General features: G+C 61.9%; 40 protein-coding genes and 3 pseudogenes (1 of these 43 running past the window's edge). 23 read left to right on the top strand and 20 right to left on the bottom strand.

The window, feature by feature from the left end:
* Window positions 1-28: 28 nt before the first annotated feature.
* The gene (locus tag ACF8FB_RS04265) at window positions 29-1,576 is read right to left on the bottom strand and encodes an AmpG family muropeptide MFS transporter (RefSeq protein ID WP_350298613.1); all 1,548 of its coding nucleotides are present in this window, start codon (window positions 1,574-1,576) and stop codon (window positions 29-31) included.
* Window positions 1,577-1,619: 43 nt separating this feature from the next.
* Entirely contained in the window at window positions 1,620-1,973 is a 354-nt protein-coding gene (locus ACF8FB_RS04260; RefSeq protein ID WP_010952470.1) for an MGMT family protein, read from the bottom strand.
* Between the two features lie 164 nt (window positions 1,974-2,137).
* Between ACF8FB_RS04260 and ACF8FB_RS04255 the strand changes: the two genes are divergently transcribed.
* The 5 genes from ACF8FB_RS04255 to groL all read left to right on the top strand — a co-directional run bounded on the left by ACF8FB_RS04255 (window position 2,138) and on the right by groL (window position 6,717).
* A complete protein-coding gene (locus ACF8FB_RS04255) occupies window positions 2,138-3,148 on the top strand; it encodes a DUF481 domain-containing protein (protein ID WP_049587343.1) in 1,011 nt (336 codons plus the stop codon).
* An 82-nt stretch (window positions 3,149-3,230) separates the two neighbouring features.
* The gene (locus ACF8FB_RS04250) at window positions 3,231-3,962 is read left to right on the top strand and encodes a HugZ family protein (RefSeq protein WP_049587345.1); all 732 of its coding nucleotides are present in this window, start codon (window positions 3,231-3,233) and stop codon (window positions 3,960-3,962) included.
* A gap of 65 nt (window positions 3,963-4,027) precedes the next feature.
* Window positions 4,028-4,489, top strand: a complete 462-nt coding sequence (locus ACF8FB_RS04245) for an FxsA family protein (protein WP_003251903.1) — start codon at window positions 4,028-4,030, stop codon at window positions 4,487-4,489.
* A gap of 244 nt (window positions 4,490-4,733) precedes the next feature.
* Window positions 4,734-5,027 (top strand): co-chaperone GroES, encoded by a 294-nt coding sequence (locus tag ACF8FB_RS04240; protein ID WP_003251905.1) that lies wholly within the window; start codon window positions 4,734-4,736, stop codon window positions 5,025-5,027.
* Between the two features lie 49 nt (window positions 5,028-5,076).
* The gene (gene groL / locus ACF8FB_RS04235) at window positions 5,077-6,717 is read left to right on the top strand and encodes a chaperonin GroEL (RefSeq protein ID WP_010952474.1); all 1,641 of its coding nucleotides are present in this window, start codon (window positions 5,077-5,079) and stop codon (window positions 6,715-6,717) included.
* 127 nt (window positions 6,718-6,844) lie between these two features.
* Here the strand turns inward: groL and pyk are convergent, their stop codons facing one another.
* Window positions 6,845-8,299, bottom strand: coding sequence for a pyruvate kinase (gene pyk / locus ACF8FB_RS04230; RefSeq protein WP_003251912.1), 1,455 nt, complete (start codon window positions 8,297-8,299; stop codon window positions 6,845-6,847).
* A 180-nt stretch (window positions 8,300-8,479) separates the two neighbouring features.
* On the opposite strand from pyk, the gene ACF8FB_RS04225 reads away from it, so the two are divergent.
* From ACF8FB_RS04225 to sbcB, 3 genes are all read left to right on the top strand, one after another.
* A complete protein-coding gene (locus ACF8FB_RS04225; protein ID WP_003251914.1) occupies window positions 8,480-8,866 on the top strand; it encodes a hypothetical protein in 387 nt (128 codons plus the stop codon).
* A 123-nt stretch (window positions 8,867-8,989) separates the two neighbouring features.
* Window positions 8,990-9,349 (top strand): PilZ domain-containing protein, encoded by a 360-nt coding sequence (locus tag ACF8FB_RS04220; RefSeq protein ID WP_012053641.1) that lies wholly within the window; start codon window positions 8,990-8,992, stop codon window positions 9,347-9,349.
* 57 nt (window positions 9,350-9,406) lie between these two features.
* Window positions 9,407-10,840, top strand: coding sequence for an exodeoxyribonuclease I (gene sbcB, locus ACF8FB_RS04215; protein ID WP_392511057.1), 1,434 nt, complete (start codon window positions 9,407-9,409; stop codon window positions 10,838-10,840).
* A gap of 72 nt (window positions 10,841-10,912) precedes the next feature.
* Here the strand turns inward: sbcB and mvaT are convergent, their stop codons facing one another.
* A complete protein-coding gene (gene mvaT, locus ACF8FB_RS04210) occupies window positions 10,913-11,290 on the bottom strand; it encodes a histone-like nucleoid-structuring protein MvaT (protein ID WP_003251920.1) in 378 nt (125 codons plus the stop codon).
* 284 nt (window positions 11,291-11,574) lie between these two features.
* On the opposite strand from mvaT, the gene purU reads away from it, so the two are divergent.
* Window positions 11,575-12,426 carry a formyltetrahydrofolate deformylase gene (gene purU / locus ACF8FB_RS04205; RefSeq protein WP_003251921.1) on the top strand — a complete coding sequence of 284 codons (852 nt, stop codon included), beginning with the start codon at window positions 11,575-11,577 and terminating at the stop codon, window positions 12,424-12,426.
* A 231-nt stretch (window positions 12,427-12,657) separates the two neighbouring features.
* Here the strand turns inward: purU and ACF8FB_RS04200 are convergent, their stop codons facing one another.
* The 5 genes and pseudogenes from ACF8FB_RS04200 to ACF8FB_RS04180 all read right to left on the bottom strand — a co-directional run.
* Window positions 12,658-13,650 (bottom strand): lysylphosphatidylglycerol synthase transmembrane domain-containing protein, encoded by a 993-nt coding sequence (locus tag ACF8FB_RS04200; RefSeq protein ID WP_010952479.1) that lies wholly within the window; start codon window positions 13,648-13,650, stop codon window positions 12,658-12,660.
* The gene (locus ACF8FB_RS04195) at window positions 13,647-14,411 is read right to left on the bottom strand and encodes a DUF2334 domain-containing protein (protein ID WP_392511056.1); all 765 of its coding nucleotides are present in this window, start codon (window positions 14,409-14,411) and stop codon (window positions 13,647-13,649) included. The genes ACF8FB_RS04200 and ACF8FB_RS04195 overlap by 4 nt, the downstream gene beginning before the upstream one ends.
* Window positions 14,404-15,525 carry a glycosyltransferase family 1 protein gene (locus ACF8FB_RS04190; RefSeq protein WP_010952481.1) on the bottom strand — a complete coding sequence of 374 codons (1,122 nt, stop codon included), beginning with the start codon at window positions 15,523-15,525 and terminating at the stop codon, window positions 14,404-14,406. The genes ACF8FB_RS04195 and ACF8FB_RS04190 overlap by 8 nt, the downstream gene beginning before the upstream one ends.
* A 168-nt stretch (window positions 15,526-15,693) precedes the next feature.
* Window positions 15,694-16,290 (bottom strand): annotated as a pseudogene (locus tag ACF8FB_RS04185) (methyl-accepting chemotaxis protein); the annotation flags it as partial.
* Between the two features lie 261 nt (window positions 16,291-16,551).
* Window positions 16,552-17,568: pseudogene (locus tag ACF8FB_RS04180) on the bottom strand (cache domain-containing protein); the annotation flags it as partial.
* Window positions 17,569-17,736: 168 nt separating this feature from the next.
* On the opposite strand from ACF8FB_RS04180, the gene ACF8FB_RS04175 reads away from it, so the two are divergent.
* Window positions 17,737-19,212, top strand: coding sequence for a helicase HerA-like domain-containing protein (locus ACF8FB_RS04175; RefSeq protein WP_350298618.1), 1,476 nt, complete (start codon window positions 17,737-17,739; stop codon window positions 19,210-19,212).
* A gap of 121 nt (window positions 19,213-19,333) precedes the next feature.
* Here the strand turns inward: ACF8FB_RS04175 and ACF8FB_RS04170 are convergent, their stop codons facing one another.
* Window positions 19,334-20,806: an inorganic phosphate transporter gene (locus ACF8FB_RS04170; protein WP_003251935.1), complete on the bottom strand. Its 1,473-nt coding sequence runs from the start codon at window positions 20,804-20,806 to the stop codon at window positions 19,334-19,336.
* A 312-nt stretch (window positions 20,807-21,118) separates the two neighbouring features.
* Window positions 21,119-21,319 carry a hypothetical protein gene (locus tag ACF8FB_RS04165; RefSeq protein ID WP_003251937.1) on the bottom strand — a complete coding sequence of 67 codons (201 nt, stop codon included), beginning with the start codon at window positions 21,317-21,319 and terminating at the stop codon, window positions 21,119-21,121.
* A gap of 479 nt (window positions 21,320-21,798) precedes the next feature.
* Between ACF8FB_RS04165 and pcaR the strand changes: the two genes are divergently transcribed.
* From pcaR to pcaC, 8 genes and pseudogenes are all read left to right on the top strand, one after another.
* Window positions 21,799-22,674: a pca regulon transcriptional regulator PcaR gene (gene pcaR, locus ACF8FB_RS04160; RefSeq protein WP_003251938.1), complete on the top strand. Its 876-nt coding sequence runs from the start codon at window positions 21,799-21,801 to the stop codon at window positions 22,672-22,674.
* 320 nt (window positions 22,675-22,994) lie between these two features.
* Window positions 22,995-24,341 carry an MFS transporter gene (locus ACF8FB_RS04155; protein WP_020192010.1) on the top strand — a complete coding sequence of 449 codons (1,347 nt, stop codon included), beginning with the start codon at window positions 22,995-22,997 and terminating at the stop codon, window positions 24,339-24,341.
* A 231-nt stretch (window positions 24,342-24,572) separates the two neighbouring features.
* Window positions 24,573-24,668: pseudogene (locus ACF8FB_RS04150) on the top strand (CoA-transferase subunit beta); the annotation flags it as partial.
* Window positions 24,665-25,870 (top strand): 3-oxoadipyl-CoA thiolase, encoded by a 1,206-nt coding sequence (gene pcaF / locus ACF8FB_RS04145; RefSeq protein ID WP_350298806.1) that lies wholly within the window; start codon window positions 24,665-24,667, stop codon window positions 25,868-25,870. The pseudogene ACF8FB_RS04150 and the gene pcaF, both read left to right, overlap by 4 nt.
* Window positions 25,871-26,057: 187 nt before the next feature.
* The gene (locus tag ACF8FB_RS04140; RefSeq protein ID WP_010952486.1) at window positions 26,058-27,347 is read left to right on the top strand and encodes an MFS family transporter; all 1,290 of its coding nucleotides are present in this window, start codon (window positions 26,058-26,060) and stop codon (window positions 27,345-27,347) included.
* A 9-nt stretch (window positions 27,348-27,356) separates the two neighbouring features.
* A complete protein-coding gene (locus tag ACF8FB_RS04135; RefSeq protein WP_010952487.1) occupies window positions 27,357-28,709 on the top strand; it encodes a 3-carboxy-cis,cis-muconate cycloisomerase in 1,353 nt (450 codons plus the stop codon).
* Between the two features lie 11 nt (window positions 28,710-28,720).
* Window positions 28,721-29,512, top strand: a complete 792-nt coding sequence (pcaD, locus tag ACF8FB_RS04130; protein ID WP_350298620.1) for a 3-oxoadipate enol-lactonase — start codon at window positions 28,721-28,723, stop codon at window positions 29,510-29,512.
* A 10-nt stretch (window positions 29,513-29,522) separates the two neighbouring features.
* On the top strand, window positions 29,523-29,915 hold the full coding sequence (pcaC, locus tag ACF8FB_RS04125; RefSeq protein ID WP_010952489.1) for a 4-carboxymuconolactone decarboxylase: 393 nt from the start codon (window positions 29,523-29,525) through the stop codon (window positions 29,913-29,915).
* 53 nt (window positions 29,916-29,968) lie between these two features.
* Here pcaC and ACF8FB_RS04120 read toward each other — a convergent pair whose 3' ends face one another.
* The 5 genes from ACF8FB_RS04120 to ttgA form a co-directional block, all read right to left on the bottom strand.
* Window positions 29,969-30,493 carry a DUF962 domain-containing protein gene (locus tag ACF8FB_RS04120; protein WP_010952490.1) on the bottom strand — a complete coding sequence of 175 codons (525 nt, stop codon included), beginning with the start codon at window positions 30,491-30,493 and terminating at the stop codon, window positions 29,969-29,971.
* Between the two features lie 209 nt (window positions 30,494-30,702).
* Entirely contained in the window at window positions 30,703-31,959 is a 1,257-nt protein-coding gene (locus tag ACF8FB_RS04115; RefSeq protein WP_010952491.1) for an OprD family porin, read from the bottom strand.
* A gap of 312 nt (window positions 31,960-32,271) precedes the next feature.
* Window positions 32,272-33,726, bottom strand: coding sequence for an AdeC/AdeK/OprM family multidrug efflux complex outer membrane factor (locus ACF8FB_RS04110; protein WP_010952492.1), 1,455 nt, complete (start codon window positions 33,724-33,726; stop codon window positions 32,272-32,274).
* Window positions 33,723-36,875 carry a multidrug efflux RND transporter permease subunit TtgB gene (gene ttgB / locus ACF8FB_RS04105; RefSeq protein WP_010952493.1) on the bottom strand — a complete coding sequence of 1,051 codons (3,153 nt, stop codon included), beginning with the start codon at window positions 36,873-36,875 and terminating at the stop codon, window positions 33,723-33,725. The genes ACF8FB_RS04110 and ttgB overlap by 4 nt, the downstream gene beginning before the upstream one ends.
* A 3-nt stretch (window positions 36,876-36,878) precedes the next feature.
* Window positions 36,879-38,033: a toluene efflux RND transporter periplasmic adaptor subunit TtgA gene (ttgA, locus tag ACF8FB_RS04100; protein ID WP_010952494.1), complete on the bottom strand. Its 1,155-nt coding sequence runs from the start codon at window positions 38,031-38,033 to the stop codon at window positions 36,879-36,881.
* 257 nt (window positions 38,034-38,290) lie between these two features.
* Between ttgA and ttgR the strand changes: the two genes are divergently transcribed.
* Window positions 38,291-38,923, top strand: coding sequence for an efflux transport transcriptional regulator TtgR (ttgR, locus tag ACF8FB_RS04095; RefSeq protein ID WP_010952495.1), 633 nt, complete (start codon window positions 38,291-38,293; stop codon window positions 38,921-38,923).
* A gap of 117 nt (window positions 38,924-39,040) precedes the next feature.
* Here the strand turns inward: ttgR and ACF8FB_RS04090 are convergent, their stop codons facing one another.
* Entirely contained in the window at window positions 39,041-40,492 is a 1,452-nt protein-coding gene (locus ACF8FB_RS04090; RefSeq protein ID WP_392511055.1) for an MDR family MFS transporter, read from the bottom strand.
* 382 nt (window positions 40,493-40,874) lie between these two features.
* Here ACF8FB_RS04090 and ACF8FB_RS04085 point away from each other — a divergent pair, with 382 nt between their 5' ends.
* Complete coding sequence (locus tag ACF8FB_RS04085) at window positions 40,875-41,744, top strand: oxaloacetate decarboxylase (protein ID WP_003251963.1); 870 nt, start codon at window positions 40,875-40,877, stop codon at window positions 41,742-41,744.
* Between the two features lie 232 nt (window positions 41,745-41,976).
* On the opposite strand, the gene ACF8FB_RS04080 is transcribed toward ACF8FB_RS04085, so the two are convergent.
* Entirely contained in the window at window positions 41,977-42,885 is a 909-nt protein-coding gene (locus ACF8FB_RS04080) for a LysR family transcriptional regulator (protein WP_392511054.1), read from the bottom strand.
* Between the two features lie 183 nt (window positions 42,886-43,068).
* Between ACF8FB_RS04080 and ACF8FB_RS04075 the strand changes: the two genes are divergently transcribed.
* Window positions 43,069-43,683 (top strand): NAD(P)-dependent oxidoreductase, encoded by a 615-nt coding sequence (locus ACF8FB_RS04075; protein ID WP_064491132.1) that lies wholly within the window; start codon window positions 43,069-43,071, stop codon window positions 43,681-43,683.
* Window positions 43,684-43,702: 19 nt separating this feature from the next.
* Here the strand turns inward: ACF8FB_RS04075 and ACF8FB_RS04070 are convergent, their stop codons facing one another.
* A complete protein-coding gene (locus ACF8FB_RS04070; RefSeq protein ID WP_014592244.1) occupies window positions 43,703-44,578 on the bottom strand; it encodes a LysR substrate-binding domain-containing protein in 876 nt (291 codons plus the stop codon).
* A gap of 114 nt (window positions 44,579-44,692) precedes the next feature.
* Between ACF8FB_RS04070 and ACF8FB_RS04065 the strand changes: the two genes are divergently transcribed.
* Window positions 44,693-46,330 carry a 5-guanidino-2-oxopentanoate decarboxylase gene (locus ACF8FB_RS04065; protein WP_392509401.1) on the top strand — a complete coding sequence of 546 codons (1,638 nt, stop codon included), beginning with the start codon at window positions 44,693-44,695 and terminating at the stop codon, window positions 46,328-46,330.
* Window positions 46,331-46,453: 123 nt separating this feature from the next.
* On the opposite strand, the gene ACF8FB_RS04060 is transcribed toward ACF8FB_RS04065, so the two are convergent.
* A complete protein-coding gene (locus ACF8FB_RS04060) occupies window positions 46,454-47,374 on the bottom strand; it encodes an AraC family transcriptional regulator (protein ID WP_010952503.1) in 921 nt (306 codons plus the stop codon).
* A gap of 202 nt (window positions 47,375-47,576) precedes the next feature.
* Between ACF8FB_RS04060 and ACF8FB_RS04055 the strand changes: the two genes are divergently transcribed.
* Window positions 47,577-47,676 carry the 5' portion of a putative quinol monooxygenase gene (locus tag ACF8FB_RS04055; protein ID WP_010952504.1) on the top strand. 194 nt of this gene lie beyond the right edge of the window, so the window shows 100 of its 294 coding nt (coding positions 1-100); the start codon lies at window positions 47,577-47,579; its stop codon lies beyond the right edge, outside the window.

Here is a 47,676-nt window from a genome sequence, read left to right as displayed (position 1 = left end):
AAGAGGCCAGCACAGGCAATACAAAGCTTCAGGGCCGCTCAGCCACCGAGTGGTCGTCCGCCACCGGCGTCCCCCGCCCGGCTTCCTGATGCCACTGCAGGGCGATCAGGATCAGCGTAGGCACCCCCAGCAGCGCCGTGATCAGGAAGAAGTCGTGGTAGCCGAACTTCTCCACAATAACGCCCGAATACCCGCCAATCAGCCGCGGCAACAGCAGCATGATCGAACTGAGCAGCGCGTACTGGGTCGCCGAGAACTTCAGGTTGGTCAGGCTTGACAGGTAGGCGACAAAGGCCGAGGTAGCCATGCCGGAGCTGAAGTTGTCCAGTGAGATGGTCACCACCAGCATTTCCAGGTTCGGCCCCATGTCAGCCAGCATCAGGAACAGGATGTTGGTGCCGGCAGAGGCTACGCCGCCGATGAACAGGATGGGCATGATGCCGAAGCGTACGATCAGCAGGCCGCCAACCCCGGCGCCGACCAGGGTCATGATCAGGCCGAAGATCTTGCTGACGCTGGCAATCTGGTCCTTGGTGAAGCCCATGTCGATATAGAACACGTTGGCCATCACCCCCATCACCGTGTCCGACATGCGATAGGTGGCGATCAGGCCTAGCAGCAGCAGAGCCTGCCAGCGGTAGCGGGTGATGAAGTCGTTGATCGGGGTCAGCACGGGGGCCAGGCCGCGACGGCCGAGGCTCGACAGGCAGGCCCAGGACAGCAGCACGTAGAGGATCAGGCGCAGGAAGGCGCGGTCTTCCAGCAGCAGGTCGAGCGGCGTGGCATCACCGGAGATCACGCTGGACCAACCGGTATTGAACATCTGGGTGAAGCTGGCCGGTACCGAGACCAGCAGGATGATCAGCACGAACACCGAGGCCATCTGGTGCACCAGCCCGTAGCGCGCTGCCGATAGCTGGGTGCGCATGGGCACTGATGGTTCGCGCATGACCAACGTGGTGAACAGGGCGGGCAGCATCATCACCCCGAACATCACGTACGTGCCGGCCCAGGCCTTGTGCAGGTAGCTGAAGCCGGTAGAGCCGAACCACTCGGCGAAGAACAGGGCACCGGCCGTGGCGAGCAAGGCAGCCACCCGGTAGCCGGCCATGTAACTGGCTGCGAGCGCGGCCTGGCGCTGGTCATCAGCGATTTCCAGGCGGTAGGCGTCGACAGCGATGTCCTGGGTAGCCGAGGCGAAGGCCACCAGTACGGCCATGGCGATCAGCCAGGAGAGATGCTGTTGCGGGTCGCACAGGCTCATGCCGACCAGCCCGATCACCACCAGTGCTTGCGACAACAGCAGCCACGAACGCCGGCGCCCGAGGCCGCCAAGCAGCGGCAAGCGCCATTGGTCGAGCAGCGGTGACCAGACCCACTTGAAGGCGTAGGCCAAGCCAATCAGGCTGGCATAACCGATGGTTTCACGGGCAACGCCGGCTTCGCGCAACCATACCGACAGGGTCGAGAACACCAGCATGTAGGGTAGGCCGGCGGCGAAACCGAGTAGCAAAAGTACCAATGTTGACGGGCTGGCATAGGCAGCAAGCGCAGCGCGCCAGGTTTTACGGGGCATGGGCCAACATCTGCCTCAAGTTTTCGAAAACAAAGCGCGCACTCTAACCGCTGTGCTCCATTGGGCGCCAGCCATGGCGCGTCATATCCACACGATTGTTGCTTACATTCACACCTTCTGCGCGTAACCGCGCCCGTTGTTCATCGCCCGACGGGGTGCCCAGCGCCAGGCTCAGCCGGCCACCTGCACCAAGCACCCGGTGCCAAGGCAGGCGTGTGTCTGCAGGCAACTGCCCCAGGGTGCGCCCAACCCAGCGCGCCGCACGGCCAAGCCCGGCCAGTTCGGCCAGTTGGCCATAGCTCACGACCTTGCCGGGTGGCACCTGGCCCAGTACTGAATACAGCGCCGTTCGTCGGCCCTCGGCCGAATCGAGGGCGTGCTCATATCCATCAGACATCTCGCCCGCCTTGGGCTGCAGATGAAACCGGACCGGTGGTCTGGTAAATGAGAGTTGAACTCAACGGCATACTCCCGGTCTGTCCTTGCTCTGGTCGTGGGTATCTGGATAATGCCCGGCTTTTTCGTCAAATCGAACCCATAGTCCGCAAACAAAGCCCGTTTATGAATTCTAGATCCTTGTTGTGCCTTCTTGCTGTTTCCCTGTGTGCCTCTCCGGTGTGGGCCGACACTGTGTGGATGAAGAACGGTGATCGGCTAAGTGGCAAGATCAAGGTATTCGACGGCGGCAAGCTGCTGCTGGAAACCCCTTATGGCGGGTCCATCGCCCTGGACTGGAAACAGGTCCAGACGCTGGAAAGCGACCAGGAGATGCTGGTCAAGCAGGACGCCTACAGCGGAGAGAAAGCCAAGTCGCTCAAGGCGGCAGAGGCAGGCAAGGTTACCTTGGCCAATGGCGATTCACCGAAGACGGTGGCGCTGGCCAGCATCGAGCAGATCATGAAGCCCAAGCCGCTGGTCGAGGATTTCGTGTGGAAAGGTAATGTCGACGTGGCGCTGGACTACAAGCGCGCCGAGAACGACACCGACGATTATGACGTGGGCTTCAAGACCACTGCCCGCCATGGCCGCTGGCGGCACAACGCCGAGGGTGAGTACAACCGCGAGACCAAGGACGACGTCACCACCACCAACAACTGGAGCGCCGAGTACGCGCTGGACCGCTTCATTACCGATAAGTGGTTCTGGCAGGGGCGTGCGGAGTACAAGCGCGATCACATCGAAGACCTGGCCCGCCAGCGCACCGTGGGTACCGGCCCGGGTTACCAGTTCTGGGACGATGAGCTGGGTGCGTTCTCGCTGGGCTCACTGATCAACCGCACTGATTTCGAGTACCGGGACGGCGGCAAGGATAATTTCTATTCTGCGGCCGTGAAGTGGGATTACACCCGCTACCTGATCGGCAAGAACGTGCAGCTGTTCACCAACGGCGAGTTCGCCAAGCCGCTGGGTGGCGTGGCCGACTACTCGCTGGATGCCGAGGTTGGCCTGCGCTACAAGGTCACCGAGTGGGCCTCGCTCAACCTCAAGGCGGAGAAGGATATCATCACGGGCACGCGTGAGAGTGACCTGGACAAGACACGCTATACCGCGGGCTTTGGCGTTACCTGGTAAGGCGTCTGGATGCAGGTCAGTGGCACAGGCAGCTGATAATGCTTATCTTGTCCCCGACCCGTCCGCCAGGAGCCGCCCTCAAGTGAGTACCAACGCCATTCGCCCCGCCCGGGAACTGCTGCTCAAGGAATACCGCGGCGTGCTTTCGACACATTCCAGGTCGATGCCTGGCTACCCCTTCGGTTCGGTCGTGCCGTACTGCCTGGACGCCCAGGGCAACCCGCTGATCCTGATCAGCCGCATTGCCCAGCACACCCACAACCTGCAGAAGGACCCCAAGTGTTCGCTGCTGGTGGGGGAGCGCGAGGCTGAGGATGTGCAGGCGGTAGGGCGCCTGACGGTAATGGCCGAAGCGCACAAGCTGGTCGAAGAGGCCGTCATCGAGGCCGCCGCCGAACGCTATTACCGCTATTTCCCGGACGCGGCCAACTATCACAAGGCCCACGACTTCGATTTCTGGGTGCTGCAACCGGTGCGCCACCGCTACATCGGCGGCTTTGGTGCGATCCACTGGCTTGACCATGTCACCTTGGCCAACCCGTTCGCGGGCAAGGCCGAGGGGAGCATGATCGAACACATGAACAGCGATCACGCCAGTGCCATTGCCCACTACGTCGAATTGACCGGGTTGCCACAGCACGTACCAGCGCAGATGGTTGGGGTAGACAGCGAAGGCATGCACCTGCGCATCGGCCAGGCAGTGCACTGGCTGCCTTTCCCCACTACTTGCAACACGCCGACACAAGTCCGCGAGGCCTTGGTTTTGCTGGCTCGCGCCGACCATTGGCCGCTTGTGATGCAAGCCGAGGGTTGAAATCCGGAGCGCAGGCATCCATTTGAGGTCTTATTGGAAGGTTATCTTCCGTCGAGGAACCCTTGATGCGTGCTTTTCTACTGCTGTTTCTGATTTTTCCTGTGCTGGAGCTGTTCGTCTTCGTGAAGGTCAGCGCGGCTATCGGTTTCTTCCCGGCGTTGCTGCTGATCATCGCCGGCTCCGCCCTGGGCGTATTGGTCATGCGGGTGGCCGGCCTGGCGACTGCATTGCGCGCCCGTGAAAGCCTGCAGCGCGGTGAATTGCCCGCCGAGGACATGTTCCAGGGCATGATGCTGGCCGTGGGCGGTGGCCTGTTGTTGCTGCCCGGTTTCATCAGCGACGTGCTGGGTGTGCTGTGCCTGCTGCCATTCACCCGCCGCCTGGCGGCGCGCAAGATGCGCGAGCGTGCCGAGGCCCAGGCCATGCGCCAGCGTGCATTCCAGGATGACCCCTTCCAGGCGCAGCCGCGTGATGGCGGCCACCGCCCGAACGTGATCGAAGGCGAGTACGAGCGCCGCGACAAGTAAGAAGGACCGGGGCCGCGCAAGCGGCCCCGGTTTTTTTTTGGCCTGATGAAAAATTTTCTATCTCGAGCCTTGTAATCGGATGTGGCGGCCTCATGTATGTGGTCACCGCAAGGTTTCTGGTGGCAACACCAGACATTACACAGGTGGTTCGCTCACAGCGGGCCACCCCCGGCAACGCCGGACAGCATCAAAACCGCCGGTGTCGAACCGGCCGATGAAAACCACAATTTGGGAGAGATCGACAATGAAACTTCGTCCTCTGCATGACCGCGTAGTCATCCGTCGCAGCGAAGAAGAATCGAAAACCGCTGGCGGTATCGTCCTGCCGGGTTCGGCCGCTGAAAAACCAAACCGCGGCGAAGTTGTAGCCGTCGGCACCGGTCGCGTCCTGGACAACGGCGAAGTTCGCGCGCTGGCCGTGAAAGTGGGTGACAAAGTGGTTTTCGGCCCGTACTCGGGCAGCAACACCGTGAAAGTCGATGGCGAAGACCTGCTGGTCATGGCCGAGAACGAAATCCTCGCCGTTGTCGAAGGCTGATTTCCCCCGACTTCCCGTTACTCCAAAGTTTTTCAAGGATTAAACGATCATGGCTGCTAAAGACGTAAAATTTGGTGATTCCGCTCGTAAGAAAATGCTGGTTGGTGTCAACGTTCTGGCTGACGCGGTAAAAGCGACCCTGGGCCCGAAAGGCCGTAACGTGGTACTGGCCAAGAGCTTCGGCGCGCCGACCATCACCAAGGACGGCGTTTCCGTCGCCAAAGAAATCGAGCTGAAAGACGCTTTCGAAAACATGGGCGCCCAGCTGGTCAAGGAAGTTGCTTCCAAGGCCAACGACGCTGCCGGTGACGGCACCACCACCGCTACCGTTCTGGCTCAGGCCATCGTCAACGAAGGCCTGAAAGCCGTCGCTGCCGGCATGAACCCGATGGACCTGAAGCGCGGTATCGACAAGGCCACTGCTGCCGTCGTTGCCGAACTGAAGAACCTGTCCAAGCCATGCGCCGACTCCAAGGCCATCGCCCAGGTAGGTACCATCTCTGCCAACTCCGACAACTCCATCGGTGAAATCATCGCCGAAGCCATGGAAAAAGTCGGTAAAGAAGGCGTGATCACCGTTGAAGAAGGCTCGGGCCTGGAAAACGAACTGTCCGTCGTAGAAGGCATGCAGTTCGACCGCGGCTACCTGTCGCCGTACTTCGTCAACAAGCCGGACACCATGGTTGCCGAGCTGGAAGGCCCGCTGCTGCTGCTGGTCGACAAGAAAATCTCCAACATCCGTGAGCTGCTGCCAGTTCTGGAAGCCGTTGCCAAGGCCGGCCGCCCACTGCTGATCGTTGCCGAAGACGTTGAAGGTGAAGCGCTGGCTACCCTGGTAGTCAACAACATGCGCGGCATCGTCAAGGTTGCTGCAGTCAAGGCTCCGGGCTTCGGCGATCGCCGCAAGGCCATGCTGCAGGACATCGCTGTCCTGACTGGCGGCCAGGTCATCTCCGAAGAAATCGGCCTGTCCCTGGAAACCGCTACCCTGGAGCACCTGGGTAACGCCAAGCGCGTCATCCTGTCCAAGGAAAACACCACCATCATCGACGGTGCTGGCGCTGACACCGAGATCGAAGCACGCGTCAAGCAGATCCGTGCCCAGATCGAAGAAACTTCCTCGGACTACGACCGTGAGAAGCTGCAAGAGCGTCTGGCCAAGCTGGCTGGCGGTGTTGCCGTGATCAAGGTCGGTGCCGGCACCGAAGTTGAAATGAAAGAGAAGAAAGCCCGCGTTGAAGACGCCCTGCACGCTACCCGTGCAGCCGTTGAAGAAGGCGTGGTGCCTGGCGGTGGTGTTGCCCTGGTTCGCGCCCTGGCAGCCATCATCGACCTGAAAGGCGACAACGAAGACCAGAACGTCGGTATCGCGCTGCTGCGTCGCGCTGTTGAATCCCCGCTGCGCCAGATCACTGCCAACGCCGGTGATGAGCCAAGCGTGGTTGCTGACAAGGTCAAGCAGGGTTCGGGCAACTTTGGCTACAACGCCGCTACCGGTGAATACGGCGACATGATCGAGATGGGTATCCTGGACCCAGCCAAGGTCACTCGCTCGGCGCTGCAAGCTGCTGCTTCGATCGGCGGTCTGATGATCACCACCGAAGCCATGGTTGCCGACCTGCCGGAAGACAAGCCAGCTGCTGGCATGCCTGACATGGGCGGCATGGGTGGCATGGGCGGCATGATGTAAGCCAGCCTTACTCCCCGCACCATAAAAAAGCCCCGGTTCGCGAGAACCGGGGCTTTTTTTATTGCTGTGTCGGGGCCTCTTCGCAGCACAAGGCTGCGCTTGAGCCTTGTGCTGTGAAACGAGTGGATCAACCGACCAGCGGATCACCGACGTGCAGGATCTTCATGCCATTGGTGCCACCGATGGTGTGGTAGCTGTCACCCTTGGTCAGGATCACCCAGTCACCTTGCTCCACCAGGCCACGTTTGAGCAGTTCGTCGACCGCCGCCTGGCTCACCTTATCGGCCGGCAGCGCGGCCGGGTCGAAGGCAATCGGGTACACGCCACGGAACATCGAGGCGCGCGCCTGGGTGGCGCGGTGCGGCGACAGGGCGAAGATCGGTACATGCGAACGCAGGCGCGACATGATCAGCGGGGTGTAGCCGCTTTCGGTCAGGGCGATGATCGCCTTTACGCCCGGGAAGTGGTTGGCAGTGTACATGGCCGCCAAGGCGATGCTTTCGTCGCAGCGCTGGAAGGTGGTGTGCAGGCGATGGCTGGACTTCTGGCTGGTCGGGTGCTTTTCGGCACCCAGGCAGATGCGTGCCATGGCCTGGACAGCTTCGATCGGGTAGGAACCGGCGGCGCTTTCGGCCGACAGCATCACCGCATCGGTGTTGTCCAGCACGGCGTTGGCCACGTCGGACACTTCCGCGCGGGTCGGCATCGGGTTCTGGATCATCGACTCCATCATCTGGGTCGCCACGATCACGGCCTTGTTGTTGCGGCGGGCGTGCTGGATGATCTTCTTCTGGATAGCGATCAGCTCGGCGTCGCCGATTTCCACGCCCAGGTCACCACGGGCAACCATCACAGCGTCGGAGGCGGCGATCAGCTTGTCGAGGGTCTCGTCATCGGCCACCGCTTCGGCGCGTTCGATCTTGGCTACCAGCCAGGCGCTGCCGCCGGCTTCGTCACGCAGCTTGCGCGCGTATTCCATATCGCTGGCGTCACGCGGGAAGGATACGGCCAGGTAGTCCAGGTCCATTTCCGCAGCCAGTTTGATGTCGGCCTTGTCTTTTTCGGTCAGGGCCGGTGCGGTCAGGCCGCCACCTTTACGGTTGATGCCTTTGTGGTCCGACAGTGGGCCACCGATGATCACCACGCAGTGCAGGGCATCTGCAGTGGCGGTTTCGACGCGCATGACCACGCGGCCATCGTCGAGCAGCAGTTCGTCACCAACGCCGCAGTCCTTGACCAGGTCGGGGTAGTCGATACCGACGATGTCCTGGTTGCCTTCGGTCAGCGGGTGGGCGGTGGAGAAGGTGAACTTGTCACCGATCTTCAGTTCGATGCGCTTGTTGGCGAACTTGGCGATGCGGATCTTCGGACCCTGCAGGTCGCCCAGCAGTGCAACATGGCGGCCATTCTTGGCGGCGATGTCACGGATCAGGCGCGCGCGGGCCTTGTGCTCGTCCGGCGTGCCGTGGGAGAAGTTCAGACGTGCCACGTCCAGGCCGGCGAGGATCAGTTGTTCGATCACTTCCGGCGAGTTGCTGGCGGGGCCAAGGGTGGCGACGATTTTGGTGCGGCGGATGCTCATGCACAGACTCCTATAGTGAAGCGCAGCGAAAGGCTACTCCTGAATCTCGCTGTAGTCATTGTTCCGTTGCACTACCTGCAACCAAGGCAGGGTGGCATTTGAACGGGGCAGGGTATCCTTGCAAAAGGGTGTGAAGATTTGCAGGCAAACGCCGATACACTGGCATCAAAGGAGATCCCCATGCGAGCCCTGATCGTTTTAGCCTTGGCCGCCAGCGCCGTCGGCTGTACCCGCTGGTCCATGGACCACCATCTGAACAATGCCTACCGCGCCTACGACCGCGGCGATTGCGCACGGGTCATGCTCGAACTGTCGCAGGTTGATCGCACCAGCCGTGCCCGGCCGTTCATCCACCCCGAAGTGTCACTGCTGCGCGGCCAGTGCCTGGAGCGCCAGGCGTTGTACGTGGACGCGGCGCAAACCTATCAGTACCTTATCCAGCAGTACCCGGGCAACGAATATGCCTATCGCGCCCGGGCGCGCCTGCAGACCCTGGAAAAACTCGGTCATTTGCGCGGTGCAGAAACGGCCGTGGCCAACCCGGTGACGACCGTACCTTGGCGCTAACACAAAGGTGTGGTTTATTTCACGAGATTTGCTGCGCGTGCTGCGCTAATCTGTAACTCAGCTGTTACAACAACCGCCAGTACCTTGTATTCCTGGCATCAGGTACGGAATACACTCGCGATCATGTTCAACAAGCGCCACATCGAACGTCATCAACTACCTTGTGTCCTCAAGGTGTTCAACCGCTTTACCGGTCAGGAGATCGGCCAGCTAGGCAATGCCTCTGAAAATGGGTTGATGGTCATCAGCCAGCTGCCCGTGTTGGTCGGGCCTGATTACGAGCTGCAACTGCGTATGCCCCTGCCTGGCGGCGGGCACCAGTTCGTCAACCTCACGGCCAGTTGCCTGTGGTGCCGCGAGGACCAGACGCCTGGGCACTACGATTCGGGCTTTATGCTGCTGCAGTCTCCGCGCGAGTACGATGATTTCGTACGTTCGTTGCGCGACTATTTCAGTTTCCGCCCCGCCAACGCTCCCGTCTGAACGTTCATTTTTCAGAATCGCGCTAGAATCGGGTCGACCTTGACACAGGACGACCCCGTGACCTCCAGCATTTTCTGGCACGACTATGAAACCACCGGCATCAACCCGCGCTGTGATCGGCCGCTGCAGGTGGCCGGCCTGCGCACTGACTTCGACCTCAACGAAATCGACGAGCCAATCAGCCTTTATTGCCGACCGTCGGACGACATCCTGCCGCACCCGGCGGCCTGCCTGGTGACAGGCATTACGCCGCAACTGCTGGCGGAGCAGGGCCTGTGCGAAGCCGAGTTCATGACTCGCGTGCACGCCCAGCTGGCGCAACCGGGTACCTGTGGTGCCGGCTACAACACCCTGCGCTTCGACGATGAAGTGACCCGCTACAGCCTTTACCGCAACTTTTTCGACCCCTATGCCCGTGAATGGCAGGGAGGCAATAGCCGCTGGGACCTGATCGACATTGTGCGCACCGCCTATGCCCTGCGCCCGGAAGGCATTGAATGGCCGCAGCAGGACGGGCGCACCAGCCTGCGTCTGGAGCTGCTGAGCAAGGCCAATGGCATTGACCACGGTCATGCCCACGAAGCGCTTTCCGACGTGCGGGCAACCATTGCCTTGGCTCGCCTGATTCGGCAGAAACAACCCAAGTTGTATGACTGGCTGTTTCAACTGCGCAGCAAGCATAAAGTGATGGAGCAGGTCCGTCTGTTGCAGCCACTGGTGCATATATCCGGGCGTTTTTCGGCGGCGCGCAGTTACCTGGGGGTGGTATTGCCACTGGCCTGGCACCCGCGTAATCGCAATGCACTGATTGTCTGCGACCTGCATCAGGAAACCCTACCGTTACTGCGGGAAAGTGCTGAAGTTTTGCGTCAGCGCTTGTACACCCGGCATGATGAATTGGCCGAAGGTGAATTACCGGTACCGCTCAAATTGGTGCAGATCAATCGTTGCCCGGTAGTGGCGCCGCTGTCGGTATTGCGCCCGGTCGATCAACAACGATTGGGCCTGGACTTGACGTTGTTACAATCGCGCGGCGAACAATTGGCCAATCAACAGGCGCAATGGCAAGAAAAGCTGGAGCACATCTATGGCAAGGACGAGTTCGCCCCGAGCGAGGACCCGGAACAGCAGTTGTATGAGGGTTTTATAGGTGACCGCGACCGGCGCTTATGCGAGCAAGTTCGTGCGCTGGAACCGGCGCAGTTGAGCCATGGCCACTGGATGTTCGATGATCCGCGTTTGCCGGAGCTGTTGTTCCGCTACCGGGCACGTAACTTCCCTGAAACCTTGACCCCCGAAGAGCGGCAACGTTGGTATGGCTTCTGCCAACAGCGCCTGAGCGAACCGCAGTGGGGGGCGCCGAATACCTTGGGCGACTTCGAAAAGGCGCGCCAGCAAGCCTGGGAGGGCGCCGACGAGGCAGGCAGGCGAGTGTTGGAGGCTTGGCAAATGCATGCCCGACAATTGCAGGAACACTATTCCATCGGCTGATGGCAGGAAAACAAAAACGCCGGCAGTGTGCCGGCGTTTTTGTTGTGCGAAGCAAGAGGCGTATGCGGATAATCAGTCCAGCAGGGTTGCCCAGCTTTCAACCACATCGCCGCCCCAAGTGGCTTTCCACTCTTTCAGGGTCTTGTGGTTGCCGCCTTTGGTTTCGATCACTTCACCGTTGTGCGGGTTCTTGTATTGCTTGACCTTGCGTGCGCGCTTGGTGGCGGTAGTCTTGACCGAACCACGAGGTGCCTTGCTCAGTTTCGATTCTGGATCGAGCAGGGCAATCACGTCGCGCAGCGACTTGGAGTACTCGCCCATCAGTGTGCGCAGTTTGCCTTCGAACTCCAGTTCTTTCTTCAGCTTGTCATCCTGCGACAGATTGGCCAGGCGGGCCTGAAGTTCCTTGATGGCTTCTTCGGTGGCGCGGTACTCGTTGATCAGGGACATGGAGTGTTCCTTAATGCGTGTTCAGAAATGTGTGGGGCAATAATAGACAGCCCATACTCGCAAGTAAACATAAGATTGGGCAATTAACTGTTAATTAAGCTGTGACAGCATTTCTCTACGTGAACAAATTTTTACATATGCCCCGTGCGTTTCCTCTTGTCTGTCAGGCAGCGCCCGTGTGGCGTTTTCGGGCTTGCATATGCCATCGCGGTAACGATCAATACTGTGTTTTTTCTGGCGGACCGCTAGAATAGGCGCCTTTGCGAAGTTCTGGAGTCTCATTCATGCGCACCTATCGTCTGGTGATCGCCTGCCCCGACCGTGTAGGCATCGTGGCGAAAGTCAGTAATTTCCTGGCCTTGTACAATGGCTGGATCAACGAAGCCAGCCACCACTCCGATGAGCAGAGCGGTTGGTTCTTCATGCGTCATGAAATCCGCGCTGAATCGCTGCCGTTCGGTATCGAAGCCTTCCGTGAGGCGTTTGCGCCGATCGCCGAAGAGTTCTCCATGACCTGGCGCATTACCGACTCGGCTCAGAAAAAACGCGTGGTATTGATGGCCAGCCGTGAGTCGCACTGCCTGGCAGACTTGCTGCACCGCTGGCACACCGATGAGCTGGACTGCGAGATCCCTTGCGTGATTTCCAACCACAACGACCTGCGCAGCATGGTCGAGTGGCACGGTATTCCGTTCTTCCATGTACCGGTCGACCCCAAAGACAAGGCCCCGGCCTTTGCCGAAGTGTCGCGCCTGGTGCAGGAGCATGCCGCCGACGTCGTGGTGCTGGCCCGCTACATGCAGATCCTGCCGCCACAACTGTGCCGGGACTATGCCGAGAAGGTGATCAACATCCATCACAGCTTCCTGCCGTCGTTCGTCGGCGCCAAGCCTTACCACCAGGCCGCCCTGCGTGGGGTGAAGCTGATCGGCGCGACGTGCCACTACGTCACCGAAGAGCTGGATGCCGGCCCGATCATCGAGCAGGATGTGGTGCGTGTCAGCCATGCCGACAGCATCGAGGACATGGTCCGCTTCGGCCGTGATGTGGAGAAGATGGTGCTGGCCCGTGGCCTGCGTTATCACCTGGAGGACCGCGTGCTGGTGCATGGTAACAAGACTGTGGTGTTCGACTGACATCGTGCGGCTTGCTGTGAGATTCCGGGCTGCTGCGCAGCCCTGTCACGACAGGGGCGCAGAGCGCCCCGGCAATCCTGGGTGAAACGGCAATGACCAAGCAACGCAACAACCCCGTCGCCTCACCTCCACCGATCCTTGGCGAAGGCTGCCTGGCCCGCTACGACCCTGAAGCCCTGGATGACACGGATGGCACCGACTTCCCCGGCGCCGCCGAACTCTGGCAACAGCTCAACCCGCCTGACGCCGCCAGCGCTCCAGCAACGGACGTCCCAGCAGGCACACAAACACCGGCCCCCCAGCCAGCAGATAAAAGTAATACGTAACCGCCCGCCATATCAGGATTGCCGCAGCTGCGGTCGAGCTGCCCACCAAGGGTGTCAACAGGCTGGCCGACGTCAGTTCGGCGGCCCCGGCGCCGCCAGGCAGCAGACTGAATTGGCCGGCGCTGAGCGACAGCATCTGCACCAGGAAGCTGGGAATCCAGTGCAGGTCTACCCCCAAGCCCCGCAGCACCAGGTACAAGACGCTGTAGCGCAGTCCCCAGTGGATGCAGGTCAGGGTGAACACCAGGCTCAGCCTGCGCTTGGGCAGGCGCCAGGTCTGCGCCAGTGCTGCAACGAAGTGCAGCAGTTTGCGCGCCCAGCGACGTTTGCGCGGCTGGCCCATCCCCATGCGCTGCAACAGCCTGCCGTTCATGCGCATTATCGGGCGCCGGTAGCGCAACAGCCCGATCACCCCGGCCAACGCTGAGCACAGCAGTAACGCACTGCCAAGCAACATGCTTTCCTGGCTGCGGCCCAGGCTGTGGAACAGCGCGTAGCCGGCAATCGCCAGCATTGCGCAGAAGAAGAACACCAGGTCGTTCAACTGGTCCATGGCAAAAACGGCGCCGCTGCGCGCCGGGCGGATGCGGTCTCGCGCCAGCAGGGCCATCAGGGTCAGCGGCCCACCACTGCCGCCAGGGGTGGTGCAGATGGCAAACTCGGTGGCCATGACCACGCCCAGGCTGCGAGCATGGCTCAACTGTTTTGCCTGCTCACCCAGCAACAGGCGCAGGCGCAGCGCATTGATGACCCAGCACAACAGAATCATGCCTAGTAGCATGAGCAGCAGGTGCGGGTCGAACCGGCTCAGCCTCGGCAGCAGCTCGCTACCACCCAGCAACGCTGGCACCAGCGCTGCACCCAGCAATGCCAGCGCCAGCCAGGCCCAGCGCTTCATGCTGCCCCCTGGCGCTCCAGCCAGGCAGACTTGGTCAGCGGTTCGCGGCCATCCTTCAACAGTCTCTCCAGCGTGCGCAACCAATAGTCACGGGATGAGCGATGGCGCATGTCTACAGGGTGCAGTCCCAAGCGCAACGTGCTCGCGCCCCGCCAGCGCTGGCATTGCCAGTCGCACAGCGTGCGGGACAGTTTGCGACGCCATGCGCTCCGGGCGCTCCAGACCAGGCCTGGCGCATCAATTGCCGTAAAGTCTGGCAAGCGGTACAGATGCTGAGGTGTACTGGTGTATTTCAGTGGCAGGCGGCACAGCGCTTGCCGCGTGCCCTGGCTCATGAGCCAGGCCGGTGCGACAAAGCCTGCCACAGGCCAACCTTGGCTCTCGAACTGCGCCAGGCCCTCCTGTAGCCGGGTAAGCGCTTCGTTCTCATCAAGGCCGTAGAACTCGCCTTCATGGGTATAAATGCGCCGCATGAAGTAGTCGATGGGGCTGCGCGGTGCGGGGCCTTCGTCAGCATGGGCATAGCCGTGAAGCGCCAGTTCGTCGCCTTTGGCAAGGCGTTCGTCCAGCAGACGGCAGAACGAAGGTGCCTGGTGCAGCGGATTGCGTCGATGGAAGTCCGGGACCACCAGCCATGTCATTGGCACGTGGCCCAGCGCGTCCACGGCCCCTACGAACGGTTCATAGTCCGGCCAGGTTTCCGGGGCAACATCATGCAACACTAGCATGAGGCTGCGTTGGCTGGCGGAAGGCTCAAGCATGGGCGCGCACCTGCGGCTGGTGGCCGAGCACGGCCTGGTAGTGCTGGAGCAGGCCAGCTACCACGTTATCCCATGAATAATGTTGCTCTACATGGTGGCGGGCCTGCACGCCGAGCTCGCGGATACCTGCTTCGAATGCCTCGCGCACGGCGGATGCCATGGCCCGGCCATCGTTGGGCGTGCACAGGCGGCCACACTGTTCGTTGATGATTTCAGGGAACGCACCGGCGCGCACGGCCACCACGGGTGTGGCGCTGGCCATGGCTTCGAGAATGACCAGGCCGAATGTTTCCTGGTCGCCAGCATGCACCAGCAAATCGGCGCTGGCGATCAGCCGGGCCACCTCTGCAGCCGGGCAGAAGTGATCGATGACGCTGACATTGTGCGGCACGCTGGCCGGCATGTTCGAGCCCACCAGTAACAGATGGTAGGGGTCGCCAAGTTGCTGCATGCAGTCAAGCAGCACCGGCAGGTTCTTTTCCCGCGAGCCGCGGCCGGCAAAGATCAACAGGCGGCTGGTGTCGGCAATGCCCAGTTCGGCACGTACATGTGGGTCGCGCCGGGAGGGGTGGAAAGTGGCAAGGTCAACGCCCAGCGGCTGCACATGGACATCGCGCACGCCCAAGCGGCGTAGTTTGTCGGCCATCACCTGGCTGGGGGCCAGTACCCGATCAAAATTGCCGTAGAGCTTGCTGACGTAGGCCTCGACATTGGGTGCGAACCAGTTGCCCATGCGGTTGCTGACCAGTAGCGGCAGGTCGGAATGGTAGAAACCGATCACGGGCACGTCGAGCTGGCGCCGCGCCTCCAGCGCCGCCCAGGCGGTCAGGTAGGGGTCGCCAACTTCGATCAGGTCCGGTTTGAGCGTGCGCAGTGTATTGCACCAGGGGGCCAGGCGTACCGGAAAGCGGTAACCCTTGCCAAACGGCAAGGGCGGCGCAGGTACCTGATAGATGCCATCGCCGTGTTGGGCGCTGGCACCGGGAATCAACAGGCTGTGGCGTACGCCTTGAATGGCGTCGAGACGGTGATGTTTGGCATCAAGATAGGTACGTACGCCACCGCTGGCCGGGGCGTAGAACATGGTGATGTCGGCGATGTGCACGATCAGCATCCCTCCGGGATCGTCTTCGGGTCTGTCATCCGGCGTTGAATTGCCGGCGATGAAATGCCTAAAGGTGGACCTATCAGAAGGATAGTTTGTTCGATCGGTTTGAGAGGAGGGGAGTGCGTAATGCCTGGCGCAGCGCAGAGGCTGCGCCAGGCGAATGTGTAGCCTCTATCAGATGCGGAAGCTGCCCACCAGGTGCTTCAGGCGGCCAGCCTGCTGCTCGAGGTCGGAGCAGGCGCGCAGGGTCGCTTGCAGGTTCTCCACGCCTTCCTGGTTGAGCATGTTGATCTCGTTGATGTCCATGTTGATCGCCTCGACCACGGCGGTCTGCTCTTCGGTGGCAGTGGCCACCGACTGGTTCATGCCGTCGATCTCGCCAATGCGCACGGTAACGCTGTCCAGTCGCTCACCCGCCTGGTTGGCAATCTGCATGCTGTCCTGGCTGTGGCGCTGGCTCTGCTCCATGGTGTCGACCGACTCGCGGGCACCGACTTGCAGCTCTTCGATCATGGTCTGCACTTGCTGCGCCGACTCCTGGGTGCGGTGCGCCAGATTGCGCACCTCATCGGCGACCACGGCAAAGCCACGCCCGGCCTCACCGGCGCGGGCCGCTTCGATGGCGGCGTTCAGCGCCAGCAGGTTGGTTTGCTGGGAAATGCTGGTGATCACTTCCAGGATCTGGCCGATATTCACGGTCTTGCTGTTCAGTGTTTCGATGTGCGCGCTGGAGGTGACGATCAGGTCGGACAGGCGGTTCATCGCGGCAATGTTGCGCTCGACCACTTGCTGGCCTTCTTCGGCCAGCAGGCGCGCGGAGCTTGCGTGCTGCGAAGCCTGGGCGGCGTTGCCGGCGATTTCCTGAGCCGCAGCGCCCAGTTCGTTGATGGCGGCTGCGACACTGTTGGTGCGGTTGGACTGCTCGTCGGAGTTGGTCATCGACGAGTTCGAAGCGCTGATCACCCGCAGGGCCACTTCGTTGACCTGCTCGGTGGCTGAGGACACTTCGCGAATGCTGCTGTGAATGCGTTCGACGAAGCGGTTGAAGGCGTTGCCGAGGACACCGAATTCGTCGTGGCTGTGGATGTGCAGGCGCTTGGTCAGGTCGCCCTCACCTTCGGCGATGTCTTCCATGGCGCGGGTCATGGTGTGCAGCGGTTGCATCAACACGCGGATCAGCAGGCCGAGCAGGCCGATGATGATCACCACTGCCACTACCGTGGCGATCACCGCAGAGGTGCGGAAGGTGCTGAGCATCGAGAAGGCCTTGTCCTTGTCCACCGACAGGCCGATGTACCAGTTCGCCGACGGCAGGCCGGTAATCGGGCTGAAGGTCAGCAGGCGGGTCTGGCCATCGCTTTGCACTTCGGTCAGCTCGCCGGTCAGTTTCGGCGTGTGCTGCGGGAACAGGTCCGACAGCGACTTCATGACCAGATCCTTATCCGGGTGCACCAGGATCTTGCCCTGGTCGTTGACCAGGAAGGCGTATCCCATGCCGCCGAAGTTCAGCGAGTTGATGATCTGCACCAGGCCGTCCAGGGCCAGGTCGCCGCCGACCACGCCAACGCTGCTGGAGACCTTGCTGAGGATGCCGATGACCATCTTGTTGGTGGTCATGTCGATGTAGGGTTCGGTCAGCGTCGCGCCGCTGGCGTTCATGCCGTCCTTGTACCAAGGGCGGGTGCGCGGGTCGTAGCCGTCGGGCATCTTCGCGTCCGGGCGCACGCTGAAACCGCCGTCGACTTTGCCCAGGTAGACCGTGAGGAAGCTGGATATCAGCGCATTCTGACCCATCAGGGTTTCGGCGTTGGCCGGGTCCTGGGCAATGTTCTGCGCCAGGTTTTCCACCAGTTTTATCCGGCCCTCGAACAGGTTGCGAATGTTGGTCGACGTGGAGGCGCCCATTTCAGCCAGATAGTTTTCCAGGTCCTCGCGGATCGCATTACGCTGGAGGTAATCGTTGTAGAGGGTGAAAAGGCTGAAGGCGAGTATCACGATCAGTGATGCCGCCAAAAGAATCTTGTGGCTGAAACGAAGGCTTTTGTTCATGGCGTAATCGGTTCCGCTAAGGTTTTATATCAGGCGTTCGCACGAGTGGAGCCGTAGGTTGTGCAACATCCCGAAAAGTCCCTTTTCGGCTGTTCCTCTCTATTAAGGCGAATAACACCCACAGGTATCGGCCGAATTAAGCTAAAGCTTGAGCAGAGGATTAAAGAGATGTCGGAATTTTCGACCATCGTTGTAGGCGCGGGCCCGGATGGCCAGCCAGTCGGGCAAGCAATGCGCCTGGCCAACCGCCACGGTCTGGTGGCTGGCGCAACCGGTACTGGCAAGACCGTCACCCTGCAGCGCCTGGCGGAGGTGTTCAGCGACGCAGGGGTGGCGGTGTTCGCCGCGGATGTCAAAGGCGACCTTTGTGGCCTGGGTGCTGCCGGTGCGCCACAGGGCAAGGTGGCTGAGCGCATCGCCGGCATGCCGTGGCTGGGGCATACGCCCAGGGCTTACCCGGTGAGCTTGTGGGATGTCGCCGGGCAGTCTGGCCACCCGCTGCGCACCACCCTCAGTGAAATGGGGCCGTTGTTGCTGGGCAACTTGCTGGAACTGACCGACAGCCAGCAGGCGGCGCTTTATGCAGCATTCAAGGTGGCCGACCGCGAAGGCCTGCTGCTGCTGGACCTCAAAGACCTCAAGGCCCTGCTGGCGCATCTGAAGGACAACCCACAGCTGCTCGGCGAAGACAGCGCGCTGATGACCACGGCCTCCACCCAGGCTTTGTTGCGCCGGCTCGCTACCTTGGAGCAGCAGGGCGCCGAGGCACTGTTCGGCGAGCCGGCATTGCAACTGGAGGACCTGCTGCGCCCTGATCCGGATGGACGTGGACGTATCCACCTGCTCGATGCCAGCCGATTGGTGCACGAGGCACCCAAGGTGTACGCGACGTTCCTGTTGTGGCTGCTGGCCGAACTGTTCGAGCAGTTGCCCGAGCGCGGTGATGCCGACAAGCCGGTGCTGGCGCTGTTCTTCGATGAAGCACACTTGCTGTTCAACGGCACGCCAAAGGCGCTGCAGGACCGTCTCGAGCAAGTGGTCCGGTTGATCCGCTCCAAGGGGGTGGGGGTCTATTTCGTTACCCAGTCGCCGGGTGACTTGCCCGACGCGGTACTGGCCCAGTTGGGCTTGCGCATTCAGCACGGCTTGCGGGCGTTCACGGCCAAGGAGCAGAAGTCGCTGCGGGCGGTAGCCGATGGTTTCCGCCCCAACCCGACGTTCGACACCCTGGCGGTGCTGACCGAACTGGGTATTGGCGAAGCGCTGGTGGGTACGTTGCAAGAGAAGGGCACGCCGGCCATGGTGCAGAGGGTGCTGGTTGCACCGCCGCAGTCGCGTATCGGGCCACTGAGTGCGGCTGAGCGCAGTGCGCTGATTGCCGCTTCGCCACTGGCGGGGCGCTATGACAAACCGGTGGACCGTGAGTCTGCCTATGAAATGCTGAGCCAGCGTAAGGGCGAGCCGGTGGAACCGGCGCCACAACCGAAGGCGGATGAAGAGAGTTTTGCCGACAAGGCGGGTGAGTTCTTGCAGAGTGCAGCGGGGCAGGCGATCAAGTCGGCAGTGCGCCAGGCCGCTAACCAGTTGGGGCGGCAGTTGGTGCGCGGGTTGATGGGGTCGTTGTTAGGGGGCAAGAAAAGGTAGTCTTCCTGCGCCGCGCCATACCCTTGGTAGCACAAGCCCGCTCCGGCAAAGAACAAGGTGGCGTAGGCATAACGGCTATGAAAAAGGCGCCCGAGGGCGCCTTCATTCATTGCGGTGTCACTCAGCCAATGGCTTTGGACGCCAGCCAGAACAGGCCGGCCGCCAGGCCCATCGAGGCAGGCAGGGTCAGGACCCATGCCAGCAGGATGGTCTTCACGGTGCCGCCTTGCAGGCCACTTTTGTTGGCGACCATGGTGCCGGCCACGCCGGACGACAGCACGTGGGTGGTCGATACCGGCAGGGCGAATACGTTGGCCATGCCGATGGCGCAGGCTGCGGTGATCTGTGCCGACATGCCTTGGGCATAGGTCATGCCTTGTTTGCCGATCTTCTCGCCCACCGTCAACACCACGCGCTTCCAGCCAACCATGGTACCCAGGCCAAGGGCCAGTGCGACGGCCACGATCACCCAGAACGGGGCGTATTCGGTGGTGGCGGTGAGGTCTTTGCGCAGTTTTTCAAGGTCGGACTTTTCACGGGCGTCCAGGCCTGGCAGCTTGCCAACCTTCTTCGCCGTGTCATCCAGGCACAACAGATAGCGGCGCACTTCAACGCGCTTCTCGGCATCGAGGCTGTGGTAGTCCGTCACGCCCTTCAGCGAGGTCTGCAGCGCAGCAATGGTCGGCTCGGTCTGCTGCGGGTTGCAACTGAACTGCTCCGGCAGGTCGCTGGCCTTGGCCTTGCCCAGTGCCAGGAACTCGCCCAGGGTGGCGGCGTTACGCTGGTAGAACTGGCTCATGTGCAGGGTGGCGTCGCGCGTACGTTCGATCTGGTAGGTGGTGCTGTTCAGGTCGAGTACGAACTTGGCCGGGACAATACCGATCAGCACCAGCATGATCAGGCCGATGCCTTTCTGGCCGTCGTTGGAGCCGTGCACGAAGCTCACGCCCATGGCGGAAACCACCAGGACCAGACGGTTCCAGAAGGGCGGGTGCTTCTTGTCGTCGAGCTTGCGGCGCTGTTCCGGGGTTTTGTGCATCTTCGACAGCGGGCGCCACCATTTCAGGCCGATCAGCACCAGGGCAGCAACGGCGAAGCCGGCCATTGGCGAGACCACCAGCGACATGGCGATATCGATCGCTTTCTGCCAGTTGACGCCGTCGCCCAGCGGAATGTCGTTGATCAGGGCGTTGGCCAGGCCAACACCGAGGATGGAGCCGATCAGCGTGTGCGAACTGGAGGCGGGGATGCCAAAGTACCAGGTGCCCAGGTTCCAGGTGATGGCCGCAGCCAGCAACGAGAAGACCATGGCCAGGCCGTGGCCGGTGTTCACATTGATCAGCAGCTCTACCGGCAACAGGTGCACGATGGCATAGGCCACCCCTACACCGCCGAGCAGAACGCCAAGGAAGTTGAACACGCCGGAGAAGAACACGGCGAGGTGCGGCGGCATGGCTTTGGTATAGATGACGGTAGCTACCGCGTTGGCGGTGTCATGAAAGCCATTGATGAACTCGAAGGCGAGTACGAAGGTCAAGGCGAGCAGCAGGCTCACCAACACCCAGGCATCCAGTCCGCTGAATAAATCGATCATGAAGGTTGTCTGGCGGGTCTTAGGGGGGCGGGATTATGCCAGAAAACCTTGGCAATCGATGCACCTGTAACAGGCAGATGACAGTCTTCATGGTGCAAGCGTGTCATGCAGAGGGGGGCGGTACGGGAGGTAAATAGCGGCTAAAAATCACAAAGTAGGGCGAAAAAAGGCCGAAATCTTGAGAAAAATCCATTTCGCAAAAATTCAAACGACTGTATGAAATTTGTGTGATTCCATTTCATCATCGGCCAGACAGTAAAGATCGAGCTCGCCCGGGTAGGCCGGGCGACGACGCGCAGAGGGCCCCGAGGCTCAGGGATTGTCGCTGCGCAGTTCTTTTTCGATGCGTTCCAGTTCCTGGCTGAAGGCCTGGTCGCGAACGCTGGCACGCTTGCGCCAGGGTTTGCGTTCCGGATCCGGTTGTGCGGCGTATGTGGTGACTTCGCCACCATAAACATCCTTGTAACGTTCAGCCTGGCGCTCGAGTTCCGCGCGCAGTTCATCTTTCGTCACGTGCAGTACCTGAAATAAGTGTAATGACTGTTGTCATGCATTGTGCAACATGCATTTTGCCTTGCTGGCCGCAACGGCTTGATAAAGCGGAAGGTTCAACGACCACGGTAAGCGGAGGGCCTGCGCAATCGATTATAGCAACCGATAATTCGCCGAACATCGATAATTTACGCAACCCTGACATCATCTGACGTAAGTAGCAGATTGTGCCCGCGAACAGTTGGGACCTTTCGTACAAAGTTTGAAAGGAATGGCGGATAGAAGTTCGTTGCAATGTCAGGGCGGGCCGTAATGAAAAACGGCCTCGCCGAAAGGCGAGGCCGTTGCCTGGGGACTTCTACGGTGGGTACCTGACCAGTCTCTCCAAAGAAGCCACAAGTGGCATGGGAAAGGTATAAGCAAAAGTGTCGGCGGTCAATTGCGATTATCGGCCGTTTGTTCGATAATCGCACGAACCGGTGTTTTTTTTGAGGTGTGCGATGAGTGACGAAACCCTGGGCAACGATTCCGGCAATGCTGAGGTGGCGCGACCTGCTTCGGCTGCCATGGCGCCGCCGATCGTGGCTTCCCCGGCCAAGCGCATCCAGGCCTTTACCGGTGACCCGGACTTCATGACCTCACTGGCACGTGGCCTGGCCGTGATCCAGGCATTCCAGGAGCGCAAGCGCCACCTGACCATCGCCCAGATCAGCCACCGTACCGAAATCCCTCGCGCGGCGGTGCGCCGTTGCCTGCACACGTTGATCAAACTGGGTTACGCCACCACCGACGGGCGTACCTATTCGCTGCTGCCCAAAGTGCTGACCTTGGGGCATGCCTACCTGTCGTCGACGCCGCTGGCAATTTCTGCACAGCCGTACCTGGATCGCATCAGCGACCAGCTGCATGAGGCGGCCAACATGGCCACCCTCGAGGGCGACGACATCCTTTATATAGCCCGTTCGGCCACGGTCGAGCGGCTGATCTCGGTCGATCTGTCGGTGGGCGGGCGCCTGCCGGCCTATTGCACGTCGATGGGGCGCATTCTGCTGGCGGCCATGGATGACACCAGCCTGCGTGAGTACCTGGAACGTGCCGACCTCAAGGCGCGCACCAGCCGCACCCTGAATGACCCCGAATCGTTGTTCGCCTGCATCCAGCAGGTGCGCGCACAGGGCTGGTGTGTGGTAGACCAGGAACTGGAACAGGGGCTGCGATCGATTGCCGTGCCGGTGTATGACGCTTCGGGGCAGGTGTTGGCTGCGCTGAACGTCAGTACCCATGTCGGGCGGGTGACCCGCAGTGAACTGGAGCAGCGGTTCTTGCCGATTTTGCTGGCAGCCAGCCGGGACCTTTGCCACCAGTTGTTTGGTTGAGACCGCAGGGAGCACTTTGCGGCCCCGGATCAGAACAGGCAAAACCGTTTCCTGTGCGATAAACGCACAGTGTCGTGCCGGGTGAATTGCGTCACCTCGGCCGGCTGATTAATGTCTCTCGCAACGGTCGGCTAGCCGACCGAACAAGAAAAACACTAGAGGCACTCACTCATGAATACTGTCACCTCGCTGCTGCGGCCGCACCCGCATGCAGTATCGTTATATCCAGGCTGACCCAGGCCATATACCCCAATCATCGCCCTTGTACCGGATGCCCGCGTGCAATGGCCTGACTGTGCCCCACATTCTGGATAACAATAATGAACCAAGCGCAAACCAACGTCGGCAAAAGCCTCGACGTTCAGTCATTCATCAATCAGCAGCCGCTGTCCCGCTATCAGTGGCGGGTCGTGCTGCTGTGCTTCCTGATCGTCTTCCTCGACGGCCTGGACACCGCTGCCATGGGGTTCATCGCCCCTGCACTGTCGCAAGAGTGGGGGATCGACCGCGCCAGCCTTGGGCCGGTCATGAGTGCCGCGTTGATCGGCATGGTGTTCGGCGCCCTGGGCTCCGGGCCGCTGGCTGACCGTTTCGGCCGCAAAGGCGTGCTGGTGGGGGCGGTGCTGGTGTTCGGTGGCTTCAGCCTGGCCTCGGCCTATGCCACCAACGTCGACCAGTTGCTGGTACTGCGCTTCCTGACTGGCCTGGGCCTGGGTGCAGGCATGCCCAACGCTACCACGCTGTTGTCCGAATACACCCCGGAGCGCCTCAAGTCGCTGCTGGTGACCAGCATGTTCTGTGGCTTCAACCTGGGCATGGCGGGTGGTGGCTTCATTTCCGCCAAGATGATCCCGGCCTACGGCTGGCACAGCCTGCTGGTCATCGGTGGCGTGCTGCCGTTGCTGCTGGCGCTGGTGCTGATGGTCTGGCTGCCGGAGTCGGCGCGGTTCCTGGTGGTGCGCAACCGCGGCACCGACAAGGTGCGCAAGACCTTGTCGCCAATCGCGCCGCAAGTGGTGGCCGAGGCAGGCAGTTTCAGCGTGCCTGAGCAAAAGGCGGTGGCTGCGCGCAACGTGTTCGCGGTGATCTTCTCTGGCACCTATGGCTTGGGCACCGTGTTGCTGTGGCTGACCTATTTCATGGGCCTGGTGATCGTCTACCTCCTGACCAGCTGGCTGCCAACCCTGATGCGTGACAGCGGCGCGAGCATGGAGCAGGCGGCGTTCATCGGCGCGCTGTTCCAGTTTGGCGGCGTGCTAAGTGCAGTCGGCGTGGGTTGGGCCATGGACCGTTTCAATCCGCACAAGGTGATCGGCATTTTCTATCTGCTGGCCGGGGTGTTCGCCTACGCAGTTGGGCAGAGCCTGGGCAACATCACCTTGCTAGCCACGCTGGTGCTCGTTGCCGGTATGTGCGTGAACGGTGCGCAGTCGGCAATGCCATCGCTGGCGGCGCGCTTCTATCCCACCCAGGGCCGGGCCACAGGCGTATCGTGGATGCTGGGTATTGGCCGCTTTGGTGCGATTCTCGGCGCCTGGAGTGGTGCAACGCTGCTGGGCCTGGGCTGGAGCTTCGAGCAGGTGCTGACGGCGTTGCTGGTACCGGCGGCGCTGGCGACCGTGGGAGTGGTCGTCAAGGGGCTGGTCAGCCACGCCGACGCAACCTGAGGGCGAGGGCCGCGTTGCGGCCCATTCACAGCGTAACGCCGCTCCCGCAGGGGCGGCGTTGTGCTGCAATCAGGGCGCACAGTTGCCCTGCGCGTGGGGTGGATAGTCGTGCAACAAATGGTTCGTTAATCGCACAGATAGTCGATTATCGGATTGTAAGGTACCTACCAGTCTCCTTAATCTGGGTTTACCGAAGCACCCTGACCAGGAGCCTCCAAATGCCACGCGCAGACCATTTCCGAACCCACCCAAATCGAGCTGTCCGCCATGCGTGACCTCGACGCCCGTACCGCCGCTGACCATGGCCAGCTGGCAGGAGAAGCCTGATGCACGACGTATTCATCTGTGATGCCATCCGTACCCCGATCGGCCGCTTCGGCGGCGCCCTGGCCAGCGTGCGGGCCGACGACCTGGCAGCCGTGCCGCTGAAGGCGCTGATCGAGCGCAACCCTGGCGTGCAGTGGGACCAGGTAGACGAAGTGTTCTTCGGCTGCGCCAACCAGGCCGGTGAAGACAACCGCAACGTGGCCCGCATGGCACTGCTGCTGGCCGGCCTGCCGGAAAGCATCCCGGGCGTCACCCTGAACCGTCTGTGCGCGTCGGGCATGGATGCCGTCGGCACCGCGTTCCGCGCCATCGCCAGCGGCGAGATGGATCTGGTGATTGCCGGTGGCGTCGAGTCGATGTCGCGCGCCCCGTTCGTCATGGGCAAGGCTGAAAGCGCCTATTCGCGCAACATGAAGCTGGAAGACACCACTATTGGCTGGCGTTTCATCAACCCGCTGATGAAGAGCCAGTACGGTGTGGATTCCATGCCGGAAACCGCCGACAACGTGGCCGACGACTATCAGGTTTCGCGTGCTGACCAGGACGCTTTCGCCCTGCGCAGCCAGCAGAAGGCTGCCGCCGCACAGGCTGCCGGCTTCTTTGCCGAAGAAATCGTGCCGGTGCGTATCGCTCACAAGAAGGGCGAAATCATCGTCGAACGTGACGAACACCTGCGCCCTGAAACCACGCTGGAGGCGCTGACCAAGCTCAAGCCGGTCAACGGCCCGGACAAGACGGTCACCGCCGGCAATGCCTCGGGCGTGAACGACGGTGCTGCGGCGATGATCCTGGCCTCGGCCGCAGCGGTGAAGAAACACGGCCTGACTCCGCGTGCCCGCGTTCTGGGCATGGCCAGCGGCGGCGTTGCGCCACGTGTCATGGGCATTGGCCCGGTGCCGGCGGTGCGCAAACTGACCGAGCGTCTGGGGATAGCGGTAAGTGATTTCGACGTGATCGAGCTTAACGAAGCGTTTGCCAGCCAAGGCCTGGCGGTGCTGCGTGAGCTGGGTGTGGCTGACGATGCGCCCCAGGTAAACCCTAATGGCGGTGCCATTGCCCTGGGCCACCCACTGGGCATGAGCGGTGCTCGCCTGGTACTGACTGCGTTGCACCAGCTGGAGAAGAGTGGCGGTCGCAAGGGCCTGGCGACCATGTGTGTGGGTGTCGGCCAAGGTCTGGCGTTGGCCATCGAGCGGGTTTGACCTGTACCGGCCTCTTCGCGGGGAAGCCCGCTCCAACAGGGATCCACGCAATCACCTGTGGGAGCGGGCTTCCCCGCGAAGAGGCCTCTCCTGTGAGACATAAGGCCCATTGCCAGCCCGATAGCGGAACGAGTGTGTTACTAGGTATGTCTAGAACTACCTAGGACCCTCCAGGAGTAAACCCGTCATGACCTCAACCTATTACACCGGCGAAGAACGCAGCAAGCGCATCTTCGCTATTGTCGGTGCCTCATCAGGCAACCTGGTGGAATGGTTCGACTTCTACGTCTACGCCTTCTGCGCGATCTACTTCGCCCCGGCCTTCTTCCCCTCCGACGACCCCACCGTGCAGCTGTTGAACACGGCGGGTGTATTCGCCGCGGGCTTTTTGATGCGCCCCATTGGTGGCTGGATCTTCGGCCGCCTCGCCGACCGCCATGGTCGCAAGAATTCCCTGATGATCTCGGTGCTGATGATGTGCTTCGGCTCCCTGATGATCGCCTGCCTGCCCACCTATGCCAGCATCGGCACCTGGGCCCCGGCGCTGCTATTGCTGGCCCGCCTGATCCAGGGGCTGTCGGTAGGGGGCGAATACGGCACCACGGCCACCTACATGAGTGAAGTAGCGCTGCGTGGGCAGCGCGGCTTCTTTGCTTCGTTCCAGTACGTCACCCTGATCGGCGGCCAGTTGCTGGCAGTCCTGGTCGTGGTGATCCTGCAACAGCTGCTGACTGAAGATGAACTGCGGGCCTGGGGCTGGCGCATTCCCTTCGTGGTGGGCGCCATCGCCGCCCTGATCTCGCTGATGCTGCGCCGTTCGCTGCACGAGACCAGTAGCGCCGAAGCCCGCAATGACAAGGATGCAGGTTCGATCGGAGGTTTGTTCCGCAATCACGCAGCGGCGTTCATCACGGTACTGGGCTACACCGCGGGTGGCTCGCTGATTTTCTATACTTTCACCACCTATATGCAGAAGTACCTGGTCAACACCGCGGGCATGACCGCCAAGAACGCCAGCTACGTGATGACCGGGGCGTTGTTCCTGTTCATGGTGGTGCAGCCGTTCTTCGGCATGCTGTCCGACCGTATCGGCCGGCGCAATTCGATGCTGCTGTTCGGCGGCCTCGGTACCCTGTGCACCGTGCCGCTGCTGATGGCGCTGAAAACCGTGACCAGCCCGATCATGGCCTTCGTGCTGATCAGCCTGGCCCTGTGTATCGTGAGTTTCTACACCTCGATCAGCGGTCTGGTGAAGGCCGAGATGTTCCCGCCGCAGGTGCGTGCACTGGGTGTTGGCCTGGCCTACGCGGTGGCCAACGCAGCATTCGGCGGTTCGGCCGAGTATGTGGCCCTGGGCCTGAAAACCCTGGGGATGGAAAACACTTTCTATTGGTACGTGACGGCGATGATGGCGATTGCCTTCCTGTTCAGCCTGCGCCTGCCGAAGCAGGCGGCGTACCTGCACCATGATGATTAAGGACGCTGCATGAGCAACCAACTGTTCGACGCCTATTTCACCGCGCCGGCCATGCGCGAGATTTTCTCCGACCGAGGCCGCCTGCAGGGCATGCTGGATTTCGAAGCCGCGCTTGCCCGAGCCGAAGCCTCTGCCGGTTTGGTCCCGCACAGCGCGGTAGCGGCCATCGAGGCGGCATGCCAGGCCGAGCGCTATGACGTTGGCGCGCTGGCCAATGCCATCGCCACCGCGGGCAACTCGGCCATTCCGCTGGTGAAAGCGTTGGGCAAGGTGATCGCCACCGGCGTGCCAGAGGCTGAGCGCTATGTGCACCTTGGGGCCACCAGCCAGGATGCGATGGATACCGGTCTGGTTCTGCAGCTGCGCGATGCCCTCGATTTGATCGAGGCCGACCTCGGCAAGCTGGCCGATACCCTGTCGCAGCAGGCCTTGAAGCACGCCGATACGCCCTTGGTGGGTCGTACCTGGTTGCAACACGCCACCCCGGTGACCCTGGGCATGAAACTGGCCGGTGTACTGGGTGCTTTGACCCGCCACCGTCAGCGCCTGCAGGAACTGCGCCCGCGCCTTCTGGTCCTGCAGTTCGGCGGTGCCTCGGGCAGCCTGGCGGCGCTGGGCAGCAAGGCGATGCCGGTGGCCGAAGCGCTGGCCGAACAGCTCAAGCTGACCCTGCCCGAGCAGCCCTGGCACACCCAGCGCGACCGCCTGGTGGAGTTTGCCTCGGTATTGGGCCTGGTTGCCGGCAGCCTGGGCAAGTTCGGCCGTGATATCAGCTTGCTGATGCAAACCGAGGCGGGGGAGGTGTTTGAGCCTTCTGCGCCGGGTAAGGGTGGTTCTTCGACCATGCCACACAAGCGCAACCCGGTGGGTGCCGCCGTGTTGATCGGTGCCGCGACCCGCGTGCCGGGCCTGCTGTCGACGCTGTTCGCAGCCATGCCTCAGGAGCACGAACGCAGCCTGGGCCTATGGCATGCCGAGTGGGAAACCCTGCCGGATATCTGCTGCCTGGTCTCTGGCGCCCTGCGCCAGGCTCAAGTGATTGCCGAGGGCATGGAGGTGGATGCCGCGCGCATGCGCCGTAACCTCGACCTGACCCAAGGCCTGGTGCTGGCCGAAGCGGTGAGCATCGTCCTCGCCCAGCGTCTGGGTCGCGACCGTGCCCACCACCTGCTGGAACAATGCTGCCAACGCGCGGTGGCCGAACAGCGGCACCTGCGTGCCGTGCTGGGTGACGAGCCGCAGGTCAGCGCCGAGCTGTCTGGCGAAGAACTCGATCGCCTGCTCGACCCTGCCCATTACCTGGGCCAGGCCCGCGTCTGGGTGGCGCGCGCCGTGTCCGAACATCAACGTTTCACTGCCTGAAGGAGACCGCTGTGGCGCACTTGCAACTGGCCGATGGCGTTTTGAATTACCAGATCGATGGCCCGGATGACGCCCCGGTGCTGGTCCTGTCCAACTCGCTGGGTACCGACCTGGGCATGTGGGACACCCAGATTCCGCTCTGGAGTCAGCACTTCCGGGTGCTGCGCTATGACACCCGTGGTCACGGCGCATCGCTGGTCACTGAAGGCCCTTACAGCATCGAACAGCTGGGCCGCGACGTGCTGGCCCTGCTCGATGGCCTGGACATTCAAAAGGCTCACTTCGTCGGCCTGTCGATGGGCGGCCTGATCGGCCAGTGGCTGGGTATCCATGCAGGTGAGCGCCTGCACAGCCTGACCCTGTGCAACACGGCCGCCAAGATCGCCAACGACGAGGTGTGGAACACCCGTATCGACACGGTACTCAAGGGCGGCCAGCAGGCCATGGTCGACCTGCGCGATGCCTCCATCGCCCGCTGGTTCACGCCAGGCTTTGCCCAGGCACAGCCGGAGCAGGCCCAGCGTATCTGCCAGATGCTGGCGCAAACCAGCCCACAAGGCTACGCAGGCAACTGTGCAGCGGTACGTGACGCGGATTATCGTGAGCAACTGGGCCGCATCCAGGTGCCCGCGCTGATCGTTGCCGGTACGCAAGACGTGGTTACCACCCCTGAGCATGGCCGCTTCATGCAGGCCGGTATCCAAGGTGCCGAGTACGTCGACTTCCCGGCGGCGCACCTGTCCAACGTCGAGATTGGCGAGGCCTTCAGCCGCCGCGTGCTCGATTTCCTGCTGGCTCACTGAGGACAACGCCATGGACGAGAAACAACGTTACGACGCTGGCATGCAAGTGCGCCGCGCAGTGCTGGGTGATGCCCACGTGGACCGCAGCCTGGAGAAGCTCAACGACTTCAATGGCGAGTTCCAGGAAATGATCACCCGCCACGCCTGGGGTGACATCTGGACCCGCCCGGGGCTGCCGCGCCATACCCGCAGCCTGATCACCATCGCCATGCTGATCGGCATGAACCGCAACGACGAGCTGAAGCTGCACCTGCGTGCGGCGGCCAACAATGGCGTGACCCGCGACGAGATCAAGGAAGTGCTGATGCAGAGCGCGATCTACTGCGGCATTCCGGCGGCCAATGCCACGTTCCACCTGGCTGAGTCGGTGTGGGATGAACTTGGCGTAGAGTCTCGCCAGTAAACCGTGATCACGGGCAGGCCCCCTGCAACAGGGCGCTTGCCCGCGAATGGCCTTTACACCGATGCCTTTTTTTGCCGCATGGCAATCGGGCCGGCGTTGGCTTCCACGGCGCGCTTCAGGGTCGGGCACAGGCCCAGCATGAACGCAGCTTCCGCCACCACGAACAGTGGCCCGATGATCAGGCCGCTCACGTCGTCGACAAATGCCGGTTTGCGGCCTTCGTAGTAATGGCCGATGAACTGGATGATCCAGCCCACCACGAACGCCCCCAGCCCGGCGCCGAGCCATAGCGTTGTCGACTGCACTGCCAGCGCCTCACCGACCCACAGGCACAGGCCCAGCAACAGCCCCATCACCAGCCCGAAGCGCAGGTCCAGGCGCAAGTAGAACCACACAGATGCCGCCGCTGCCAGCAGGGCAGGGGACAGCCACATGCCAGCTATCTCCCAGCCTGGGCGTGAAAGCAGGATGGTGACTGCCAGCACGATCATGGGGATGCCGACGAAGTGGGTGGCGATGTTGCGTGGATCGCGGTGGTAGTTGGCGTATTGGCTCAGGTGGTCGACGAGGGTTTTCATTGTTGTGCCTCCCTGTTCTGCTTTGTTTCACCTGTACCTGATAGTGATCAGGATAGCCTGCAGTCACCACCATCATCAGCTCAGCGAATGGCGGCAGCTCGCACTGGGCAATTCATGGCAGGGTTTTCATCACGCTGTTGCCAATGATGCCTTCAAAAGGGAGGGCGTCTGGCCTCTTCGCGGGTTTATCCGCGAAGAGGCCAATTGAGTCACAGAAGATTCAGCGGATAACTCACAATCAAGCGGTTCTCATCGAACGCGTTGGTGCTGAAGTCGCGACGCATGGTCGAGTTGCGCCATTTCAGCGACAGGTCCTTGAAGCTGCCCGACTGCACCACATAGGCCAGCTCTGTTTCCCGCGCCCATTCCTTGCCATCGTCCACGCTGCCCACGGTGACGTTGTCACCCTTGATATAGCGGTTCATCAGGGTCAGCCCGGGTACGCCGACGGTGGCGAAGTTGAAGTCATGGCGAACCTGCCAGGAACGCTCCTTGGCATTGTCGAAGCTTGAATTGTAGCTGTCGTTGGCCAGGGTACCGCCACTGGTGCCATTGACCCGCATCCAGGCATCGTCGCCGCTGACCTTCTGCAGGCCAACGTAAAAGGTGTGGCCTTGGTAGCGCGCCGAAAGCAAGGCGGAGGCGGTGCGGTTGTCCAGCTTGCCGGCCCGTTCGGCGCCATCTTCCTTGCCGATGAAGTAGCCCAGGTTGGCGCCCAGCGTCCAGTCGCCCAGCGGCTGGCTGTGCGTCAGGTTGAGGTATTGCTGGCGGTAGATGTCCTTGAGCTGGGCATCCCACAGGCCGATCATGGTGCGCTTGTCGTTGAAGGTGTACTCACCGCCGCCGAAGTTGAAACGGTCGGAGGTGAAGGCGGCTTTACCGTTGAGCGACATGTCTTCCATGCTGGCATCGTTGCGCGGGCTGTTGCCGCGGAACTGGCCGGCGTACAGGGTCAGGCCGGCGATTTCCCTGGAGGTCAGCTGGCCACCGCGGAATGTTTGCGGCAGTGAGCGGCCATCGTCCGAACGCAGGATTGGCAGTACCGGCATCCATTCACCGACTTTCAGCTCGGTTTCGGACAGCTTGGCCTTCAGCGCCACACCCAGCCGGCCAAAGTCATCGGCCGGGCGGCCGTCGCCATGCACGGGCAGCAGATGAGTGTTGGTGGTGCCTTTGCCGCCGTCGAGCTTGACCGAGTACAGGCCCAGTACGTCCACGCCGAAACCGACCGTGCCCTGGGTGAAACCGGAACGGGCATCGAGGATGAAGCTTTGTGTCCATTCCTCGGCCTTGCCCTGTGGGTGGGCCGGGTCGACGAAGTTGCGGTTGATGTAGAAGTTGCGCAGGTTGAGGGTGGCCTTGGCGTCCTCGATGAAACCACCTTCGTTGGCGGCGAATGCGGGGAGGGCGCAGGACATGGCCAACAGGCCAGGCAGCAGCTGACGTGCGGGTAGCGAAATGCTCATCTGTCGTGGATCTCTTGTTTTTATGGTCGAGCCGGTGCACTGCGGGATCGGGCCTGCAGGTGCGGGTGTTTTTGATGAACTTGAGTAACGTTGCGTGGGGGGATGGTGCGGGGTAGTGCGGGGGTGAGGCAATTCGCCGCAAACGGAACGGGGCGATAATCGAACGGAATGTTCCGGTTGGTTAATAACTCTTCTGGGGCGGCCTCTTCGCGGGTAAATCCGCTCCTACGACGGCTTGCGCCCAGCCGGCACAGGCAGTAAAAACAAAGCCCACCGATAAGGGTGGGCTTTCTGCTTTTGCAACAAGGCCGATCAGCCTTTCGGTGTTTCCACCGATGCCTGCTGGTTGGCCTGCCCGGTCTGCTCGTACCAGCCACCGCCAAGCGCCTTGTACAGGTTGACCTCGCTGGTCAGCTGCGACAGGCGGTCTCCGATCAGCGCTTGCTGGGCACTGAACAGGTTGCGTTGGGCATCGAGGAAGGTCAGGTTGCTGTCAATCCCGATGCGGTAACGGCGTTCGGCCAAGCGGTAGTAGTCCTGGTTCGCCTGCACCAGGTCGCGCTGGGCCTGCAACTGCTCTTCGAAGGTCTTGCGTGCCGCCAGGCCATCGGAGACTTCCTGGAAGGCCGTCTGGATGGTTTTTTCGTACTTGGCGACGTTGATGTCCTTCTGGATTTTCGAGTAGTCCAGGCTGGCTTTGAGGCTGCCGGCGTTGAAGATCGGCAGGTTGATCTGCGGCTGGAACAGCCAGGTGCCCTGGCCGCCCGAGAACAGGTGGCCCATGTCGGGGCTCAGGCTGCCGGCGTTCGCGGTCAGGCTGATGCTCGGGAAGAACGCTGCGCGGGCTGCACCAATGTTGGCGTTGGCAGCCTTGAGCAGGTGCTCGGCTTCCTGAATGTCCGGGCGACGCTGAAGAATATCCGATGGCAGGCCGGCCGGTACTTCGGCCAGTTGGTCGGCATCAAGCTCCAGCGGCTTGGCCAGGTCGGCAGGAATGCCGGTGCCCAGCAGCACGGTCAGGCTGTTGACGTCCTGGGCGACCAGGCGCTGGTACTGCGAGTACTTGACCCTGGCGCCTTCCACGGCGGTACGCGCCTGGCTGACGTCCAGGGCCGAGGCCACGCCGACTTCGTTGCTGCGACGGGTGAGGTTGTAGCTTTCCTCGTAGGTCTTCAGCGTTTCTTCGGTCAGCTTGAACAGGGCCTGGTCGGCCTGCCAGGTGTAGTAGGCGTTGGCCACGCTGGCTACCAGGGCGATTTGCGTGGAACGACGCGCCTGCTCGCTGGAGAGGTAGGTTTCCAGGGCCTGCTCGGTCAGGCTGCGCACGCGGCCGAACAGGTCCAGCTCGTAGGCGCTGACGCCCAAGGTGGCCGAGTACTGGCTGGTGATGCCAGATTCGCCCGTTTGCGACATGTTCGCCGGGACACGCTGGCGGCTGCCGCTGCCGGTGGCCGAAACCGCCGGGAACAGGTCGGCGCGCTGAATGCGGTATTGCGCACGGTAGGCGTCGAGGTTCAACGCCGCGACGCGCAGGTCGCGGTTATTGACCAGCGAGGTCTGGATCAGCTGTTGCAGCGCCGGGTCGTGGAAGAACTGGCGCCAGCCCTGTTCAGCAGCGGCAACATCCGCCGATTGCGTCGGCGAGTAAGCAGGGCCTTGCGGCCACTGCGCAGCCACCGGCGCCTCCGGGGTCTGGTAGTCAGGGATCAGCGAGCAGCCGCCAAGAATGAAAGCGGTTACCGCCAGGGACAACAAAGACTTGGTCATTGCCCAGCCTCATAACGTGGATTTTCAGGGGTGACGTCTTTTTCCGGCTCTTTGCTGCCGAACAGCGACGACACTGCGACGAAGAACAGCGGTACCCAGAAGATAGCCAGCACGGTCGCACTGATCATGCCGCCGATCACGCCAGTACCGATGGCGTGCTGGCTGCCGGCGCCGGCGCCGCTGGCGATGGTCAACGGTACCACGCCCAGGATGAACGCCAGCGAGGTCATGATGATCGGGCGCAGACGCATGCGGCACGCCTCGATCGCTGCGTCGTACAGGCTGCGGCCTTGTTCGTGCAGCTCCTTGGCGAATTCCACGATCAGAATGGCGTTTTTCGCCGCAAGACCGATGGTGGTCAACAGGCCAACCAAGAAGTACACGTCGTTGGACAGGCCGCGCAGGCTGGTGGCGATCAGCGCACCGATGATACCCAGCGGTACTACCAGCACCACAGCGATCGGGATCGACCAGCTTTCGTACAGGGCCGCCAGGCACAGGAACACGAATAGCACCGAGAGGGCGAACAGCGCCGGCATCTGCGAGCCGGAGAGTTTTTCCTCGTAGGACATGCCGGTCCAGGAGAAGCCGATACCGCTTGGCAGCTCGCCTGCAATGCGCTCGACCTCGGCCATGGCTTCACCGGTACTGTAGCCAGGCGCCGGTGCACCGAGGATTTCCATCGCTTCGACACCGTTGTAACGCGACAGCTTCGGCGAACCGTAGGTCCATTCGCCTTTGGCGAAGGAGGAGAACGGCACCATCTCCCCTGCGCCGTTGCGCACGTACCATTTTTGCAGGTCTTCCGGGCTCATCCGCGCGCTGGGTTCGCCCTGGATGTACACCTTCTTGACCCGGCCACGGTCGATGAAGTCGTTGACGTAGCTGGCACCCAAGGCAATCGACAGGGTGTTGTTGATGTCGGCAATGGTCACGCCCAGGGCGCTGGCACGTTCGTCATCAATGGTCAGCTGGTACTGCGGTTCATCGTTCAGGCCGTTCGGGCGCACGGCGCTGAGGATCTTGCTCTGCGCAGCTTTGGCCAGGAACTGGTTGCGCGCCTCCATCAACTTCTCGTGGCCGACACCGCCGCGGTCCTGAAGGAACACGTCGAAGCCGGTGGCGTTACCCAGTTCAAGCACCGCTGGCGGGGCGAAGGCGAACACCATCGCATCACGGAAGGTAAAGAAGTGCTGCTGGGCACGCTGGGCCAGGGCGAACACGCTGTTTTCCTTCGAGCGTTCATCCCAGGGTTTGAGCATGATGAAGGCCATGCCCGAGCTCTGGCCGCGGCCTGCGAAGTTGAAACCGTTGACCGTGAACACCGACGATACGGTATCGGCTTCGTCCTTGAGCAGGTATTCACGCATCTGGTCGACCACGACCTGCGTGCGTTCGGCACTGGAGCCGGCCGGGGTCTGCACCTGAGCGAACAGTACGCCCTGGTCTTCTTCTGGCAGGAACGCGGTAGGGATGCGGGCGAACAGCCAGATCATGCCGACCACGATCAGCGCATAGGCCAGCAGGAATGGCACCTTGTTGCGCAAGATGGCGCCTACACTGCGCTCGTAGCCGTTGACGCTGCGGTCGAAGTTGCGGTTGAACCAGCCGAAGAAGCCACCTTTGGCGGTGTGGTGCTCGCCCTTCTTCAGCGGTTTGAGCATGGTTGCGCAGAGCGCCGGGGTGAAGATCAGCGCAACCAGCACCGACAGGCCCATGGCCGAGACGATGGTGATGGAGAACTGCCGGTAGATCACACCCGTGGAGCCGCCAAAGAACGCCATGGGCAGCAGTACGGCCGAGAGCACCAGGGCGATACCCACCAGGGCGCCCTGGATCTGTTCCATCGAGCGTTTGGTCGCTTCCTTGGGCGGCAAGCCTTCCTCGGACATGACCCGCTCGACGTTCTCCACCACGACGATGGCGTCGTCCACCAGCAAGCCGATGGCCAGAACCATGGCGAACATGGTCAGGGTGTTGATGCTGAAGCCCGCGGCGGCAAGGATGCCGAAGGTACCCAGCAATACCACCGGTACGGTCATGGTGGTGATGATGGTGGCGCGGAAGTTCTGCAGGAACAGGTACATCACCAGGAACACCAGCACCACGGCTTCGATCAGGGTGTGGATCACGCCGCTGATCGATTCGGTGACCACTGGGGTGGTGTCATACGGGAATACCGCCTTGACTCCCGGCGGGAAGAACGGTTCCAGGCCTTTGATGGTCTCGCGCAGTGCCTTGGCGGTGTCCAGCGCGTTGGCGCCGGTTGCCAGTTTTACCGCCAGGCCGGAAGCCGGCTTGCCGTTGAACTGGGCGCTGACGGCGTAGTTTTCACCCCCCAGGCCTACTTGGGCGACATCGCCCAGGCGCACCTGTGAACCGTCTTTGTTGACCTTGAGCAGGATACTCTCGAACTGCTCGGCGGTTTGCAGGCGGGTCTTGCCGATGATGGTGGCGTTCAGCTGGGTGCCCGGCAGGGCTGGCAGGCCGCCGAGCTGGCCGGAAGACACCTGCACGTTCTGTGCGGCCACAGCGGTCTTGACGTCGACCGGGGTCAGCTGGAACTTGTTCAGCTTGGCCGGATCGAGCCAGATACGCATGGCGTACTGCGCACCGAACACCTGGAAGTCACCTACACCCGCGGTACGCGAGATCGGGTCCTGCATGTTCGAGACGATATAGTTGGCCAGGTCGTCCTTGGTCATGCTGCCGTCTTCGGAGACCAGGCCGATCACCAGCAGGAAGTTCTTCACTGCTTTGGTGACGCGGATACCTTGCTGCTGCACTTCCTGCGGCAGCAGCGGGGTGGCCAGGTTCAGCTTGTTCTGTACCTGTACCTGCGCGGTGTCGGGGTTGGTGCCCTGTTCGAAGGTGGCGGTAATGGTCATGCTGCCGTCGGAGTTACTTTCCGACGACACATAACGCAGGTTGTCGATACCGTTGAGCTGCTGCTCGATCACCTGCACCACGGTGTCCTGCACGGTTTGCGCCGAGGCGCCCGGGTAGGTCACGGCGATGGCGATGGCTGGCGGCGCGATACTGGGGTACTGGTTGATCGGCAGCTTCAGGATGGACAAGGCCCCGACCAGCATGATCACCAAGGCGATCACCCAGGCGAAGATCGGGCGATCGATAAAGAACTTCGACATGGTTTACTCCGCTTTGGCGTCTGCTTTCGCCGCGTTGGCCTGATCAGGACCGGCCGGCTTCTTGACGTTGGTGGCATCGCTGACCTTCACCTCGACGCCTGGGCGCACGTACTGCAGCCCTTCGGTGATCAGGCGGTCACCCGGGTTGAGGCCTTCCTCGATCAGCCAGTCGCTACCCAAGGTGCGGCTGGCCTTGAGCTGGCGCAGTTCGACCTTGTTCTCCTGGTTGACCACCAGGGCGGTGGGTGCGCCCTTGAGGTCGCGGGTCACGCCTTGTTGCGGTGCCAGGATGGCGTTGGCGTTGACCCCGGCCTTGAGCCGCGCATGCACGAACATGCCTGGCAGCAGGGTGTGATCGGGGTTGGGGAACAGGGCGCGCAGGGTCACCGAGCCGGTGGTCTCGTCCACCGCGACTTCGGAGAATTCCAGGCGACCTTCCTGCTTGAACAGGCTGCCGTCTTCCAGTACCAGCTGAACCGAGGCGGCGTTGTCGCCGGCCTTCTGCAACTGGCCGCTTTCCAGGTCACGGCGCAGCTTGAGCAGCTCGGCGGTGGACTGGGTAACGTCGACATAAATAGGATCGAGCTGCTGGATGGTGGCCATGGCGTCGGTCTGGCCATTGCTCACCAGTGCACCCTCGGTGAACGAAGAGCGACCGATACGGCCGCTGATTGGCGCCAGAACCTTGGTGTAGCGCAGGTCGATCTGTGCGCTCTTGAGCGAAGCCTCAGCCTGCAATCGTTTGGCATTGGCGTCGTCGTATTCCTGTTTGGAGACGGCCTGTTCGTCAATCAGTTGCTTGTAACGTTCGGCCAGTGAGCGTGTAGCCAGCAGGTTGGCCTTGGCATTGGCCAGGGTGGCTTCGTACACGGCAGGGTCGATCTGATACAACTGCTGGCCTTCCTTGACCTCACTGCCTTCCTTGAACAGGCGCTTGAGGATGATGCCGTTGACCTGCGGGCGCACTTCGGCGACGCGGTAGGCACTGGTTCGCCCCGGCAATTCCGAGGTGAGGGTGAAGGCTTGCGGCTGGATGGTCACGACGCCGACCTGAGGAGCCTGCGCCGCTGGCGCTGCTTCTTCTTTCTTACAGCCACTGAGCAGGGTTGCCAGGGCGACGGCGGAAACCAGAGCGGTAACGGCTGGCTTGAATTGCATGAGGATCCTCGGGTCGCTGGAGCAGGGAGACGCTCAAGAGTAATGGAAGAGATCTTGATCTGGAAAAAATGCTATCCGGTGGATAAATAGCTTGCTAAGGAATATACTTACATTCATGGTTGTTTGTAAATACTGCTGGGTGGTACTCAGGTACAGCCTCAGCGCTTGATTAGCTTATCCGAGAGGCCCCGGCAGAGGTGCCCCCGGAGCGTTCCCCGCACGCGCTGCGCGTTCGGGCCAGATGAGGTTGTACTGCCATGGTCCGTCGAACCAAAGAAGAAGCCCAGGAAACCCGTGCCCAGATCATCGAGGCGGCGGAAAGGGCCTTCTACAAGCGCGGGGTTGCGCGAACCACCCTGGCCGACATCGCCGAACTGGCGGGTGTGACGCGGGGGGCGATCTACTGGCACTTCAACAACAAGGCCGAGCTGGTGCAGGCGTTGCTCGACAGCCTGCACGAGACCCATGACCATTTGGCGCGCGCGAGCGAAAGCGAGGATGAACTCGACCCGCTTGGCTGCATGCGCAAGCTGCTGTTGCAAGTGTTTAACGAGCTGGTGCTCGATGCCCGAACCCGTCGTATCAATGAAATCCTGCATCACAAGTGCGAGTTCACCGATGACATGTGTGAAATTCGCCAGCAGCGCCAGAGTGCGGTGCTGGATTGCCACAAGGGCATCACCCTGGCGCTGGCCAATGCCGTACGCCGGGGCCAGTTGCCTGGCGAGCTGGATGTCGAGCGCGCGGCGGTGGCCATGTTTGCCTATGTCGATGGCCTGATCGGGCGCTGGCTATTGCTGCCTGACAGTGTCGATCTGTTGGGTGATGTCGAAAAATGGGTCGACACCGGGCTGGATATGCTGCGCTTGAGCCCGGCTCTGCGCAAATGACACTTTGTTAAGGATTGTGAGGGAGTGTTTCCCCTTTGTGTTAAGGGGGGATTAAGGGCGTGGCCGCCCTGCGGCTGTTCGCAGCACAAGGCGGCTCTTGCAGCGAGTGCGTAGCCTTCAGCGGCCGCGCAATTGCCGGTCGGGCAAGGCCAATGCCGCAAGCAGTCCCAGCACCGCGACGACCGCACTCCCCATCAGCAGCTGCCGGAACGTTTCCAGCAACCGTCCCTGAGTCACCGGGTCCACCTCTGCGGCCTTCAAGCTCCCCAGCAACGGATTACCCGACAGTTCGAAACCACCCTGATGCAGCAGTGCCAGCAACAAGCTGGACATGCATGCCACGCCCATGGCTCCGCCCAGCGAACGGAACAGGTTGGTGGTGCTGGTGGCCACGCCGATGTCCTTGCTGGCCACCGCGCTTTGTGTGCCCACCAGTGAGGTCGGGAATTGCAGCCCGCAGGCTATACCGGTCAGCAGCATGAACAGCGCACTGAGCAACGCTGATTGCGGCGGAGTCAGTGCCATCGCGAAAATGGCCACTGGCATCAGCAGTGCACCGGCCAGGATCTGTGGCTTGTAGCGCCCGGTCCGGCTGGTCATGCGGCCTCCTGTGAAGGCGCCCATGGGCAGCCCCATGGCCAGCGGCAGCAGATGCAGGGCGGCGCTGTCGGCACCGGCGCCGGTAATGCCCTGGTAACGCAGGGGCATGAGCATGGTCAGCGAAATGGACTGGAAGCTGGCGAAGAAGATCACCGCCCAGCACAGCACTGCCACACGGTTGCCGAACAGGCTGAGCGGCAGCAGCGGCTCTGGGCAGCGGCGTTCGTGTGCGATGAAAAGCGCCAGGCCCAGCAGGGCGCAGCCGAACAGCGCCAGCACGGCCAGGTCGGCCCAGGCGTGGCCCTGGCCCACCAAGGTGATGCCCAGGAGCAGGCTGCCAAGGCCGAGAATCAACAGCATGGCGCCAAGGTAGTCCACCTGTGCCTCGCGACGCTGCACCGGCATGTCAGCGAGCGCACGGCGAATGGCCCACAAGGCGACCAGCCCCAGCGGCAGGTTGATCCAGAACACCCAGCGCCACGACAGGTACTCGGTCAACCAGCCGCCCAGCACTGGCCCGGCCACGCTGGCCGCGGCGTACATGCTGCTGAAGTAGCCCTGGTAGCGGCCGCGTTCGCGCGGGGGCACGAAGTCGCCAATGATTGCCTGGCTCACCGAGACCATTCCGCCTGCGCCGATACCCTGCAGTACCCGGGCCAGCACCAGTTGCGGCATGTCCTGGGCCATGGCGCAGGCAATGGAGGCCAGGGTGAACAGGCTGATACCGGTGAGGATCATCCGGCGCCGGCCGTAAAGGTCGCCCAGTTTGCCGTAGATCGGCACGGCCACGGTCATGGCCACCATATAACCGGAGATGACCCAGGCCAGCAGGCCGACATCGCTGAACTGCGCCGAGATGGCGGGCAGCGAGACGGCGACGATGGTCTGGTCCAGGGCGCCGAGGAAGATGGCCAGCATCAGGGCGGTGAGCACGTTGCGCAGGGCGGTGGGGGGCAGGGCGGCGGTCACGGGAATACCTTGTTTTGTCTATGGCGGCCCCTTCGCGGGCAAGCCTGCTCTCACAGAAGCCCTCGGATTGTAACCTGAGTTAGGTAGCTTCCTATGTACTATCTGCATCCCCTATGCAAGATCGGCATTGGCGCATTCATCCAGTGCTGCATGGCTGCGTGATATCGTTGGTATGCCACAGAGGCTGAAATCCGGGGCTTGCACTAGGTTGGTGCAGCATATTGCCGCAGGTTTTTCAGTTCGCTGTCTCCCACACCTTTTATTCCTCTGCCTGCATGTCGAGCATGACCGCCCAGATGGCGACGGTTGGAACAGGTCAGGTAGACCCGATTACAGGGGTCGGTAGTTACCGTTCAAATTTCAACTTTTTTGCGGAGTGATCATGCCCAAGGCTTCCCACCAAGATCTGCGTTTTGCCTTCCGCGAGCTGCTCGCTTCAGGTTCCTGTTTCCACACTGCCTCGGTGTTCGACCCAATGTCGGCACGCATTGCCGCAGACCTGGGCTTCGAAGTCGGTATCCTCGGCGGTTCGGTCGCTTCGTTGCAGGTACTGGCTGCTCCGGACTTCGCTCTGATCACCCTCAGCGAGTTCGTCGAGCAGGCCACCCGCATTGGTCGGGTCGCGCAACTGCCGGTACTGGCCGACGCCGACCACGGCTATGGCAACGCACTGAACGTGATGCGCACGGTGATCGAACTGGAGCGCGCCGGTGTGGCCGCACTGACCATCGAGGACACCCTGCTGCCTGCCCAGTTCGGGCGCAAGTCCACTGACCTGATCCCGGTCGAGGAGGGCGTTGGCAAGATCCGCGCGGCGCTGGAGGCACGAGTCGATTCGTCCCTGTCGATCATTGCCCGTACCAACGCGGGCGTACTCAGCACCGAAGAAATCATCGTGCGTACCCAGAGCTACCAGAAGGCGGGCGCTGATGGCATCTGCATGGTCGGGGTCAAGGACTTCGAGCAGCTCGAACAGATTGCCGAGCACCTGACCGTGCCGCTGATGCTGGTCACCTATGGCAACCCGAACCTGCGCGATGACGAGCGCCTGGCGCGTTTGGGCGTGCGCATCGTGGTCGATGGCCATGCGGCTTACTTTGCCGCGATCAAGGCCACTTACGACTGCCTGCGGCTGCAGCGTGGTCGGCAGAACAAGTCGGAAAACCTCAGTGCCACCGAACTCTCGCACACCTACACCCAGCCTGAAGACTACATTCGCTGGGCCAAGGAATACATGAGCGTCGAAGAGTGATCAGCAGGGCGCCGTCCATTCAACGGACGGCGCTCAAGGTTGCACTGTGAGGCACGCAATGTGCCTGCTCGCAGCTATTGGCGACGCTTGGCTGGCTGCGTAGCAGTTCGGCGCGCCAGCAGGCTGAGCCATACAGCGCTGTGACTGCGGTAAGGGCCATGACAAGGGCGACTCTTCTTGATTTGATGCCCATGGTGCTCACCTCCTGTGACAACGATAGGGGTGTACGCCACTAGTATAGATCCCGATCCCACTCCGGCTCGTCCTTGAAACGCTGTACCAGGAAATCCAGCATGCTGCGCAAGGTCGCCGGCATGTGTTTGCGCGACGTATACACCGCATTAAGGTTCAGTTCACGCGGTTTGGCCTCGGGCAGCAGACGCACCAGTTCACCCCGGCGTATGGCGTCTGCGGCCTGGAAGGTTGGCAGCATGGCGATACCTGCGCCCGCCAGCGCGGCCCTCTGCAGGGTCATCACCTCATTGGCACTGATGTTTCCCGATACGGGGACGGCGACCTGCTGGCCGGCTACCGCGAAATGCCACAAGCTGTGTCCGAAATAGGCATGGGTCAGGCAGTTGTGCAGGCTCAGTTCCTCAACCCGTTGCGGCGTGCCTCGCTCATTCAGGTAGGCCGGTGCCGCGCACACGACCGAGCGGCACACGCTCAGGCGCCGGGCGATGAGGCTGGGGTCCACGTCATTGCTGGTGCGAATGGCCAGGTCGATGCGCTCGTCCACCAGGTTGACGGTGCGGTCGAGCATCTGCAGTTCTACCTTCACGTCAGGGTAGCGCCGCACATAGGCGGCCACTGCATCCACCAGCTGTGCCTGGCCGAATGAGGTACTGACGCTGATACGCAGCGCCCCCCTTGGCGCGTCTTCCGGCTGCTGCACGGCAGCCTGCAGGTCGCCGGCCAGTTCCAGCAGTTGCCGGCAGCGAGGCAGGGTTTCCTGGCCGGCTGCCGTGAGGCTGAGCTTGCGCGTGGTCCGCTGCATCAGGCGCGCGCCAACCCAGTCTTCCAACTCTGCCAGGTAGCGCGACACGACCGGCCGCGATAACTGCAGATAGTCCGCCGCCGCCGACTGGCTGCCCAGGTCGACGACGGTGACGAATACACGCATGGCGTTGAGGCGATCCATGATTTGCCCGATTTCAGAAACAAACTATGTCTGAGCATCGCATTTTTTGTGACGAATCGGGTAACTAAGCTGTGCGCATTGTTTGCCGGAAGGCGTTATCCGAAGCCGGCAGACGAGAGCCCTGGCGCTGGCGGCGAAGGTCGCCAAGGGCAGTCACTTCGTTCAACTGATGGAGAGTATTTCATGAGCAAGATCGCAATCATCGGTGCCACTGGCCGCGCTGGCAGCCAGTTGCTGGAAGAGGCCCTGCGCCGTGGTCACCGTGTACTGGCCATTGCCCGCGACCCTTCCACGCTTGAAGGGCGAGAGGGTGTGACCGTCAAGTCGCTGGATGCCACGGATAGCGCGGCCCTGCAAGCAGCCGTCGCAGGTATGGACGCTGTGTTGAGTGCCGCGCATTTCTCGACAATGCAGCCGCACGCCATCATCGAGCCGGTGAAGCGCGCCGGGGTCAAGCGCCTGCTGGTGGTGGGTGGCGCCGGTAGCTTGTTGCTGCCGTCAGGGCATCGGGTGATCGACAGCCCGGATTTCCCGGAGGCGTATAAAGCCGAGGCCAGTGCCGGCGTGCGTTTTCTGGAGGCGCTGCGGCGCGAGCCGAACCTGGACTGGACCTTCCTCTCGCCTTCGGCTGAGTTCGTTGAGGGTGAGCGCAGAGGTCACTATGCGCTGGGCAAGGATCATCTGTTGATCGGTGCGGACGGCAAGAGCTGGATCACGTTTGCCGACTATGCGATTGCCATGCTGGATGAGCTGGAGAAGCCGAAACACTCGCGGCAACGGTTTACAGTCGGCTATTGAGTCGCCTGCGAAAGGGCCGTCACAGGCTGGCCTGGCCTTCCAGCCAGTCCAGCAGTTCCAGCAGCCCGGGCGGCAAGCTCCTGGCCTGGCTCACCAGGTAATACCCCTTGCCTGTCAGCACCTTCAGCGCAAACGGCATGCACAACCGCCCACCGCGCAGGTCATCGCCAATCAGCGACCAGTCACCGATCGCCACCCCAGTCCCCTGCGAGGCCATGGCCATCGCCATGTCGAGTGTCTCGAAATGCTGTTTGGGTCCATGCGTGGCCAGCGTCACTCCAGCCGCCTGCAACCACAACCGCCAGTCGTGTTCATCCCGCGAGGGATGCAGCAGCATGTGCCTGGCCAGGTCTTCCACCTGCTGCAACGGCACTGGCCCTTCTCGCAGTGACGGTGCGCACACCGGGGTCAGCTGCTCATCGAACAGCTTGCGCACCTGCAGCCCGTGGTTCGGCGCATCGCCATAGACCACTGCCGCATCGAAGCCCTCACGACGCAAATCCACCCCGTGCTGCACGGTCGTGGTCAGCTCCACCGGTACGTCCGGGCGCAGTGCCTGCCACTCCATCAGGCGCGGCAGCAGCCAACGCATCACGCAGGTGGGGGCCTTGAGCTGCAGGGTGGTGCTGTGCTCGCCCACCTCGCGCACCCCTTGTTCGATCAGGGCGAACACCTGCTGCACCCGCGGCAACCAGTCCAGGCCTTCACGGGTCAGGCTCAACCCACGCGCCTCGCGCTTGAACAGGGCATAACCGAGGTGTTCTTCGAGGGCTGCAATCTGGCGGCTGACAGCGCCCTGGGTGATGTGCAACTGCTGCCCGGCGCGGGTGAAGTTGCAGTGCTGGGCGGTGACCAGAAACGTGTGCAGGGCAGGCAGGGGCGGGAGACGTTTCATTGCAGTAAGCCATGATCAAAGGACATGGCTAGTATGTGTTTTTTTACATTGTGGCGATAGCCGTGGCTTGGGTCCAATAAGGGCATACCCTAACAAGATTCATGGTGATCCCTGATGGCAACCTGCGGCGAAGTACTGGTCAAACTCCTTGAAGGCTATGGCGTCGATCATGTCTTCGGCATCCCCGGTGTGCATACCGTGGAGCTCTATCGTGGCCTGGCGGGCTCTTCCATTCGCCACATCACCCCGCGTCATGAGCAAGGTGCCGGGTTCATGGCTGACGGCTATGCGCGCACCCGCGGCAAACCCGGGGTATGCTTCATCATCACTGGCCCGGGCATGACCAATATCACCACTGCCATGGGCCAGGCCTATGCCGACTCGATCCCGATGCTGGTGATTTCCAGCGTGCAGTCCCGTGACCAACTGGGCGGTGGCCGTGGCAAGTTGCACGAGCTGCCCAACCAAACCGCGCTGGTATCGGGGGTGGCGGCGTATTCCCACACCTTGATGAGTGCAGCCGACTTGCCGCAGGTGCTGGCCCGGGCATTTGCCGTGTTCGACAGTGCCCGGCCACGCCCGGTGCATATCGAAATCCCGCTCGATGTGCTGGTTGAGCCGGCCGACTTCCTGCTGCCGGGACGCCCTGTACGGGGTAGTCGGGCAGGGGCTGCACCGCAGGCCGTGGCGCAGATGGCTGAACGACTGGCCAGTGCACGTCGGCCGCTGATTCTGGCCGGTGGCGGGGCGTTGGCTGCGGGCGCTGCGTTGGCACGCCTGGCCGAACACCTTCAGGCCCCGGTGGCGTTGACCATCAATGCCAAAGGCTTGCTGCCAGCCAGCCACCCATTGCAGATCGGCTCGACCCAGTCGTTACCCGCCACACGGGCGCTGGTGGCCGAGGCCGACGTGGTGCTGGCGATCGGCACCGAACTGGCCGAAACCGATTATGACGTGACCTTCAAGGGTGGCTTCGAGATCCCGGGCAGTCTGCTGCGCATTGACATCGACCCGGACCAGACCGTGCGTAATTATCTGCCGGAGCTGGCGCTGGTGGCCGATGCCAAGCTGGCAGCCGAAGCGCTGCTCGGTGCCTTGCAAGCTCAGCCGCAGCCAGTGCACGAAAGCACTTGGGGCGTGGCCCGCGTGGCCGACCTGCGCAAGGTCCTGGCGGCAGACTGGGACCAGCCCACCCTGAGCCAGACGCGTTTGCTGAGCGCCATACTGGAGCGCCTGCCTAATGCGATTCTGGTGGGTGACTCGACCCAACCTGTGTACACCGGCAACCTGACACTCGACATGGAGCAGCCACGCCGCTGGTTCAACGCCTCGACCGGTTACGGTACCTTGGGTTACGCGTTGCCAGCAGCCATGGGCGCCTGGTTGGGCAGTGCCGAGCAAGCCGTCGAACGCGCTCCGGCGGTGTGCCTGATTGGTGATGGTGGTTTGCAGTTCACCCTGCCGGAACTGGCCAGTGCAGTGGAGGCGCAGGTACCGCTGATCGTGCTGCTGTGGAATAACCAGGGGTACGAGGAAATCAAGAAATACATGGTCAATCGGGCGATCGAGCCAGTCGGGGTGGATATCCATACCCCGGATTTCATCGGCGTGGCGCGGGCGTTGGGCGCAACAGCAGAGAACGTGGCCGATATCGCCCAATTGCAGGCCGCGCTCGGGCAAGCGGTGGAGCGCAAGGGGCCGACCTTGATTCAGGTGGACCAGAATCAGTGGCAGGCCGCGGTATTGGGTTGAAGCATTGCGATTGCCTGTATCGGCCTCTCGCGCCTGCAGGCAGCGCGCAATTTTCGCATCTGTGCAAAAACCTGTAGGAGCGGGTTTACCCGCGAAAGCGCCGGTGCAGGCGAATGTCGAGCTTCAGACCGCAGTAGCCCGCAACCGAGCCACATCGCGAATCGGCGGCGCGCCGTAAAGCCGGCTGTATTCACGGCTGAACTGCGACGGGCTTTCATAACCCACCCGATAAGCCGCCACCGCCGCCTCCAGCCCGTCGTTCAACATCAGCCGCCGCGCCTCCTGCAGGCGCAGCTGCTTCTGGTACTGAAGCGGGCTCATCGAGGTCACGGCCTTGAAGCGGTGGTGCAAGGTCGAGGTGCTGAGGTTGACCTCACGGGCCAGGTCCTCGATACGCAGCGGCTGTTGGAAGTTGTTGTTGAGCCAAGTGATGGCCTGGCAAACCCGGTGGGTCTGGCTGTTGGCCAAGGCAATTTCATACAGCCGGTAACCCTGCGGCCCACGCAGCAGGCGGTAGAGAATCTCGCGGCGGAACAGCGGCGCCAGCATTGCGATGTCGCGGGGGGTGTCCAGCAGCCGCAGCAACCGCAGCAGGGCATCGAGTAACGCGGCATCTGTCCTTTCCACATACAAACCACGGCCGGAAGGTCGATTGGGTACCAGCATTGGCCCGCTCTCGGCGATCAGTTGGCTGATCTCCGCCGGGTCCAGGTCCATGCGCAGGCCCAGGCTTGGGTTCTCGGGGCTGGCATCCAGCCTCACGGCGCTGAGTGGCAAGGTCACCGAAACGACCATGTAATGCAGTGGGTCGTAGGCGTACTGCTCGTCACCCAGGAACAGGCTTTTGCTGCCCTGGGCAAGGATGCACAGGGCAGGCTGCGCCAGGGTGGGTACAGAACGTACATTTTCGGTGTAACGCACCAGGTACAGGTCATCGATGGCCGATGCTGGACCAAAGGGCTCGCCCGCATGGCGGTTGATCAGCTCGGCCAGCTCCAGGCGCTGCAGTTCCAGGGTCGGTTCGGTGGACGTGGCGGTGGTCATGATGGCTTTCCTCTGATGACCGACGCAGCATAGGTTTGGGCAAAGACGGGCGCTAGTCGAAAGCTGCATGTGGATTGCCTGATCCTGCCGCGCTGCAGGATCAGGCAATCGACATGCAGTAATGGCCTAACGCGCCGCGCGGGTGAGCGCCTAACCTTGGCAGCCTGGCTTTTCCGTCCGCCTGCTTCAAGGAGATTGTGCAATGACCCTTAAACAACCGGTCACCCACCTTGCTTTCATCCGTGCCAGCAGCGGGCGCTCGGCAGAGCTGGGCGCGCGCCTGCGTGACCTGCTCGAGCCCT

It is taken from the genome of Pseudomonas sp. yb_2 (assembly GCF_043103905.1).
In the GTDB taxonomy this organism is placed as follows: domain Bacteria; phylum Pseudomonadota; class Gammaproteobacteria; order Pseudomonadales; family Pseudomonadaceae; genus Aquipseudomonas; species Aquipseudomonas alloputida.
This window is presented reverse-complemented; position numbering and strand designations above follow the sequence as displayed.

What these genes read in the sequence shown, in the direction of transcription:
- purU (WP_003251921.1), top strand. Translation starts at nt 11,575, where the DNA reads ATGCGCACCTATCGTCTGGTGATCGCCTGCCCCGACCGTGTAGGCATC.
- ACF8FB_RS04065 (WP_392509401.1), top strand. Translation starts at nt 44,693, where the DNA reads ATGGCAACCTGCGGCGAAGTACTGGTCAAACTCCTTGAAGGCTATGGC.
- ACF8FB_RS04225 (WP_003251914.1), top strand. Translation starts at nt 8,480, where the DNA reads ATGCGAGCCCTGATCGTTTTAGCCTTGGCCGCCAGCGCCGTCGGCTGT.
- ACF8FB_RS04220 (WP_012053641.1), top strand. Translation starts at nt 8,990, where the DNA reads ATGTTCAACAAGCGCCACATCGAACGTCATCAACTACCTTGTGTCCTC.
- ACF8FB_RS04195 (WP_392511056.1), bottom strand. Translation starts at nt 14,411, where the DNA reads ATGCTTGAGCCTTCCGCCAGCCAACGCAGCCTCATGCTAGTGTTGCAT.
- ACF8FB_RS04175 (WP_350298618.1), top strand. Translation starts at nt 17,737, where the DNA reads ATGTCGGAATTTTCGACCATCGTTGTAGGCGCGGGCCCGGATGGCCAG.
- ACF8FB_RS04140 (WP_010952486.1), top strand. Translation starts at nt 26,058, where the DNA reads ATGACCTCAACCTATTACACCGGCGAAGAACGCAGCAAGCGCATCTTC.
- ACF8FB_RS04265 (WP_350298613.1), bottom strand. Translation starts at nt 1,576, where the DNA reads ATGCCCCGTAAAACCTGGCGCGCTGCGCTTGCTGCCTATGCCAGCCCG.
- ttgR (WP_010952495.1), top strand. Translation starts at nt 38,291, where the DNA reads ATGGTCCGTCGAACCAAAGAAGAAGCCCAGGAAACCCGTGCCCAGATC.
- ttgB (WP_010952493.1), bottom strand. Translation starts at nt 36,875, where the DNA reads ATGTCGAAGTTCTTTATCGATCGCCCGATCTTCGCCTGGGTGATCGCC.
- ACF8FB_RS04190 (WP_010952481.1), bottom strand. Translation starts at nt 15,525, where the DNA reads ATGCTGATCGTGCACATCGCCGACATCACCATGTTCTACGCCCCGGCC.
- ACF8FB_RS04240 (WP_003251905.1), top strand. Translation starts at nt 4,734, where the DNA reads ATGAAACTTCGTCCTCTGCATGACCGCGTAGTCATCCGTCGCAGCGAA.
- mvaT (WP_003251920.1), bottom strand. Translation starts at nt 11,290, where the DNA reads ATGTCCCTGATCAACGAGTACCGCGCCACCGAAGAAGCCATCAAGGAA.
- ttgA (WP_010952494.1), bottom strand. Translation starts at nt 38,033, where the DNA reads ATGCAATTCAAGCCAGCCGTTACCGCTCTGGTTTCCGCCGTCGCCCTG.
- ACF8FB_RS04075 (WP_064491132.1), top strand. Translation starts at nt 43,069, where the DNA reads ATGAGCAAGATCGCAATCATCGGTGCCACTGGCCGCGCTGGCAGCCAG.
- pcaR (WP_003251938.1), top strand. Translation starts at nt 21,799, where the DNA reads ATGAGTGACGAAACCCTGGGCAACGATTCCGGCAATGCTGAGGTGGCG.
- ACF8FB_RS04085 (WP_003251963.1), top strand. Translation starts at nt 40,875, where the DNA reads ATGCCCAAGGCTTCCCACCAAGATCTGCGTTTTGCCTTCCGCGAGCTG.
- ACF8FB_RS04060 (WP_010952503.1), bottom strand. Translation starts at nt 47,374, where the DNA reads ATGACCACCGCCACGTCCACCGAACCGACCCTGGAACTGCAGCGCCTG.
- groL (WP_010952474.1), top strand. Translation starts at nt 5,077, where the DNA reads ATGGCTGCTAAAGACGTAAAATTTGGTGATTCCGCTCGTAAGAAAATG.
- pyk (WP_003251912.1), bottom strand. Translation starts at nt 8,299, where the DNA reads ATGAGCATCCGCCGCACCAAAATCGTCGCCACCCTTGGCCCCGCCAGC.
- pcaC (WP_010952489.1), top strand. Translation starts at nt 29,523, where the DNA reads ATGGACGAGAAACAACGTTACGACGCTGGCATGCAAGTGCGCCGCGCA.
- ACF8FB_RS04260 (WP_010952470.1), bottom strand. Translation starts at nt 1,973, where the DNA reads ATGTCTGATGGATATGAGCACGCCCTCGATTCGGCCGAGGGCCGACGA.
- ACF8FB_RS04155 (WP_020192010.1), top strand. Translation starts at nt 22,995, where the DNA reads ATGAACCAAGCGCAAACCAACGTCGGCAAAAGCCTCGACGTTCAGTCA.
- ACF8FB_RS04245 (WP_003251903.1), top strand. Translation starts at nt 4,028, where the DNA reads ATGCGTGCTTTTCTACTGCTGTTTCTGATTTTTCCTGTGCTGGAGCTG.
- ACF8FB_RS04080 (WP_392511054.1), bottom strand. Translation starts at nt 42,885, where the DNA reads ATGGATCGCCTCAACGCCATGCGTGTATTCGTCACCGTCGTCGACCTG.
- ACF8FB_RS04255 (WP_049587343.1), top strand. Translation starts at nt 2,138, where the DNA reads ATGAATTCTAGATCCTTGTTGTGCCTTCTTGCTGTTTCCCTGTGTGCC.
- ACF8FB_RS04115 (WP_010952491.1), bottom strand. Translation starts at nt 31,959, where the DNA reads ATGAGCATTTCGCTACCCGCACGTCAGCTGCTGCCTGGCCTGTTGGCC.
- ACF8FB_RS04110 (WP_010952492.1), bottom strand. Translation starts at nt 33,726, where the DNA reads ATGACCAAGTCTTTGTTGTCCCTGGCGGTAACCGCTTTCATTCTTGGC.
- ACF8FB_RS04120 (WP_010952490.1), bottom strand. Translation starts at nt 30,493, where the DNA reads ATGAAAACCCTCGTCGACCACCTGAGCCAATACGCCAACTACCACCGC.
- ACF8FB_RS04200 (WP_010952479.1), bottom strand. Translation starts at nt 13,650, where the DNA reads ATGAAGCGCTGGGCCTGGCTGGCGCTGGCATTGCTGGGTGCAGCGCTG.
- ACF8FB_RS04135 (WP_010952487.1), top strand. Translation starts at nt 27,357, where the DNA reads ATGAGCAACCAACTGTTCGACGCCTATTTCACCGCGCCGGCCATGCGC.
- ACF8FB_RS04170 (WP_003251935.1), bottom strand. Translation starts at nt 20,806, where the DNA reads ATGATCGATTTATTCAGCGGACTGGATGCCTGGGTGTTGGTGAGCCTG.
- ACF8FB_RS04070 (WP_014592244.1), bottom strand. Translation starts at nt 44,578, where the DNA reads ATGAAACGTCTCCCGCCCCTGCCTGCCCTGCACACGTTTCTGGTCACC.